Here is a 42,569-nt window from a genome sequence, read left to right as displayed (position 1 = left end):
GTATTGAGCCATTCAAATTCCTCCTCTTAGAATTTTGGTTTTCCCGCTTCTATTCTAACTGAGGAATTTGTTAATGGCTCCTATATTTTTTAGGAGACCAATTTTACACCATTATACGGACTTAACTAAAACCAGAACGTTAGCTACAAGCAGAACTAGCAACCTTTTTGAAGTCTTTGAGACAACTATGCTAGTAAAGTCGGATCTTCTAATACATACACCATCAACAAGAAACGCATATGCTACCAGATGAACAACATCACAGCTTTGCCCTAAGTATTTAAGAAGTTAATACTAATAACCTCTGCTAATTACCAAACACCGTCCTGCTAAGCATTAATGGCTAAGGATTAAGAAGAGTTCTTAAAACAATACATGCCCAAGAATTAGCATAGCGCAAGGAATAACCAATTCAGCACGCAATTAAAACAGATTATTTCCGTCGGAAAAAACTCATGATTCGTGAAAATTTGATAATTTGCCATGACTGGATTTAGTCATTGGGCTAATGTTTCTGCAAGCATTCAGGTAGCTTGGGCTGATAAGTAATAAATATGCAGGCTGTTCCTGCTGAAGCATTGCCAATCATGATTGCCATGGAAGCAATACACCACAATAACTTTGTCCTCAGCCTACCTTTCAGCACCGCATTCCCCCCTTTCTCAAATTAGTCATGGATTCCTTCTACTGAAGAGAATGAAGCAGTCCCGACCCGAATTGTGATTGTTACTTACATTATAGAGGAAATATTTGTTAAGATAAGGGATTTGGCACGAATGGTAGCTAAAACAGCACGAATGGTACCCCGCCAAAAAAATAACCCCATTCCTACTGGAATGGAGGGGTCATAAGGGCCTATTACGACAATGGTTGAGTCGTATTCTCAACCATCAATAAATTATAGGCAGCAACACCCGAACGGTAAATGTATCGCCCCGGTGATCCAACTGCATCAGCCCGTCATACTTTTTTACAATATCTTCCACAATACTGATGCCAAGTCCATGGCCGGGAGTGTTTTTGGTTGATATCCACCGGTTAGCCTGTTCATCAAATTTCACTTTGCCATCAGTCGGATTAATGATACGTATCATGAAATAATTCTTCCTGGGACCAATCGTGACGGATATTGCCTTGACTCTTTCCTCATCGTTTATACGCTCTACCGCTTCAATTGCATTGTCTAAAAGATTGCTGAGAAGCGCCGTCAAATCCATTCCCTCTAACATTAGGCCAGAAGGATAAACTGCTTCTTGAACTTTTATTTCAATACCACGCCGGGAAGCTAGAGATATTTTACTGTTTAGCACTATGTCCACAATATGATTACCGCTTTGAATAATCTGTTCGGAAGCTTCCTGGGCTGCACTAACTTCCTTCAAATAGGCTGCCAGTGCCTCATATTGCTCATTGGTCAGAAGCCCCCACATTACTTGAAGATGATTCTTTACATCATGACGCAGCTTCCGCTGCCGGTCATACATCTCTTGTAATTCCTCATGAAAAACGGACTGCATTTCCACTTGCTTCAGTTTCAGGCGCTGGAACGTCAACTGCTTGTTCTGGTAAGCCATAAAGCTGAAAACCCCAAAAGAGAGAATATTCAGAATCAAAATAACGAGAGATGCTAGGGTAAAGGCCCATTGGGTAGCACTGTCCCCCCGGACCAATGTTTCTCCCAGTAATAGCAAAAACATGAGACCAATGCTTAAGCCAGGGATGATGAAAAGCAGCCACCCGGGTAAAGTACCGAATGAATCATGTGATTGTGTCTTGAAATAGAGTAGAAAAATGAGGGCCAGTTGGATTAGTTTCACCAACACAATGAGCAGTAGCCGGTAAGCATTTGGTTCTAATACTAAAAGTAATGGGACGTTAACTATTTTCATAAAAACGAAAGACACTGCCAGGTCAACGCTAAACAGCAATGTCATGGTGAAAAGAGGCCAAAAAACGCGCTCATTGAAAGACCCTTTCAAGAAAAGCAGTCCATAAGCCACCGCCAGTACCAAGCCGGTCAAGGCATTCAGCAGGGGAGAAGAAGCCACCCAATTAACACTCGACAAAACAATGAAGAAAAACAGGCCATAGAACAGCACCCATACCTTTAGGTGGCTCCTAACTCCTAAACGACTGCTGACAAAAAAGAGAAACAAGGCTATTTCCAGGCCATTAACCAATAACTCCAGTGCTGCCCAAGCCCATGTCACCGCTCATTTGCCACCCAATCCATAAATGCTTTCTTGACAACGGGATACTGTTTCCGGCTCACCGGCACCCGTTGACCATTGTCCAAGAGACAATGGTCTTCCTTCAAACGAAAGATGCGCCGGAGATTAACTAAGTAACAGCGATGGCTCCGTATAAAACCTCGTGTACCCAAGGTTTGTTCCATCGAGGACAATGTTTCTCGCATTTCCATCACGCCATTTTCCCAATGGATTTCCATCAGATGCCCTCGACTTTCTATAAAAAGGATATCCGGCAATGCCATCTTGGCGTAGCCGTCTAAGGCAGGAATTAAAACTATCTCATGTTCTTTGGCCTCAAGCTTGGCAGCTACGGCATCAAGCGCCGAGAACAACCCCTCCTGCTGGATTGGCTTGAGCAGATAACGAAAGGCTTCCACTTCGTAACCCTTGGTCAAATAGTCCTTGTTAGCGGTAATGAAAATTATGAATACTTCTTCATCTAATTCCCGAATTGCCTGAGCCGCTTCCATCCCGCTGATTCCCACTTCCATATTGATATCCAGCAGCGCCACATCATACTGTCCGGCCGTCTGATAAGATCGCAACAAGTCCTTGGCCGTTTTGAAAACGTCCAGGTGAATTGCTTTTTTCCTTTTTTCTCCCCAAGCAGTCACGGCAGCTTGCAACCAATCCAACTGATGCTGCTCATCCTCACAAAGGGCGATCCTGAGCATGTCTGGTGAACCTCCTGCATGGAAACCTGCTGCCAGGGATCCTATGGCAGTTCAGACAGAAATGAACCACAGGACAAGCGGAGGAAGCTATCAAATGCCGGTTCAGAGATGCAAGGGAGATAATCAGTGATACACCGTCTCAAAAAGCCTAACGGTCGAGTAATAGTACTCCCCGTTGCTCAAGGGTGTTCTAACCTGTACCTGGCCGCTGACCGTCACTTGATAATCATTGTTTTGGCGCACACTGATGGCGTAGCCGGTAACTTCCACTGCACCGGCACCCGTTTCCGCCGCCACGTACATTGGCTGCAAAGGAATTTCTATGATACGGTCATGAAAACAGCAGGCAGAAAGGCCGATGACAATATACCCTTCCAGATGTTCCGCGGCGAAGGGTATGACCACTTGCCGATGGAGATCATAATAATCACCCAACGCCCAAGTCGCCTGCGGCCAAAGCAGCACGCCGGACATTACCACAAGACACAAGGCTAATCTGACGTACAGGTTTTGGCTTATCATAATCCAACCCCCGCTCTGGAAATAAAATAATAAAGTATTGATGGAATTGCTGCTTCATTTTCCATACTGAAATGGAAAATAATATCGCATCTACTAAAAGTATACTAAATACAGGGCAAAATTGCCAGCTCCATAATAAAAGGGGGGCGTTGCGCCCCCTCTTCTCGCGACCTGAAAAACCCAAACCAGCCGCCGGCTGCTTGACCACAACAGTTGTCGACACGGGTTTCCCGTACTATAATAGATACAGTCTTCACTCCACAGCAACTTTAACAGCGGAGGTCATAGCATTGCCTGTAGAACGTCGTCATGTACTGGGCCACCTGGCGGCCGTCACCTGTACCCTCTTCTGGGGCATGACTTTTGTCTCAACCAAAATTCTCTTGCGGGATTTCACTCCCCTGGAAATCCTCTTTTCCCGTTTCCTGATGGGCTATATAGCCCTTTTCATCATCTATCCCCACCGGCTGAGGACTGATAACTTCAAAGAAGAATCCCTGTTGATGGCCGCCGGCCTTACCGGGGTCACCATCTATTTCCTCCTGGAAAATATCGCGTTGACCTATACCTTTGCTTCCAATGCCGGGGTGCTGGTGGCTACCGCCCCATTGTTTACGGCGGTACTGGCTCACTTCCTGCTGCCAGGCGAGAAACTGCGCAGCCGGTTCGTGGTAGGCTTCATCATAGCCATCACCGGCATCTCCTTCATCGCCTTTAACGGCAGTTTTGTTTTAAAGCTCAATCCTTTGGGAGATTTCTTGGCCATTTCCGCCGCCGCCGTCTGGGCTTTGTACTCCGTCTTGATGCGTAAAATCAGCCAGTTCGGTTACCACACCGTGGCCGCCACGAGGCGGGTTTTCCTGTACGGCTTGCTGTTCATGCTGCCTGCTTTTTTCTTTTTGGAGCATCACCCGGACTTCAGCCGTTTCGCCAAACCGGTTAACCTGTGCAACATCGTATTCTTGGGCTTGGGGGCCTCCGCCCTCTGCTTTGCCCTGTGGAACTGGGCGGTAGGTGTGCTGGGCGCGGTTAAAACCAGTTTCTACATCTACGGCAATCCGGTGGTCACCGTCATCGCCTCCGCCATCATCTTAAAGGAGAACATCACTTCCATGGCTTGCGCCGGCACCATCCTGACGCTGATGGGACTGTATATTTCCGAGCAAAAGCCAAAAAGTGAACTGGATACAACCGGCCGGCACCACATAGCAAGACCGGGTAGTAATTAACCCGGTCCAATTGCACAGGCAGCGTGCGGGGGTACGGCCCCATTGCAGCCTAGTATCCCCTACTAAAGACCCGTACAACTTGTAACCCGCGTCAGGATCTCTCGCGTGAATGTTTCCTGGCCAAGGTCTGTCATTAATACCAGGATATCTCCGGCCAGGATTTTAGTATCTCCGCGAGGAATGATGTCTCTTTCTCCTCTTCTGATGGCAATCAGCAAGCAATTCTTGGGGAGGTCAATCTCCTTAAGATATTTGCCGGCAACGGCAGCCCCGTGTTGGACCACTACTTCCACCGTCACTTTTTCGTCTCCCCGGACGTCGAAAGCGGCCGGGTCTTTTTCTTTAATCAAGTTCTCCAGGAGAGTGTCATAAATGGGAGCGCTTTTTAGCAAGTCGGCGACAACATAAGCCACCACGGAAACCAGGGTGAGTGACAACAGGCTGGCGAATGAACCGGTCATTTCCACCAGCAGGATAACCCCGGTAATGGGGGCCCGCACCACGGCGGTAAAAAAACCGGCCATGGCGATGATGACCAGGTTGTTAAAAAGTCCCGGGTCGAACCCAAAGTACGTGACGGCTGCATTGCCGAAGAGAGCTCCTATCGTAGCCCCCAGGACCAGCATGGGAAAGAATATCCCTCCGGGGCGATGGCCTTCATTGCTTTCTTTCGTAACCCAAGCGGGCCTTAACTGCTTCAGGGCGAATCAGGGTCAAGTAACACAACACCGCACCCAGGCACAGGCCGGCAATGACTATGCCCAGGGGAACAGCCGTACTCTCCCCTCCTAAACCCACAAGAGGAGCGGCAATCCCGCCGAACAAGAATCCTAACACCCCCTGCACCGCCGCCGCACTGCCGGCTGCGGCCCCCTGGTTTTCCATGGCCAGGGAAAAGCCGGTGGTGTTCACGATACCCACGGAGGAGACTACCATGAACAATGCTATCAAGACGGCGTACAATCCCATACCCGTCAGGACAGCGGTCAAGAGGAACATGGCCCCGCAAAAGGCTAGACTGATACCGGCGATAAAAAGAATTCTCTCCTCAATCCTGCCCGCCAGCCGTCCCGTCACCTGGGTGGCCAGCACGATCCCCACGCTGTTCATGGCGAAAATCAGGCTGTAAGTTTGGGGTGACGCCCCAAAAACGTTTTGAATGACAAAGGACGAACCGGAAATGTACGCAAACAAGGCACCGCTGATTAAACCCTGGACCAGGCCATACCCCATAAATGCCTTGTCCCTAAACAGCACTTTGAAGGTGGACCAGGTCCGTCCAATCCCCGCCGCTGAACGCCGGGCCGGCGGCAAGGTTTCCTGCAGTCCCACCCAGATAGCCAGGCACAATGCCACGCCGAACAAGGCCAGGGTGACAAAGATCCCCTGCCAGGGCAAAAAGAGCATCAGCTGGGCCCCGATGACCGGGGCCACGATGGGGGCCACCCCGTTGACCAGCATCAAATGGGAAATGAACCTGGTCATCTCCGTTCCGGAATAAAGGTCCCTGACTACGGCCCGGGCCACCACCATACCCGCGGACCCCGCCAGGCCTTGGATGAAACGCAGCACAATTAAGGCCCAGATGGAAGGAATGAGAGCGCACAGCAAGGAAGATACGGCGTACACGACAATGCCAGCCAGCAAAGGACGCCGGCGTCCCAAAGCGTCACTCAACGGTCCCACGAACAACTGCCCCAGGGACAAACCAAGCAAGAAAGTGGTCAGGCTCAACTGCACAAAGGAAGCACCTGCGGACAGGTGCTCCGCTATCCCCGGCAGGGCAGGCAGGTACATATCAATCGACAAGGGCCCGATGGCCGTGATAGACCCCAGGATGATCGCCGTCTTAATGGGGCTGAAAGTTGCGTCTCTTTTCAAGCAAATCCACCACCTTAATGTTTCTCTACCCGGATCTTATGCTAAGCCCGTATGTCCCGGCAAAGCCGGCATCTTCCTGATCAAACTTATTAAAATTCTGGGGCTACAATACAACCTCATAACATAAAAAACCTCCTCTTGTCAACTGGACAAGAAGAGGTGCAGGTACAGGAAAAGGCGGGTGCATGCCGCTACTTGATCACCCGGACCCGCGCCACACCCGGGATCTGGCTGATCTTGGCCACCATCTCCCGGCTCACGGGGCAATCCACATCGATCATGGTATAGGCCCACTGTCCTTTGCTCTTGTTGGTCAAATTGGCGATGTTGTAATTCTCCTGGCCCAGGATGGCAGTCAATTGCCCCAGCATGTTGGGGATGTTCCGGTGATTGATGGCAATCCGCCCGGCATGGGTGCAGGGTCCCATATCGCATTCGGGATAATTCACCGAATTCTTAATATTCCCGTTCTCCAAGTAATCCATCAGCTGCTGCACGGCCATGACGGCGCAGTTCTCTTCGGATTCCACCGTGGAAGCACCCAGGTGAGGTATGGAAATGACCCCTTTCACCGGTGAAATCCTGGGGTTGGGGAAATCAGTCACATAGCAGCTCACTTTGCCCTGCTCCAAGGCCGCCATGATATCATCATCTACGACTAATTCAGCCCGGGCGAAATTGAGAATGCGCACACCGTCCTTCATGACGGCGAAGGCGTCTTTATTCAGCATTCCCCTGGTATCGCCCGTCAAGGGTGTATGCAAAGTGATGAAGTCACACTCCCGGAAAATCTCTTCCAGGCTCCTGGCATGGATCACGTGCTTGGAGAGCTTCCAGGCACCCTCCACGGAAATATAAGGGTCGTACCCGTAGACTTCCATCCCTAATTTGATAGCCGCATTGGCCACCAAAAGCCCCACGGCACCAAGGCCGACCACTCCCAATTTCTTGCCCTGGATTTCGATGCCGGAAAACTGACTCTTATGCTTTTCCACCAGCTTGGGCAGGTCCGGGTCCTCCACCAGGGACTGCACCCAGTTGACCCCATCAATAATATTCCGGGACGCCAGGATCAAAGCTCCGATCACCAGCTCTTTTACCCCGTTGGCATTCGCCCCGGGGGTGTTAAACACCACGATTCCTTGTTCCGCGCACCGGTCCAGGGGGATATTGTTTACGCCGGCACCGGCCCGGGCGATGGCCACCAGGTGAGGCGCAAATTCCAGTTCATGCATGCCGGCGCTGCGGACCAGCACCGCGTCAGCGGCGGCAAAATCCTCCACCAGCTGGTATTGGGGCGTCAACAAGTTCAGGCCTGCCGGCGAAATCGCGTTGAGGCAATGGATCTTAAACACGCTGCACCAACTCCTTCTTGAGAATTTTTTGTAGGCCAAAACCGCATGAAATGCTGGCATTAAGCGATGAGGTTTGGAAAGGACACAGGAGCAATGCATCCTGTGTCCTATTTGGCCGCAATCCGCGAAAAATCCGCCACCGCCCGCGCCAGTTTCACCACCCTTTGCAAGAGAGCCAAGCGGTTTCTTTTCACTTGCTCATCTTCTACCATCACCATCACCTGGTCAAAGAACCGGTCAATGGGCTCCCGCAGGGTAGCCAGTACTTCCAAGACGCTGAAGTAATCCTCCAGGGCTAAATGCTTTTCAACCAAGCGGCTGACCGTTTGGATACTTTGGTAAAGCTCCTGCTCAGCCGGCTCGGCCAGCAAAGCAGCATCCACACCGGCTTCACCGGCATTTTTCGCAAGATTGAAGGCCCTGGTAAAGGCGGTGCTGAGGGCGTCAAAAGTATCCCGCTCCATGAACTTCACCAGGCTTTGAGCTCTTTGCAGGGCATCCACGGGTTTGTCGGCACCCACGGCCAGCACCGCGTCCACCACGTCATAGGAGAAACCGTATTCTTCCTGGAAAATGTTCTCCAATCTTTGCCGGAAGAAGTCCAGGATAGCTGCCAGGGCTCTGGCGGCATCCTCGCCGGCAAAACGTTCCCCGTACAGCTCAATCGCGGCCTGGGCCAGTTCCTTGAGGGACACCGGCAGCCGGTGCGCGAGCATGATCCGGCAAATACCCAGTGCCTGCCGCCTTAAAGCGTAAGGATCCTGGGAGCCGGTGGGAATGAGCCCTGCCAGGAAACAACCGGCAATAGTATCCATTTTATCAGCTATGCTCACCGCCATCCCGGTTTGGCCGGCCGGTACCGCATCCTGGGAAAAACGGGGCTGGTAATGCTCCCTAATGCCCTGGGCCACTGCCTGGTCCTCGGTTTTGAGAGCATAATAGCCGCCCATGATACCCTGCAGTTCGGGGAATTCATAAACCATGTTGGTCACCAGGTCTGCTTTGGCCAGGTAAGCGGTGCGCTGCACCTGGGCCAGAACCTCCGGGGTCCAGCCCAGTTTTTGGCCCAGGGTTACCGCCAGCTTCTGGATTCTGACGACTTTTTCCCAGACGGTACCCAGCTTTTCCTGGAAGACGATGCTCTTTAGCCGTTCTACTTTGTTTTCCAAGGGCTCTTTTAGGTCTTCCTGGTAGAAGAAATGGGCATCATTCAAACGAGCTGCCAGTACCTTTTCATTACCTTCCCGCACATTATCCAGGTACCGGTCGTCACCGTTTCGCACCGCCAGGAACTTGGCCAAGAGCTTCCCGTCAGCACCGCGAAGGGGGAAATACCGCTGGTGTTCTTTCATGGGCGTGATGACCACCTCTTCCGGCAGCTCCAGGTACTCCGCGGCAAAGCTCCCCGCGAAACTCGTGGGGTATTCCAAGAGATGGGTAACCTCTTCCAAAAGCTCCTCATCCCAGTCCACGGTGCCTTTTTCCCGAGCCGCCAGTTCAGCCAGCTGCGCCCGCACCAGCTCTTTTCGCTTGGCCTGGTCGACGATGACATAAGCTCTTTCCAAAGCGGCAAAATAATCCTGAGCATGGGCCAAAGAGATCTTTGTCGGAGCCAGGAAACGGTGGCCGTAGGTAACCCGGTCGCTGGTCACACCGGCAATGCTGAAGGGAATCACCTCACTGCCCCTTAAAGCCACCAACCAGTGAATGGGCCGGGCAAATCTAAATTCATAGTCAGCCCAGCGCATGGGCTTGGGGAAATAGAGCTGTTTTACCAGTCCCGGCAGCAGTTCCGGCAGGATCTCCGCCGCCGGCCGGCCCACTTCCTTCACGGTAGCAAAGACATATTCACCGTTACCCACGGCCTTGATCACCAGTTCCCCCACATCCACTCCCTGGCTCTTGGCAAAGCCCAAAGCGGCTTTAGTGGGATTGCCATCGGCGTCAAAAGCCGCTTTCTTGGCGGGACCTTTCACTTCTTTCACCAGGTCCGCCTGAGTCTCTGCCAGGTCCGTCACATAGAGGCAAAGCCGCCTGGGAGTCCCGTAGGTAGCCACCTCCTTATACGACAAACGGGCTTCCGTCAATTCTCTTTCCGCCAGTTCTTTTAATTGTTTCAGAGCCGGCTCCATAAACCTGGCCGGGATTTCTTCCGTACCGATCTCGAATAATAGGTCTTGGCTCATGGTTATGCCTCCTTCCCCGTACAGCATTGAGCTGCCCCGTCCTGGGTCCGGCTTCCCAAAGGCGGCAAGCCTAGTTTTTCCCGGGCCGCCGGGTCTTTGAGCAAGGGATAGCCCAGCTTTTCTCTTTCCGCCAGGTAGCCCTGCGCGCACATCCGGGCCAAGTGGCGCACCCTGGCGATAAAGCCGGTGCGCTCCGTCACGCTGATGGCGCCCCTGGCATCCAGCAAGTTAAAAGTGTGGGAGCATTTAAGGCAGTAGTCGTAAGCCGGCTGCACTACCCCTGCCTCCAGGAGCCGCAAGCATTCCTTCTCGTACATATCAAAGGCTTGGAACAGCATGGCCGTGTCCGCCAGCTCAAAATTGTGGCGGGAATAATCGTATTCCAGATGCTTAAACACATCGCCGTAGGTCAAATCGCCGACCCAGGTGATGTCGAAAACACTGCTGACTTTCTGGATGAACATGGCCAGTCTCTCAATGCCGTATGTAATTTCCGCGGAGACGGGCCAGCAGTCAATACCGCCGCACTGCTGGAAATAGGTGAACTGGGTAATTTCCATGCCGTCGAGCCAGACTTCCCAGCCCAGCCCCCAGGCCCCTAGGGTCGGGGATTCCCAGTTGTCCTCCACAAAGCGGATGTCATGTTCCAGGGGTTCAATCCCTAAAGCCCTCAGGCTGTCCAGGTACATTTCCTGAACATCCGGCGGGGAAGGTTTTAAGATGACCTGGTACTGGAAATAATGCTGCAGCCGGTTGGGGTTTTCCCCGTAGCGGCCGTCGGTGGGACGGCGAGACGGCTCCACGTAAGCGCAGTTCCACGGCTCGGGGCCCAAACACTTGAGAAAGGTATTGGGGTTCATGGTACCGGCCCCGACCTCGATATCATATGGCTGGCCGATGACGCAGCCTCGCTCGGCCCAGAACTGGTTTAACTTCATAATGAGCTCTTGAAAATTCATATACACCCTCCTTCAGGTAAACCTGGTTTGACTGGCAATATAAAAACTCCCGCCCCCGGCATCATGCCAGGGACGGGAGCTGTTCCCGCGGTTCCACCCTGGTTGGCCCCCTACAGGGCCCACCTCAATTGTAATGGGGTTTTACTAGGGCACCGGGCCCGTTCCTCCCCGAGCTTCGGAGCGCCTTCGCCGCAGCGCTTGGTCAGGCTTCCACCCCTCCCCGACTCTCTCCACAAGCTTACCTACAGCTACTCCTCTCCTGCATCGCTCGTTACCATCGTTAATTTAATTACATGGTATTAATTTAGCAAATCAGTAGACATCTGTCAACTGATGATCACGAACTCTTTTTCTTCCTCCGGCTCATTTTCTAAGTCTATATGATATCCTTTCATCATGCCCAGGGCAACCCCAAAACCGGCGGCCAGGGCTAAATCATCGTTGGCCATAATACCCGCCAGGGCCGCCAGGCCCACGGGCAAGGGCACGGATAGCACCGTTTCCCCCTTCTTTTTCACGTGGATCTTGGCGGCGCCCCATTTGGCGATCATGTCTTTCATGCAGCGCCAGCCGTGCCTGTGCCCGGCTTTCTCCTCCAGTTCAATCAAAGCCGCCACCACATCGCCTTCGTGTTTTTCCAAGGCGGCGTGGGCCTCGGCATAACTGACGTCCAGCCTGTTCCGGATCAAATCAATCTTGGTTAATTCATCCACGGCATCCCACTCCTTTGCCTCTATCCGGCTTATTGGCAAGACACAAATTTGGCAACCGGTGGGCTGTGGAAAGGTTTAACACCAATTGCCATTTTGCCTACTGTCTGTAGTCTTCCTTAGAAGACTTTATTTTATCCTGGTCCAGCAAATTTAGATGCCGCAGGAAGGAAACCGATTTTAACTGCCGCTCCAGGTGGTACTGGACATAATATTTAAGGGCTTGCAGCAAATCCTGCTTCAGCTTGGCAGACAGCTTTAACCGGCCCAACAGCCTCGCGTCGCTGGTCAGGAGTCGGCGCCAAACCGCAATTTCTCCTCCTTGGACGTTAAAGCAATAAGGGTCCAAAGATTCGCAAGCACGGCACAGCAGTCCCCCGAAACTCCCGCTTAACGCCGCCAGGTCCGGCTCCGGCAAGGAACTGCCGCAGGCGGCGCAGTTCTGCAGCTGCGGCTGGTAACCCAGCAGCTGCAGCAGGTGCACGGCAAAAAAAAGAGCCCCTAATTCCGGCTCTTCCAGAGTTTCTACCAGGTGCAGCGAAAGGAGCAGGCGCACAAAAACTCCCGTTTGCGGCTGTCCTTCCGGCGCAAACGCATCTACAAGCTCCAGCATAAAGGTGGCATAAGCCCACCGGTAAAGATCGGCGCGGATGCCGGGAAACATTTCTTTGGCTTCGCATTGAGTGATGGTGTCCATACTGCGCCCCCGGTACAGCACCAGCGCCGCATGGGTGAGGGTTTGGGTAGCACCCCTCAGCTTGCTCCGGCTTTTCCGCACACCTTTGGCCACGGCTGAAATCTTGCCGTACTGCCTGGTATATATGGTCAGCACACGGTCTGCTTCGCCAAGATTAAAGCTTTTCAGGATAATACCCTCGGCTTTATACAGCCCCATGGTCGCTCTTCTCTCCCTTACCCGGGATGGTTAGGATAATTCTACCGCTCCCCCGTTCGTAGTTTCTTCGCGGGCTTTTTCATGCCGTAAGAAATCCAGATAAAGCAGGTATGCATCGATGTACCCGGTCTTGGCAAAAATGCCCCAAACTACGTCACTCTGTTTCATGGGTTCCTCCCATCCTTTCGGTTTCGATTGGTTTCTAGGATTAGGTTACACCCAAACAACTACCGGTATACTCCCAAGAATCTGGCAAGGCCTATACCAGGTAAGCAATCAGAGCTGAAGCGAGGGTAGAGTAGATCAGCAACCCAGTGATATCGATGGAAGTGGAAATAAAAGGGGCCGAAGCAACGGCCGGATCAATCCCCACCCGTCTGAAAATTAGCGGGACCAGCGTGCCCATGGTGGCGGCGGTGATCATGTTGGCCACCAAGGCCGCTCCCACCACCACACCTAACACCCAATTCTTGAACAGGATGACGGCCAAGCTGCCCACGATGCCACCGCAAATGGCCCCAATAATCAAGCCGGATAGACTTTCTTTCAACAGCGTAATCCAGACTTCATGACCTTCAATTTCCCCCGTGGCTAAACCCCGCACCGTCAAGGTGGACGACTGGGTGCCCACATTGCCGCCCATGCCCGTCAGCAAGGGAATAAAAAAGGCCAGCGCTACCATTTGGCTCAGCTCATTTTCAATGCCTTTCAGCACCGTCCCGGCGATAATACCCCCGAACAACGTGACCAGCAGCCAGGGAAGCCGGGAAGCCACGGAAGCCCGGAGCCTTCCCACCAGGGATAACCCTTCATCAATTTCGCCGGCACCGGCCAGCAAATAGATGTCCTCCGTCGCCTCTTCATGAATAACATCAATAATATCATCGACCGTCACGATGCCCAGCAAGGAACCGTCGTCGTCCACCACGGGAATCGCTAAAAGCCCGTACTTGGTCACCATCCTGGCCACTTCTTCCTGGTCCGTCATGGCGTGGACGCTGATCACGTTTGTCTGCATAATGGTCCGGATGGGTGCATCAGGATCGGCTACGATGAGTTCCCTTAAAGAGATAACGCCAACCAGCTTATTTTTAACATTGATGACATAGACATAGTAGACGGTCTCCGCTTCCGGGGCAATCTCCCGCAGGATGTCGATGGCCTTGCCGGCGGATATATGTTCCAAAATGGCCACGTACTCCGTCGTCATGATGCCGCCGGCGGTGTCTTCCGGGTAGGCCAACAGCTCTTTCACGTCTTTGGCTTCATCGGCCTCCATCAAATCCAGCAGCTCGTCTTTGACCTCATCGGACACGCCACCCAAAAAGTCAGCGGCATCATCCAGGGGCATCTCATCCAAAATGGCGGCAATCCTTTCCGGACCTAGGACATCCAATAAAGACTTAACCGCATCGGTTTTCAGGCTGCACAGCACTAAAGCCGCCGTTTCCCCGTCCAAACGGGAAAAAACCCTGGCCCGATCCAGTTCGTTGAGCTCCTGCAAGCTCTCGGCGATATCGGCCGGGTGTTTGTCCCGGTGTTTCAGCAGCCACTCTTCCAATTCGGGTGTTAAAACCAGTATATCTTTCAGATTGAACGGCAAAGGCCACGCCCCTTTCTTTCCTAGGAGCGAAGCATGAAAAACCCGCTCCCAGGCATACTAGTAGTGTGTCTATTCCGCTTGCGTCGCCAAGGAACGGATTCCATGAAAAACTAACACCTCCGGGTAGCTTAAATCCCAATTAAAATCTATCAATTTTTTTACCCCGTGTCAATTAAGCCGCTATTCTTTTTCCAAAACATAGCCCAGGGTTTTGAGCTCCTCTTCCCTGCGCCGCCAGCTTGGTTTGACCTTCACCCTCAGGTCCAGGTAAATCTTTCCTCCCAACAGGCTCTCAATTTCCTGCCGGGCCAGCTGTCCGATTTGCTTGAGCATCTGGCCTTGTTTCCCGATAATTATTCCCTTCTGGGATTCCCTTTCCAGGTAAATAACGGCTCCCACATAGACAAGATGCTGGGACCTGGGAATCAGCTCTTCAATCTTCACCGCCACGGAATGGGGCACTTCTTCCCGGGTGAGCTGCAGCACTTTCTCCCGGATGATTTCCGCCATGATGAACTGTTCCGGCTGATCCGTCACCATCCCTTCGGGATAATACTGGGGTCCCTCGGGCAGGTAGTTCTTAATTACCTCCAGCAGCCGGTCGATATTCTCCCCGGTCACGGCGGATACGGGGACGATTTCCCGGAAAGAGAACCGTTCATGCATTTCCTGAATGAACGGCAGCAGGGTTTCCTTTGGAACCAGGTCGATCTTGTTGATCACCAGCAAGACCGGTGTCTCCACTGTTTCCAGCAGCTGCAGGATATACTCTTCGCCGGTCCCGAAGGCCTGGGTGATATCATAGACATAAAGGACACAGTCCACTTCCGCCAAGGCGCTCTTGGCTTGTTCCACCATGTATTCTCCTAATTTGTGCTTGGGTTTATGAATACCGGGGGTGTCGATGAAAACGATTTGATAATCGGGATGGGTAAAAACACCTTGAATCTTATTGCGGGTGGTCTGGGGTTTATCCGACATGATGGCCACTTTTTGACCCACCATGCGATTGAGCAAAGTGGATTTGCCTACATTCGGCCTGCCGATAATGGTCACAAAACCTGAACGGAATTCCGCCATCTTCTCACCTCTCTTTTAATCGGTTTTCAAGGAAAAAGCGCCGGGCAGCAGCTCCCCGGCCTTGGCCACCCGGTATTGACCGGAGGCACTGCCCATGATCACATCCATCTCAGGGGCAAACTCCACCAGCACCTGCCGGCAGGCACCGCACGGGGTGACAGGCTCTCCCGTCGACGCCCAGACGGCAATAGCCTTAAAATCCTTGTATCCCTCAGATACTGCTTTCGTTACCGCCACTTGTTCGGCGCAAATGGTTAAGCCGTAGGAAGCGTTTTCCACGTTGCAGCCGGTAAACACCCGACCGCAGCCGGTCAAAAGAGCCGCTCCTACCTGGAATTTGGAATACGGGGCATAAGCCATCCGGCTGGCCTTTTCGGCTTCCGCCAGGAGTTCTTCGTATTTCATCTTCCGGCCTCCCGTCTGCATTCATTAGGAAACGGTTTCCGTCACCTTGTGCTTGTTCACGGATTGGGGCGTGATCACGCCGCCGGATATGATCAATTTTATCCCTTCTTCTACAGAGATGTCCACCGGGATCAGTTCGCTTTCCGGCACCAGCAGCAGGAAACCGGAGGTCGGGTTTGGCGTCGTCGGCAAGAACACGTTCACCAGCCGCTCCTTCCCCGGAACGTTTTCCGTCAAAACACCTTCCGATGTGCCGGTCACAAAAGCCAAAGCGTAAATCCCTTTCCTGGGGTACTCCAACATCACCACCCGTTGGAAAGCACTCTTGTCGGTGGAAAAAGCCTCAATAATCTGCTTGACGGTCCGGTAAATCACCCCGACAATGGGCACCCGGCTGATCAATGCCTCCCCGTAGTTCAGCAAAGTCCTGCCCAGCACGTTGGCGGTGAACAATCCCGTCAAGAAGACCAGGATGAGGATGCTCAAGACTCCCAGCCCTTTAATCCGGTGCCCGGTAACCAGGGCCACAAAATCCACGGCCAAGTCATCGGTCACATTAAAGAGCCAGTTCAGCACGAAAACCGTCGCTGCCAAAGGCAGGATAGCAATAGCACCTGTAATAAAGTATTTTTTAATACTGCCCATACCTTGCCTCCTCACACCATCCTCAAAATCCTGCTGCCGAAAATGATGCAGCCCACAATCACAGCGTTGAGGGCCGCTAACAGTACCGCCCCGGCGGCCGCATCCTTGGCGATTTTCGCCAGCGGATGATACCGGTCGCCCACCGTCAGATCAACTACTTGTTCCAGCGCGGTGTTGAACAGTTCCGCCGCCAGGACGAAAAAGACGGTTAAAGAAATAACCGCCCATTCAAGGCCGTTCAAACCAAACAGGAAACCTGCCGCCAGCACCGCCAGTGCCGCCGCTGCATGGATGCGCAGGTTCCGTTCGCGGGCTAAGGCCCAGCGGAGGCCTGCCCAGGCATAGCCAAATGCCTTCCACAGGTTATTGCTTGCGTCACCGGCCACTTTACCGCCTCACCAGCCCTAACTCCTGCAGCACTGCCTCTTCTTTGGCGCGCATCACGGCCTCGTCCTCCGGGCTCATGTGATCGTACCCCAGCAAGTGATACATACCGTGGACCACCAGAAAACCCACTTCCCTGGCAAAAGCATGGCCGTACTCTTCCGCCTGGGCCCGGGCTCTTTCCAAAGAAATGACGATATCCCCCAGGACATCTTCTTCCGCCGCCGGGTCCACCACGTCCGGTTCTTCTTCTTGCTCCTCCCGGTAGGCAAAAGACAAGACATCCGTCGCCCTGTCCACCCGGCGGAAATCCCGGTTCAGCTCCCTAATCTGCTCGTCATCCACCAGGACGACGGACACTTCCCAGGCCGGGTCGACCTGTTCCTTATCCAGGACCAGCTGGGCCACCTTAAGGATCATTTCCTCCAGTTCCCCGGTGACCGGCAGCTTATCCTGCCGGTTTATGATTGAGATTGGCATCCCGCTTTCTCCTTTCTATTTCCTTGAGCACCTGGTCCGGATATTCAATGCGGGAATGGAAAAAGCCGCTCAACACCCGGACGAAAGCCTGGGCAATAATATCCAGCTCCTTAAAAGTCAGCTCGCACTCCTCCAGCTGGCCGTCCGCCAGTTTTTCCTTAATCACTTTCCTCACCATCGCTTCTACTCGCCCCGGGTTGGATTTTTGAATGGAGCGGACGGCGGCTTCCACGGAATCCGCCAGCATCACGATGGCCGCCTCTTTCGTTTGCGGCTTCGGCCCTTCGTAGCGGAAATCATCCTCGGAAACAGGATCGTGCCGGCCTTCTTGGGCCTGGTTCACGGCCTTGTTGTAGAAAAAGGAAATCAAACTGGTGCCGTGATGCTGGACAATCATGTCCCTGATCACCTGCGGCAGTTGGTGTTCTTTAGCCAGCTCCAAACCGTCTTTCACGTGGCTCATGATGATCAAGTTGCTCAAGGTGGGCGACAACTTGTCATGGGGGTTCTCCGCCGTGAGCTGGTTTTCAATAAAAAAATAGGGTCGTTTTAATTTGCCGATGTCGTGGTAATACGCACCCACCCGGGCCAACAGGGAATCCGCTTTCACCGCATCGGCAGCCGCCTCAGCCAGATTACCCACCAGGATGCTGTGGTGATAAGTCCCGGGTGCTTCCAACAGCAGCCTCTTCAAAAGGGGTTGGTTCGGATTGGACATTTCCAGCAGCCGCAAGGAAGTAGTAATGCCAAAAGTGGTCTCCAAAAAAGGCAGCGAACCGATGGTCAGCACGGAAGACAGCACGCCGTTGAAAATCCCCAGGGGCAGGGCCACCGAGAACATGGGGAGGTTGTAATTCAACAGCATGCCCAGAGCCAGGATGGTTACCACGTTGGCCATCATGATATACAGGCTGGCCTTGGCCAGGTCCGCCCTCTGGCTGACCCGGGATACGCTGTATACCCCGCTGACGGAACTCACAAAGGCACTGACCGCATACTGGAGCTGGTTGTCGGAAATAATGCCCGTAATAATGGCCAGGATCGCCGACAGGAAAAGAGCCAGCTTCGGGTCAAACAAGATGGCTACCAGCATGGAAACCCCGGCCAGGGGAATCAGATAAGCCACCAGCTGCACGATCTCCGCGCTGCCGCCGATATTGATGGCGCTGATACCCCGGATTAAGCCGAACCCGATAATCACCAGCAGTCCCAGCAGGATGAAGTGATTGTCCGTAGTCAGGATCTGGCGGCGGTACTGGTAGAGGAAAAACAGCAGCAGGACGAAAGCAATTGCCAGCACCAAAGCGAGGCCGAACAGGCTGGTGTAAGAAGCACGGGAACGAAGGAGCCCTAATTTCTGGAGGGCTTCGATATCGGCGGCGGTGACCACGTCACCTATACCGACAATCTTTTCATTCTGCCTGATACGCACCTGCACGGGGGCGACGGATTCCCTGGCCTGCTGCCTTTCCTGGGCGGTGAGCACAGTGTCAATAAAGAAATTCGGCTTGAGCTCCAATCCTTCCAGGATCATAGCCCCCACCGGCCTTAACCTTTCCGGCACATTTTCCAGTTCCATGGCTTGTTCCAGCAGGCGGTCCCGGGTTTCCGCCAGGGCTCCTTGCTGCACTCCCTTGCTGAAGGCATCATTTAACAGGGCGACAAGCTCCCGCTCCAGGGTATCGACAGTTTCCGCCTCCGCCCGGAGGAGGGCCGTTAAATTCCCCTCCGGCAAATCGATACCTGCCTCCCTCAGCATGGCCAGCCGTTCATCATCCGCGATATCCTCTAAGCCGCGAATCCGCCGCACCTCCTGAAACACGCCCCGCACACCGGCGACCAATTCAGGCAGTACATCCGTATCCAGCTTGTAGACGGGCTTCACGGCCCGGGCCGCTTCCTCCCGGGCGGCCTCCGTTAAGACTTCACTTTCATAGACTATACCCTGGGGTGCAAAAACATCCCGGGGGCTGGGCTGGTCTTCCCGGATGTCCAACTCCTTGGGCATAAAGCTGATGCCCAGGATGATCAAAGAACAAGCATAAAAAATCACACCCATGATAATGAGGCGGGCGTTGAGGCTGGAAAATACTTTCCTGAAAATGACGCTAACATGCTGTTCAAACCATTTTGCCATGGGGCTTTCCCCCTCCCAATCCCTTTTCACCGCTAGGACTTTTCCTGGCGATGCGCGGCTTTGCCCTGTGCAAACTGCTCATAGGCTTTAATGATTTCCTGCACCAGGGGATGCCTCACCACATCCGCTTCCGTCAAGTATTGAAATGAGATGCCCTTCAGCCCTTTGAGGACCTCCTGGGCTTCCACCAAACCGGAGTACTGGCCTTTAGGCAAGTCCACCTGAGTCACGTCCCCGGTAATAACGGCTTTGGAATCAAAACCGATGCGGGTAAGAAACATTTTCATCTGTTCCGGGGTAGTGTTTTGCGCCTCGTCAAGAATGATGAAGGCGTCATCCAGGGTGCGCCCCCGCATATAGGCCAGGGGAGCGATCTCAATCACGGTTCGTTCCAAGTACTTTTCCACTTTGTCCATCCCTAAAGCGTCATACAGGCTGTCATAAAGCGGGCGCAAGTAAGGGTTGACTTTTTCCTGCAAATCACCGGGCAAGAATCCCAGTTTCTCTCCTGCCTCCACCGCCGGCCTGGTGAGGATGATCCGGCTCACTTCCTTGTTCTTAAGGGCATTGACGGCCATAATCACCGCCAGGTAGGTCTTCCCGGTGCCGGCCGGTCCGATACCGAAGACAATATCATAATTCTTAATGGCCTGAATATAATTTTTCTGGCCCAGAGTCTTGGGCCGGATTTTCTTGCCCCTGGGTGTAACATAAATGACGTCAGACAAGGCATCGGCTAAAGGCTCTTTTGGCTCCTCATCCTGCGACGACAACATGTTCAGCACGTAATTCACCGTTCCCACATCAATGTGACTGCCGTCTTGCGCAAAGGCTACCAGTTCTTGCAGCAGTTTCTTCGTGAGTTCCACCCCTGCGTCTTCCCCGGTAATGACTACTTCATTGCCCCTGGCGACAATCTTCACCTTCGTTTGGCTTTCAATATACCGCAGGTTTTCATCTCCGATGCCAAAAACATTAAGAGCCTCACCGTTTGTGCCCACAGTGAAGCGTACCTCCCGGTACTGTGACAATAATTATTCCTCCTTAAGCCGGTATTTATGATTGTCCATTCCTATTGTAACCACCCTGGCATAAAGTGAAACCTAGCCGGGCACACCCGCTAGGTGAGAGGTTGAAACTGGGCAATTTCTTCGATGGCTTCCACGACAACTTTCACCCGCACCGAACCGCCAGTCCCCTCCTCAACCTGCTCACTCCGGTCCACCGGCCGGCAATTGGCCGGCAGTTGGCTTTCCACTTCTTCCAGCGCTTGTGCCAAAGCCAGCGCCCGAGCCTCTGCCGCGCCGATTTCCCGGCGGAAAGGCTCCACTTCCAGGTAAGTCGTTGTTATTAATTCGACAGGCCCTTGCCAATTCCTCCAGGGTACTAATTGATGGCTCATTTCTTTCCGGTGATAATGGGTAAAAGGCGGTCCCGCCGGTCCTTTGAGGATGATTTCCCGGTCCAGCACCGCCAGCTTCACGGTGGTTGCTTCCTTGCCCGTATACCTTTCCCCTGTCTCCACTAAAGGCACTTCTGCCCGGCCTTCATACCATACCCTGGCCCGAACCATGCCCCTGGCCCGCACCAGCCGGGGCCGCCCGCCGCCGGTACCTTGGGGATCGGCGGCATAATCCGGGGTGACAATGCCGGAAATCAATACCTGGCCGGCGGTGACGGTATCGCCCACTTGGACCATGGGCCGGCCGTCGATGACCAGCAGCTCGCTGATGACGCCTTCCTTGACGGCCACCAGGTGACCCGGCCGGCGCTCGTCCAGCATTTCGCTGCTGGGCAGCTTTTTTTCCACAATCCGGATAACGGCCCTGGTGCCTTGAATCTCGATACCCGCCCAGGCCAACCGGGGAATCCGGACCTGCAGTGCTTTTTCGATTTCTTTAGTGTCCAGGGAATGCTTAAAGACACCGGGTTTAAGTCCCAGTTCGTAGGCGGCATCAAGGACTGCTTGGGGATCCAGTTCCTGCAGTTCTTCCGGACTGGAATAATCGATAAACCAGATCATGGAGGAAAGCCAGTAGAGCAGGGCGATAAACAGCACCGCCCCGGACAGAAAAGCTTTGTACCGCCGCAGTTTCCGCATGGCAAAAGGAACACCGGCCTTTTGCCGGATGCGAAAGCGAGCTTTGGTGGCGCGGGCCACGGCCCTTAATGGTTTCACCTGGGAAACGGCTACTTTGGCCAAGAAGCGTTCCTTACCCAGGGGCACGATATCCCACAATTGAATACCCTTTACCATGCATAAATTGATGAATTTCTCCGGTGCTTTACCTTCCACCAGGATGACTACATATCCTTTCCAGTATAAAGGCCACTGTCGCAGCTGCACTTGGTTTCACCTCAATCTTCAATGGTGACGGAGGAAATTTTTCCTTCCACCAGCATCTCGCCGGGTTTCAGGTTCTTTAATAAAAGCTCTTCTCCCAAAATGGTGAGCTGGCCGGCGGTGGTTTTTACGCGCACTCTCGTGAGGCCGTACTCGATGATGCCCCGGTGGTTTTCCAGCAGCAGTTTTTGCCGGCCGGTCATGGTGAGTTTGGGCAAGTCCAGCAGCACGTCCTGGGGCATTTCCAGCAGGTCTACCACCTGTTCCTGCAGCTGCCGCGTCTTCTGGGCGACCCGGCTTTTCTTTTTGGCCATGGACACAAGCCTCCTCTCCTTTACATTCTTATGCCGGCGGCCAAGCCTTCAGACCCGTTCCCCGGTAAAATCCTGCCTACGACTCCCGCCTAAACCGCCGGGTGCCGATAAAGGTTCTTTATCACCGGGTGCGATAGTAAAGGAATAATCTATTGGTCAAACTGGTCGAACCGGCGTAGAATTAAGCTGGAAAGTACAACGCAGCACGCAGCGAAGGGGGTCTTTTTTTATGAAACGGTTTGTGACTATTTTCTTAAGTCTTTTGCTGGTGTTGGCCCTAGCCTTGACCGGCTGCTCCAACAACCAGGCGGCCAACACGCCGCCGGCCGGTGACGGCGGCGCAGGGGAAGAACCGGCGGCCGGCTTCAAGGCCCAGATCACCTTCAATGGTTCCTCCACTTTAGCCCCGGTCATTTCCGCCATTGCCACCAACTTCATCGAGGAGAACACCACTTGGGATAAAGTGGATCCCAGTTTCCCGGCCGAAAACATTGCTATCTATGTTTCCGCCGGTGGATCCGGTGCGGGCGTGAAAGCAGTCCTGGACGGCACCGCTGACTTCGGGATGCTGGCTAGGGAGATTAAAGCGGAAGAACGGGAAAAAATGGGTGATGCCAACGAGTTTAAACTGGGCATCGACGCTTTGACTATTTCCGTCAATCCGGAGAACCCCATTTTGACCATTAAAGATAACTTGACCAGCGAAGAACTGAGGAAAATTTTCTCCGGCGAGTACAAGTACTGGGATGAACTGGACGCCAGCCTGCCGCACCATGAAATCGTAGTGGTCACCAGGGATTTAGGCGGCGGCGCCCATGAAGTCTTCCAAAATGCCATCATGGGGGATACCCAGGTGAGAGCCGACGCCATCCAAGCTCCTTCCATGGGGGCCTTAGTCGCGAAGATCATTGAAAACAAGGACGCCATTGGTTACGCCTCTTTCGGGATGGTGAACCAGAACCTGGGCAAATTAATTCCTTTGAAAGTTGACGGGGTGGAACCGACGGAAGAAAATATTATTAACGGCTCCTATAAGATTTCCAGGCCGCTGATTGTGGTCAAGAAGGGGGCTTTAACTCCGGAGCAAGAAGCTTTCATCAAGGTCATCAAGTCTGATGCCGGGGCCGCCGTGATTGAAGAAATGGGTTTCATTCCTGTAAGATAAAAAGTGCAGGGGTTCATCCCCTGCACCGATCACCGGAGTGATGCGTGATGTTCAAGCTGTGGGACAGGCTTTGGGAAAGGGTCATCAAACTTCTGACCCTTTTTTCTTTATTACTGCTGGCCTTTGCCATTATCTTTATCTTTAAAGAAAGCCTGGTGTTCTTCCGGCAGGTATCAATCATCAAATTTATTACCGGCACCACTTGGAATCCCTTGTACTCCCCGGAAAACCTGTCTATCGGGAACATTATCCTGGGCACCCTGTACGTGTCTCTTATTGCCCTGGTGATGGCTTTACCCATCGGGATTGGCACCGGGCTCCTGCTGGCCGGCTATACCGGTGGGCAGTTCAGCAGGCTGATCCGGGGCGTCATCGACATCCTGGCCAGTATTCCTTCGGTAGTCTACGGTTTCATCGGCCTTTTAGTACTGGTCAAATTCCTGGAAAACCGCTTGTCCATGTCCGCCGGGGAATCGGTGCTGGCAGGGGGCATCCTGCTGGCGGTGATGGTACTGCCTTATGTCATTTCCACTTGCCAGGAATCGATGACACGGGTTTACCAACTTCACGCCCCTTATTCCCATGCCCTGGGCGTACCGAAGAGTTATTTCCTGAGAAAAGTAGTTCTGCCGGAAAGCAGGAGAGCTATCCTGGCCGGGGCCATCCTGGCGCTGGGACGAGCCATGGGTGAAACCATGGCAGTAATGATGGTCATCGGCAATGCTCCCATTACCCCTAAACTGCTGGGCAAATGCCAGACTATTCCCTCCCTCATTGCTTTAGAAATGGGCATGGCGGCCGTAGGAAGCCTCCACTATCATGCCCTGTACGCAGCCGGGTTTGTCTTAATGGTCTTGCTCCTCTTGATCAATTTCATGCTGTACCTGGTGAGAAAAAGCATAGCCGGTTGAAAAGTGAGGCTGAGTTCATGACGGAAAAGTTGAAAGAACTTCTATTTAAAGGATGGCTGCTGGCCAGTACTGCCGCGGTTTTGGTAACTTTAGTGTTCATCTTCGGTTACATCTTCAAGCACGGTATTCCTTCCGTCAGCTTGGATTTTATCTTGTCCGGCCCCAAAGGCATCCCCTTGGGAACGGAAGGGGGCATTTTCCCGGCCATTGCCGGCAGCCTGGCTTTGTTTGTGGTGGCCTGTACCTTTGCCGGTATACTGGCCTTAAGTACGGCCGTTTACCTGGTTTTTTACTGCCAGTCCCAGCGCATTGAGGCCCTAGCTCACATGGTGATCCAATGCCTGGCGGGCATCCCTTCCATCGTAATCGGTCTCTTCGGCTACTCCTTGCTGGTGGTTAATCTCAACTTGGGCCGGTCCTTATTAGCAGCAGGTATCACCCTGGGCATTATGATCTTTCCCTTTATTGAAGTGCGGGTGGAAAAGACTTTGAGAGAAGCGGGGCATCACCTGATCGTTTCTTCTTATGCTTTGGGGGTTTCCAAAACCTACACCTTATTTAAACTCATCTTGCCTATCTGCCTGGGCGATATCGTCTCCGCCGTTACCCTGGCCGGGGGTTTTGCCATGGGAGCGGCGGCCCCCATCATCCTGACCGGCGCCGTCATCTTTGCGCCTGTTCCCGATTCCTTACTGGCCCCGGTAATGGCCCTGCCTTTTCACCTGTATATCCTGACCAATGAAGGCGTTTCCTTGGAAAAGGCCTATGCCACCGCACTGGTACTGATCACGCTGGTTTTTGCCATTAACATCGTTTCCGTTATTTTAACTCTGCGGCAAAGGGAAGTGAGGTAGATGAAGGTCCTTGAACTACGTGACTTGAAGGCTTATTACGGCGACCGGCAGGTGCTGCACGGTATCACCATGGGCATTGAGAAGAATACCATTACCGCCGTCATCGGTCCCTCAGGTTGCGGCAAATCCACTTTACTGCTGGCCCTCAATAGGATGCTGGGAGAATACGGCGGCCGGGCGGAAGGGCAAATACTCTTCAAGGGAAAGGACCTGTCCTCTTATCCGGTGGAAGAAGTCAGGCGGCAGATCGGTATTGTCTTTCAAAAACCTGCCCCGTTCCCTATGTCCATTTACAAGAATCTCACCTACGCACCGGTCTATTACGGGATCAAGGATAAACAAAGACTGAAAGAAATCGTGGAAACGAAACTAAAGGTGACGGGACTGTACGAAGAGGTGAAACACAACTTGCACGCTTCCGCCCTCAAGCTGTCAGGAGGGCAGCAGCAGCGGCTCTGTATCGCCAGGGCCTTGACGGTGGACCCGGAAGTACTGCTTATGGATGAGCCGTGTTCAGCCCTGGATGTCCGGAACACGGCCAATATCGAACAAATGCTGCAAACACTGGCCCGGGATTACACCATCGTCATCGTCACCCACAATCTGGCCCAGGCGAAAAGGATCTCTCACTACACCGCCTTTCTACTGGACGGGGAGCTAGTTGAATACGACCGGACGGAAAAGATCTTTTCCGATCCCGGCGACCGGAGAACCAGGGAATACATCGAAGGCATCTACGGTTAACCGGTGCCTCAGGTAACGACAGGGGGAAGAGACATTGTCTCTTCCCCCTGTCCTCGTTTATCGCCGGAAAGGGCGCAGGGCCCGGGGAGGCCCCAGTATTTCCGCCCAGACCACACCTTCTGCCGCCCGGCTGAGCTGCAGCCCCGGCAGCACCGGCTCCGGAGCTGCCCGCCGCGGCCCTGCCGTGGTTGTTGACGCCGGTTTAGCCGGTTCTTCAGGCATTACAGGCTGGGCGAAAGCCGCAGCCGCCGGCGCGTCCTGGAACACCTCTCTAACTGCTTCCTTGACTATTTCCCGGTCCTCCGGCTCATCGTCCTCGTCTTCCTCGAATAGTTCAAACAAGGGAAAAGGAAAGACAGGAGGCAAATCCAATTCCCGTTTTGCCACCGGGCGAGGGGCCTCCACCGGAGGAGGTGCCGGGACCCGTTTGGTGGTGGGACCGGCGGGCGGCTTCTGCCGCTGCCTGGCCTCCCGCTGTTTTTTTTGCTTCTCACTTTCTCCCAGTGCCTTAAACACCATGACCAAAATAAAGATGACGAGGCCTATCCAATCCACGGTACCACCCCCAACCACAGGGTCTTAAAGCTACTTGATTTTATGATCGCCATTTATCGTTTCACCTTTGTCCCCGCCCATTTTGCTGATGGCTTCCCGCATTTGGGTATCGGCCAGGATATTCTGCAGGTTATAGTAATCCATGACGCCGATTTTGCCTGAGCGCAAAGCATCGGCCAGCGCCAGGGGCACTGCCGCCTCCGCTTCCACCACTTTGGCCCGCATTTCTTGTACGAAAGCCTTCATCTCCTGTTCCCTAGCTACCGCCATGGCTCTTCTTTCTTCCGCCTTGGCCTGGGCAATTCTCTTGTCCGCTTCAGCCTGATCCGTCTGCAGCTGGGCACCGATATTCCTGCCCACATCTACGTCTGCGATATCAATGGAAAGAATCTCAAAAGCCGTACCGGAGTCCAATCCTTTCTCCAAGACCGTCTTGGAGATGGCATCCGGGTTTTCCAATACCTGCTTGTGGCTTTCGGAGGAACCCACCGTCGTGACGATCCCCTCGCCGACCCTGGCGATGATGGTCTCTTCGCCGGCGCCGCCTACCAAGCGATCAATGTTCGCCCGGACGGTCACCCGGGCCATGACCTTCACTTCGATGCCGTCTTTCGCCACCGCCGAGACCACCGGGGTTTCGATAACCTTGGGATTCACGCTCATCTGCACCGCTTCCAGCACGTTCCGCCCGGCTAGGTCAATGGCGGCGGCTCTTTCAAACGGCAGGGGGATATTGGCCCGGGCCGCTGCAATCAAGGCATCCACCACCCGGTCCACGTTACCGCCGGCCAGGTAATGGGCCTCCAGCTTATCGGAACTCACGTCCAGTCCCGCTTTATCGGCCTTAATCAGGGGTCCCACGATCTTATGGGGCGGTACGCGCCTCAGCCGCATTCCCACCAGGGTAAAAATGCCGATCCTTACACCGGCCGCCAGCGCGGAAATCCACAGTCCCACCGGAATGAAGCTGAATAAGAATAGGATACCGATGAGAACAAGCACAAGAATAATCAAACTGGCTAACAATACAACTACCTCCTTCAGCTTAAGTCATTTAGATTCTTACTCTTCTTTTTTCTCCCGGACGACCACCCTGGTACCTTCCACTTTCACCACCTTGATGGGGGTTTGGCTGGAAATATAGCTCCCTTCCGCCACTACGTCAACCCTTTCCCCGTTGATTTCCGCCGTTCCCGCCGGCCTCAATACCGTCAGGGTCACCCCTTCCGCACCGAGCAAGCGCTGGAGGGAGACTTCCGGTGCCACATACCCGCTTTCATTTTGCTGCTTCACCGCCAGAACCAGCTTTTGCCAAACGCGGCGGGTAGGCAGGAATTTGATACTCAACACCAGAAAAGCAACAGTACCTAAAAGGGACAGCACCAGGGACATCACGGCCTGCTCCAGGCTCGGTGCCGCCATGATGATGCTGATGACCAGAGCACCGATCCCGGCGATACCGGCCGCTCCGAAGCCCGGCAGCAATAATACTTCCACCGCTAGTAGAATTATACCCAGGAGGAACAAAAGAATTGCCTCCCAGCCGGACATCCCGGTGATGTAGCTGCCGCCGAAGTACAAGATTAAAGCAGCCACCCCGATGGTGCCCGGGACACCGAAGCCCACGGTGAAAACCTCCACAATCAACCCGCCAATCCCGAGCATGAGCAGGACCGGCATCACATAAGGACTGGTAGCCCACCTGGCCAGCCGTTCCGCCAAACTGGCCTGGTAACTGACCATTACCGGCTGCTCAAACCCTTTTTGGGCGAGCAGGTCATTTAAGGACGAGACGATACCGTCACTGAGGCCCCACTCATAAGCCTGCTTATCCGTCAACGTAAGCAGCTTTCCTTTCTCCACTACACCGGGAATTTCCAAATCCGACTCCACCATGGCCCGGGCCAATTCCGCCGCCCGTTCCGGATCCCGGCCGTTCTCCTCCGCCGCCCGTGCTGCCTGGGCGGCCAGCCGCGCGGACCAGGCGGAAACGGTTTTTTCATCGGCTTTTTCGGTCCCAATCCTGGGTTCCGCCGCCCCGATGGTCGTTCCCGGAGCCATATATAACTGGTCGGCACTGAAAGCAATCAAGGCTCCTGCCGACAGGGCACCGCCGGTAACATAAGCAACCACAGGGATTTCCTGGTTTTGGATCAGTTTTTCGATGTTTTGGGCGGCATCCACAAATCCGCCAGGGGTGTCGATTTGTAATACGATTAAACTTGCCCCGGCATCCCCGGCTTCCTGGAGGGCGTTTCTCAGCATCTCCGTCAAGCCTTTTTCGATGGTTCCTTCGATCGGTACCACATAAACTGTTTCTCCCCTGCCCCAGGCGCCTCCTACCGGGAGCACCGTCAAAAGCAATGCGATTAGTACAAGCAATATAACCCCTTTTTGCTTCATGGCTACCCTCCTGTTTTGCTGCTCATGACCCGCGGGTCACTTAACTCAAATTAAATATATCATAATCCCCGGTCCTTCAAAAAGGGAAAAATGCGCCAGAAAAACGAAAAGCCTGGTATCTATCATACCAGACTTTGTCTTCACAAGCAAAACAAACTACACGCAAAAAGGCTGCATCCATCTGGTTGGCTGGAAGGGAACTCCTTCTACTTCCAACGACGCTTTCTGGCAGCTTCAGATTTCTTTTTCCTTCTCACACTGGGTTTTTCGTAGTGTTCACGTTTTCTTGCTTCAGCCAGCACGCCAGCCCTTTGGCAGGAACGCTTAAAACGGCGTAGAGCGGAATCTAAAGTCTCATTTTTGCCGACACGTACTTCACTCACAGCTCCATCTCCCTCCCTCCGACACCAACCATCCAAGCCGAGCAAACGTGGGAGCGTCTGCAGCCGGGACTACTGGAGATCTGCACAAAAAAACACAGAATAAATTATACTATATAGCGAAAAATGCGTCAAGATTAGAGTCTCACGCCTAACTTCCGCCCGCCCAGGAGATGATAATGCAGGTGGTACACCACCTGGCCGCCGTCGTCTTTGCAGTTGTTCACCAGGCGGAAACCGGACTGGTCAATGCCCAGGTCCTTGGCAATTTTAATGGCCGCCATGTGGATGGCGCCGATGATGCCTAAATCAGCTTCGGTCACCGCAGTCATGTCGGGAATATGTCTTTTTGGGATAATGAGGATATGCACAGGTGCTACCGGATTAATGTCTTTAAAAGCGATCACTTGCTCATCTTCGTAGACGATCTCCGACGGCAATTCCTTCTTGGCAATACGGCAGAAAATGCAATCGGACATTCCTACACCCCCTTTAACTACCGGCCAGTGTACAACCAGAACAATAAGAATTAATTCGGCGGTTTCAGCCTGGTTCCTGCAAGGTTAGACTAAACTTCCCATAATAAAGTCCTCCACCGCTTCCTCCAACCGGACCTGCACCATTTGTCCCCGCAAGTCCGCCGCGGCGGGAAAACGCACTTTGAGGTAATTCCCGGTATGCCCTTCCCAGCATCCCCCGTCCACACCTGTTTCCACCAGTACCGCCAGGGTCTCTCCTAAGAAAGATCTAGCATATGCGTCCCTGAGTTTCTTATCCAGGGCCAGGAAATCATGACTTCTTTTTTCTTTCACCTGGTAAGGAACTTGCCCGGGAAAATGATAAGCCTTGGTGCCCTTGCGCTGGGAATACTTGAATACATGCAACCCGGCCAGCTCCATCTTCTCCACAAAGGCCAGGGAACTTTCGTGCTCCGCCTCCGTTTCCCCGGGGAAACCTACCATGATGTCGGTGGTGACGGCTATCCGCGGGCGCCTGGACCGCAAGGCCTGCAGCAAACGGGCAAAATAGGCGGTGGTGTACTGCCGCCGCATGTCCTTCAGAACCTTATCATTGCCGCTTTGCAGCGAAATATGCAGGTGGGGACAAAACACGGGGTCACCGGTTAGGGTATCGATTAAATCCGGGGTAAAATCATTGGGATCCAGGGAACTAATCCGGATCCGCAACAGCCCCGGTATTTCCTTTAGCCGTAAAAGGAGACGGTTGAGATCAATCCCCTCACCCAAATCCCGGCCGTAGGCTCCGGTGCAAATGCCGGTCAGCACAATTTCTTTGTAACCGTTGTTAACCAGGCGCTGAGCCTCTTCTAAGACTTTTTCGGGCCGGCGGCTGCGCACGGGACCCCTGGCAAAGGGAATAATGCAGTAGGTGCAGAAGTTCTGGCAGCCTTCCTGGATCTTCATGAAGGCCCGCACCCGGCCGGTTTCCGCCACGGGCAGCTCCTCAAATTCTTGCACTCTCAAAATATCCTGGACGGCGTTCAGCGGCTGCCGTTCCCGCATGACTTGTTCCGCTAATTCCACAATCCTGGCCCGGTGCTGGGTACCGATCACCAGGTCAACCCCGGGGATCTCCATCACCTCGCCGGGGGCCACCTGGGCATAGCAGCCCGAAACCACGACCACCGCTTCCGGGTTTTGCCGCACCGCCCGGCGAATTACCTGCCGGGACTTGCGGTCTCCCAGGTGCGTCACGGTGCAGGTATGGATCACGTACACATCCGCTTCCCCGTCAAAATCCACCACCTGGTAGCCGGCTTCCCGGAAAAGCCCGGCCATGGCCTCGGCCTCGTTTTGGTTTACTTTACACCCTAGGGTGTGAATAGCCACTCGCTTAACCGTCAATCCCTCTGCCTCCCAGATCTCCTAATTCGTACATGATGAGAGCTAAAGCGGCGATGGCCGCGGTTTCGGTCCTGAGGATCCGCCGGCCCAGGGACACAGACATCGCCCCCCGCTCCGCGGCCAGCTGCACTTCCGCCCCGGTCATGCCCCCCTCCGGCCCGATCACCAGGGCAATGCTACCCGCTCCTTTGCAGGCCGGGGAGTTCAAGACGGCCCGGATACCCCTGGCCTTTTCATCCTCCCAGGGCACCAGCACCCGGGTTTCCGGGGGCAGCACATCAAGGGCACCGGCCAGGGTCATCACTGGATGAATAACCGGTGCCCGATTACGACGGCACTGCTTGGCTGCTTCCAAGGCGATCCGCTGCCACCTGACCACCCTGTTCTCTGCCTTATCCCGGGACAACTTAACCACGGAACGTTCCATGGCAATGGGAAACACTTCCGCCACGCCTAGTTCCGTCGCTTTTTGAATAATGAGTTCCAGTTTATCCCCTTTCGGCAGGCCCTGCAGCAGCGCCAGCCGGATGGGAGGTTCGGAATCACCCGGGCCGGCTTCCTGGATCGTGCCGATGGCCTTATCCTTAGTTATTTCGCGCAAGAGGCAGCGGTATACGGAACCGCACCCGTCGCTTACCGTGAATAACGCGCCGGGCTTTAGCCGCAGCACCCGGACCAGGTGCTCCAAGTCGCTGCCGGTGATGATCACTTCTCCCGCTCCCACCTGTTCAGGAGGGACGATGAAATGATGGGCCATATCAATCCTTCCTCGCCGCCAGGGAAACCCATTCTCCTTCCGTTAAGGTTTCCACTAAGGTGTAGCCTAATGCACGGAGCTTCGCCTCTATATCCCGGTACCGGTGCCGGATAATGCCGGAGGCCAGCAGCACTCCGCCCGGGTCCAGCAGCCGGCGGGCATCCGGCAGCAGGGCCAGGATCGGGTCAGCGGTAATGTTGGCCGTTATCATTTGATACCGGCCTTCCAACCCCATCAACAGGTCGTTGTACCGCACGGAAACGATCCTGCTCACTGCGTTTAAAGCCGCGTTTTGCTCGGCAATTTCCACGGCCAGGGTATCGATATCCAAAGCCAGGACCGATTTGGCGCCTAATTTGGCGGCCACAATAGCCAGCACCCCGGACCCGGTGCCCACGTCCACCACGTCACTGCCGGGGGCCAAGTACCTCTCCATCAGCTGGATCAGCATGGCCGTGGTAGGATGGCTGCCGGTACCAAATGCCATCCCCGGATCCAGCCAAACCACAATATCACCGGGTTGAGCTTCATATTGTTCCCAGGAAGGGCTGATGACCACCCGTTCGCCAACCCGCTGGGGTTTGTAATAGGTTTTCCAAGCAGAAGACCAATCAGCTTCCGCAATTTCCGCATAGGAGACTTTGGCCAGCCAGGATACGAAATAGCGCTCTAAACCGGCCAGCCTGCTTTCAAACAGCTTCAGGCGCTCTTCCAATCGCTCGTCTACTGGCAGGTAAACTTTGATCACGATGTTTTCCGCCTCAAGAAGCTCCGAGGGCAGCTCGTAAGCATCCCAAACATTCTCCTCCAAGTAACGGGCAATCACCCGGGGATCCTCTATCACCACCCCTTGGGCGCCCACCTCATAAAATAAGTTGGCTACCGCTTCAGCCGCTTCTTCCGTGGTTTCTACCGTTATCTCCCGCCAATTGCTCATGGAAAACCGCCTTTCTTAATATTTGTCTCTAACCCATGAAGGCTTCCTTTACTCGTTCAAAAAAACTCTTGTCTTTCAGTTGAAAATTGGTTTTGCCCAGGGTCTTGCCGAATTCTTTGAGCAGCTGCTTTTGCTTCTCGTTCAAGTTGGTGGGTACGACCACGTGTACTTTCACGATCTGATCGCCCCGGCCGGAACCGTGCAGCCTGGGAATACCTTTTCCTTTAAGGGTAAAGGTAGCCCCGTTCTGGGTACCCTCGGGAATGCGAATTCTATCTTTCCCGTCCAGGGTCTCAATTTCCACCTCATCACCCAAAGCGGCCTGCACCACGGAAATGGGAATTTCCACGTAGACGTCATCATCTTGGCGCTGGAATATTTTGTGAGGTCTTACCTTAATTATGACATATAAATCCCCGGGGGGTCCACCTAACAGACCTGCTTCTCCTTCCCCGGCTACCCGCAAGCGGGACCCCGTATCGACGCCGGGGGGCACCGTAATCGTAATGTGGCGGGTGCGGCGGACCCGCCCTTGCCCATGGCACGTGCTGCAAGGAGTCGTAATAATTTCCCCGGTCCCTTGACAACGATGACAGGTGCGGATACTTTGGAAGCGGCCAAAGGGAGTGTTTTGGGTGGTGCGAATTTCCCCGGTTCCGCCGCAGACATTGCACTTGCTGGGACTGGTGCCGGGGGCTGCCCCCGTTCCGCCGCAGGTGCTGCAGGTCTCCGTCCGCGGGATGGAGATATTCTTCTTCACCCCGAAAGCAGCCTCTTCGAAATCAATGGTTAAATCATAGCGGAGATCGGCACCCCGCTGGGGCTGGGGTCCCCGGTTGGCCTTGGCGCCGCCGAAACCGGTTCCGCCGAAAAACATGTCAAAGATATCATCCAGGCCGCCGAAACCGGTACCCTGGAAACCACCAAAGCCGCCAAAACCGGCCCCGGTGTCCCCTACATGCCCGAACTGGTCATACTGGGCCCTCTTCTGCTCGTCGCTTAACACCTCATAAGCCTCGGTGATTTCCTTGAACCGCTCTTCCGCTTGTTTATCACCCGGATTGACATCCGGGTGATACTTGCGGGCCAGTTTACGGTATGCCTTTTTTATCTCTTCTTGGGTGGCCCCCCTGGGGACACCGAGAATCTCATAATAATCCCTCTTGGCCAACCTATTTCCCTTCTTTCCAGCCCTTACTTGCCTTCGTCATTTACCTTGTACTCCGCATCGACCACGTCTTCCTGACCGGCATTTTCGGTGGATGTTCCCTGCCCGGCCCCCTGGGCGTTTTGTTGATAGATCTTCGTGGTAACGGCAAATACTGCTTCCTGCAGTTCCTGGGTGCCTTGCTTGATGGCATCCAGATCGTCCTTGTCGATGGCTTCTCTGAGTTTTTTCTGGGCCGCTTCCACTTTCTCTTTGTCCGCTGCATCCACTTTATCGGCGAATTCTTTCAGGGTTTTCTCCGATTGATAGAGGAGAGAATCCGCCTGGTTCCTGAGTTCTACTTTTTCCTTCCGTTTCCGGTCTTCCTCCGCCGCCTGTTCCGCTTCCCTGACCATGCGCTGGATTTCTTCTTCCGTAAGACCGGTTTGAGATTTAATGGTAATCTGCTGCTGCCTGCCGGTACCCAGGTCCTTGGCGGAAACGTGCACAATGCCGTTGGCGTCGATATCGAATTTCACTTCAATCTGCGGTATACCCCTGGGCGCCGGCGGGATCCCGTCTAAGGAGAAGCGACCCAAGGTCTTGTTGTCCGCGGCCATGGCCCGTTCCCCTTGTAACACGTGGATTTCCACGCTGGTCTGGTTATCGGCGGCAGTGGTAAAGATCTGGCTCTTGGAAGTGGGAATGGTGGTATTCCGCTCAATGAGCTTCGTAAACACCCCGCCTAAAGTCTCAATACCCAAGGACAGCGGGGTCACGTCTACCAGTACCACGTCCTTCACTTCGCCGCCGAGCACGCCTGCCTGGATAGCGGCCCCAATGGCCACACACTCATCGGGGTTGATCCCTTTATGGGGATCCTTGCCGATGTATTTCCGGATGGCTTCCTGCACCGCCGGAATACGGGTTGATCCACCCACCAGGATTACTTTGTCAATATCCCCCGGCTTCAAACCGGCATCGGCCAACGCTTGCCTGGTCGGTCCCAAAGTCTTATCCACCAGGTCCGCCGTCAATTCTTCAAATTTGGCCCTGGTCAAGGTTATGTCCAAGTGCTGCGGTCCCGCCTCGGTGGCGGTAATGAAAGGCAGGTTGATGTTCGTGCTCAAAACGGAGGACAACTCAATCTTGGCCTTTTCGGCGGCTTCTTTCAGCCGCTGCATGGCCATCTTGTCTTTACTCAAATCCACCCCGTGGGATTTCTTAAACTCCGCTACTAAATAATCAATGATCCGCTGGTCGAAATCATCGCCACCCAGCCGGTTGTTGCCGCTGGTGGCCTTCACTTCAAAGACCCCGTCCCCGATCTCCAGGATGGAAACGTCAAAGGTACCGCCGCCCAGGTCAAAGACCAAAATAGTCTGGTCTTCTTCTTTGTCCAGGCCGTAGGCCAGGGCTGCCGCCGTCGGTTCATTGATGATCCGCAAGACTTCCAGCCCGGCAATCCGCCCGGCATCCTTGGTGGCCTGCCGCTGGCTGTCGGTAAAGTACGCAGGCACGGTGATGACGGCTTTGGTGACTTGTTCTCCCAGGTAAGCTTCGGCATCGGCTTTTAGTTTTTGCAAGATCATAGCGGAGATTTCCTGCGGGGTATAATCCTTACCGTCAATTCTTACTTTATGATCAGTCCCCATTTCCCGTTTGATGGAGATAATGGTCCTGTCCGGGTTGGTGATGGCCTGCCGCTTGGCCACTTGACCCACCAAGCGTTCCCCGTCTTTCGTGAACGCCACGACGGAAGGAGTGGTGCGCGCCCCTTCGGCGTTTGGGATGACGACGGGTTCACCACCCTCCATTACTGCTACACATGAGTTAGTCGTGCCAAGGTCAATACCGATGATTTTGCTCATGCATCACGCCTCCTTCACACCATAAGAATAACTGATGATGCCTTTGCATTAATCCTGCGCTACGTTCTTGGCGACACTCACGGCACTGGGCCGGATTACTTTGCCATGGAGCGCATAGCCTTTTTGCAGTTCCTGCACAATCATGTTATCTGCCAATTCCGTGGTCTCCACTTGAGCCACGGCATGATGTTTTTCCGGATCAAAAGGTTGATTGGCCGTGGGAATCACGGTTACTCCTTCCTTGGCCAATATGTCCATCAACTGGCGGTAGATCATTTCCACCCCAGTGGCGAATTGGCTGACTTCCGGCTTGTTCTCCGCCGCTTGCAAAGCTCTTTCAAAGTTATCTAACACGGGAAGCAGGGCGGTAATGACCCGTTCGGACCCAAACCGGATGAGGTCCTCCATTTCCTTCCGGGTTCTGCGCCGGTAGTTGTCAAAATCCGCCTGCAGCCTGGCCAACCGGTTGGTTAGAGATTCAATTTCCTCCTGCTGCTCCCGGATCTGCTGTTCCAGCTCCGGGCAGCCAGGTTCCGCCTGGCCTCCTGTGTCCTCTTCCCGGGCGGTCATTTCCCCTGCCGTTGCGGCACCGGCAGCTTCACCTGCAGCGTCATCTACCGCCGGTTCATCCTGCCCGGTTGCCAAGACTTCTTCCTGTTCTACCTGCTTCAAGTCTTCTTGCACGCCTTTCTCTTCTACCAACCCTTTACACCACCCTCTACCTTCCATATATTATGTAAAACCAAGAAACCAGGACAGCCTGAAAGCCGGCTGTCCTGTCCTACCAAGTTGCGAACATATGCTCATCAAGCTATTCATAGAGTTTTTGAATGGCCTCCCGCAGCTGCCGGGCGAATTCCTCCACCAGCGTCACCACTTTGGCGTAATCCATCCGGGTCGGTCCGAGAATACCGATATGGCCCATTAATTCCCCGTCCACCACATAAGTGGCGGTAACGACACTGCACTCGTTGATGCCTTCCAGGCGGTTCTCGGAACCGATTTTGATGGCTAACCCTCCCTGCGGGGTATCGGATAGGATTTTCTTGATCACGTCCGGACTTTCCAACAGCTCCAAGATGCCCCGTACTTTGTCCAAGTCCTTAAATTCCGGCTGGTTCAGGATTTTCAGCGTACCGCTTAAAGAGACCGGTCCCGCATCTTTCCCGCTCTTGCCTGCCAGTACTTCCACAATGGCTTGCACCACCCGGCGGTAGGCATAGAGCTCCTGGTAAATGTCGTTTAGGACTTCTTGCCCGATGTCCGTGACAGCCACTCCTTTGAACCGGCTGTTCCAAACCTGGGCAACTCGTTCCAGATCAGCCTCGCTCAGGCTGGGAGGAATGTCAATTAAATAGTTGCTGACGATATTCGACTGGGACACGGCCACCAGCAATGCCTTGTCCGTAGCAATGGGCAGCAGCGCCACCTGCTTGATCCGGTCCGTTTTTTGATAAGGCCCCATGATCAGCGAGGTATAGTTGGACATCTCTGACAAAAGCTGGGCGCTGGTATTGATCACTTCCTGCATGTCGCGCATGCGTTTTGAAAAACGCTGCCTGATGTACTCCTTTTCCGCCTCTCCCAGGGTCTCTTTTTCCATCAGGCAATCAACATAATAGCGATAACCGCTGTCGGAGGGGATCCTACCGGCAGAGGTATGAGGCTGCTCGATATATCCCATTTCCTCCAAATCAGCCATTTCATTGCGAATGGTGGCCGGACTGACACCGATTTTATACTTGCGGGCAATTGTTCTGGAACCAACGGGCTCTGCGGTAGAAATGAAATCCTTGACAATGGCCAGTAACACCTTTTTCTTGCGCTCATCCATCGGCATTGCCCTCACCCTTTTTGTTAGCACTCTGCTTTACTGAGTGCTAATTCTTTCATCTTGAAAATATCATTTGCCGGCCCTTTTGTCAAGATAAAAGGACCGGGGAGACCCTAGATAAATTCCTGGAAGACCAGGTTTGCAACGGGCAAACCAAAAGATGTCAGCCTTAGATGTTCATCCTCGATAATGACCAGTTTTTCTTTCAAGAGTTTTTCCACTTCGGCAGGAAATATCTCGGTGAGCGCCGCACCAAATTCTGCTTGAAAAGCGGCCAGGGACACCCCTTTTAAGGTACGCAAGCCCAGGAAAACGGTCTCCGCCATCCGGCTTTGCCGGTCCAGGTAAATCTCCTCCGCCACCGGTGCCTGGCCCCGGCTTACCAAAGTCGTATAATCATTGAGGTCATGGACATTGGTCCACCTCCGGCTGCGGTAGCATGAGGATGCGGCGGCTCCCAGGCCCAAGTAGGGTTCCATCAACCAGTAGCGCAGGTTGTGGCGGCACTCATAGCCCGGCTTGGCAAAATTAGAAATTTCATAATGTTGATAGCCCCGGCCGGCGCACCGGTTTCGCACCTCGTCATACATAGCCCGGGCCGTGTCTTCACCGGCAGGAGCCAACCTCCCGGCGGCTTCCATGTCACCCCAGGGAGTCCCCGGTTCTATATTAAGACCATAGGCAGATAAATGTTCCGGTGCCAGGGCCAGCGCTTCCTCCAGGGTCTGCTGCCAGTCTTTTAGGGTCTGCTCCGGCAAACCGTAGATTAAATCCAAGCTGATATTGTTGATGCCGCTTTCACGGGCCAGCCGTACGGTGTCCCTAATCTCATCCACCCCGTGGATGCGGCCCATCCGCCGGAGCTCCGCCGGGTGGAAGGACTGGGCCCCAACGGACAGGCGGTTCACCCCTTCTTCTTTGAGCATCTCCATCTTTTCCCGGTCAATGGTGCCGGGATTTGCTTCCACGGTCACCTCGATGCCGGGCAGCCAGTGAAAAAAAAGACGGCTGGCCTGTAAGACGCGCCTGAGCTCTTGGGTAGAAAGGCACGTGGGAGTGCCGCCGCCTAGGTATAGGGTTTCCAGCTGCAAATCCTGCACCGGCAATAACTGCCGGTACAAGGCCATCTCCTGCTCGAGAGCGGCCAGGTAAGCCTGCCTGGTTTCCGGCGGGCTGCCGGGGTAGGAAACAAAATCACAGTAATAACATTTCCTTATACAAAATGGTATGTGGATGTACAGGCCGGTAGTCAAGATTTATTCCCCTTTAATCGTCAATACTCAACACCGCCATAAATGCTTCTTGCGGGATTTCCACGCTGCCCAGCTGTTTCATCCGCTTCTTGCCTTCTTTCTGTTTTTCCAACAGTTTCTTCTTCCGGGTCACGTCCCCGCCGTAACACTTATCCAGCACATTTTTGCGCAAAGCTTTCACCGTTTCCCTGGCAATGACCTTGTTGCCGATGGCGGCTTGAATCGGCACTTCGAACAACTGGCGGGGAATGATGCGCCGCAGTTTCTCCACCAAGGCCCTGCCCCGGTAATAGGCTGTGTCCCGGTGGACGATGCAAGACAGGGCATCAACCACTTCACCGTTAATCAAGATGTCCAACTTGACCAGTTGGGACACCTGGTAGCCGGTTACTTCATAATCCAAAGACGCATACCCCTTGGTGCGGGATTTCAACTGGTCGAAGAAATCATAAATGGTTTCACTTAACGGCATGGCATAGGTCAGCAGCACCCGGTTGGTGGTGATGTATTCCATATTCTTGAAAGTACCTCTTTTTTCCTGGCAAAGCTCCATCACCGCTCCCACAAACTCGCTGGGTACCATGATGGAAGCTTTGACGTAAGGCTCCTCGATGGTTTCGATGAACTGGGGATCCGGCAAGAGGGACGGGTTATCCACCAGCAGCACTTCCCCATTGGTTTTGGTCACCCGGTAAACGACGCTGGGGGCGGTGGTGATGAGATTCAGCCCGTATTCCCGCTCCAACCTTTCCTGGATAATTTCCATGTGCAAGAGCCCCAAAAAGCCGCACCGGAAGCCGAAGCCCAGGGCGGTGGAAGTTTCCGGCTCAAAATACAGGGATGCATCATTGAGCTTCAGCTTTTCCAGGGCTTCCTTCAGGTCCTCGTAATCATTGGTTTCCACCGGGTACAAGCCGCAGTATACCATGGGCACGGCCTTTTTGTATCCCGGCAAAGGTTCCTTGGCCGGTTCCGCGGCACTGGTAATGGTATCCCCCACCCGGGTATCGGAAACATTCTTAATACTGGCCGCGAGAAAACCTACCTCACCCGGATACAGGCTGTCAATCAGCCGCATCTCCGGGGTAAACACACCGACTTCATTCACTTCAAAAGTCATCCCCGTGGACATCATCTTAATCTCCATGCCCTTGGCGATCTTGCCCTCGACCACCCGCACATAAGGGATGGCCCCTTTGTAGCTGTCAAAATGAGAATCAAAAATCAACGCCCTTAAGGGAGCAGCCGCGGATCCTTTCGGCGGGGGAATGCGGTGGACGATGGCCTCCAGGATCTCCTCCGTCCCCTGCCCTGTCTTGGCCGAGGCCAGGATGGCCCCTGACGCATCCAATCCGATCACTTCTTCGATTTCTTGCTTAACCCTTTCCGGGTCGGCGCTGGGCAAGTCTATCTTATTGATCACGGGAATGATCTCCAAGTCATGTTCCAGGGCCAGGTACACATTGGCCAGGGTCTGGGCTTCAATACCCTGAGCGGCATCCACGATCAGGAGGGCCCCCTCACAAGCCGCCAGGCTGCGGGATACCTCATAAGTGAAATCCACATGACCCGGGGTGTCAATCAAATTGAGAACATATTCTTGTCCATCCTTGGCCCGGTAGGTGAGGCGCACCGCTTTCAATTTAATCGTAATGCCCCGCTCCCGCTCCAATTCCATCTGGTCCAGCAGCTGTTCTTCCATTTCCCTTTGACTAACGGCACCTGTATACTCCAGTAAACGATCGGCCATGGTGGACTTGCCGTGATCGATATGGGCGATGATGCAAAAATTGCGAATGTTTTCTTGCCGGTAATTCCGGGTCATCTAAACCTCTCCCTTGTCCCACGCAAAGATGTGCATTTTTTATCCTAAAAAGATATTATAACAAAGTTTCTGTCAAAAGTCAGGAAAATTTTTGGCGCCAGAGCCGCCGGATTAGCATCATCTCCTCCATCTCCAGCACCCGGGCCAGCCACCCGTAAACTAAGCCGCCGCTCAGGGCTGCCAGGCTCACCTGCAGCAGCTGGCCGGTTTTCCCGGTCACATCAAACCAGGTTTCCCCGCCCAGGGCCGTGACATGGACCACGACGCCCATGACCAGGGAAGCCAGCAGGCTCTTACAAAATGAAAGAATAATACCCAAAGAATTGTCCTGTAACTTCCCCTGCAAGATCCAGTACAGGGTTACCCCATGAAATATACCTGCCAGGGAATAGGCCAGGGCCAATCCGCCGTGCCCCAGCGGCCCTTTGAGGTACCAACTGCCGGCCAGGTTCAGCCCCACCGCCAGCATCCCCACCACCACCGGAGTGGCTGTATCCCGCAGGGCGTAAAAAGCCCGGCTCAGGAGCTGGACGGCCCCATAAGCGCAGATCCCAAGGCAGTAATAAAGCAGGGCCTGGGCGGTCGCCTCCGTATGCCGGGCGGTAAACTCCCCCACCTGCAGTAGCAGGCGCACCAGGGGTACCCGCAGCACCACCAAGCCTACGGTGGCCGGCAAAGCCAGGAAAATAATAAAACGAAGCCCCAAGGACGTGTCCCGCCCCAGCGCTGTTACATCATCCTTGGCGGCATGTTCCGCCAGGGTAGGAAACACAGCCACCGAGATGGCCACGGCAAACACCCCGACGGGCAGCTGCATCAGCCGGTGCCCCGTCTGCAGGGCCGTGAGCAAGCCCCCGTCCAAACCGGAGGCCATATGCTGGGTGATGAACACGTTAAACTGCATTACCGCCAAGCCGAGAAGGACCGGGAGGAACAGCTTCAGCAACTGCCCCACCTCCGGGTGGTGCAGGTCCCAGGACAACCGGTACCGGGGTTTGACCCCGGCCAGGGCCGGCAGTTGGATCAATAAATGGAGCAAAGCTCCCACCACCACTCCCACGGCAAAGCCGGCAATCCCCATGGAGCGGGACAGCCAGTAACCAAAAGCGATAATCCCCAGGTTGTACAAGACGGAACCCAGGGCCGGGGGATGGAACCGCTTGTGGGCGTGCAAGACTCCGGTGATAAGGCCGCTGACGGACAGCAGTATCACTTGCAAAAGCATAATACGGGCCATGTACACGGTCAAACCCAGGCTTTCTTCCGCAAAACCCGGCACCAGCAGCCGGATCAATTGGGGCGTAAAAAACCACCCGGTGACGGTACCGAGGAGAAGGCCAATCAGGATCCAGTTCAACACGATACTGGCCACTTCCCAGGCTTGCTCTTCCTTCTCCCGGGCCAGCAACCCGGAGAAAACAGGAATAAAGGCAGAGCTCAACGCCCCGCCCACCAGCAGCATGTAGAGGAAATCGGGTATGGAAAAAGCGGCATGATAAGCATCAGTCAAGCGGCTTTGACCGAAATTGGCATAAATGACTAAATCCCGCAGGTAGCCCAGCAGCCGGGAAAGGATCATGGTGCCCATGATAAACCCTGCGGCTTTGGCCATTTGTCTGTTCCCGGCCATCTTACTTCACCTTATAAAAGAAATTCCCCGGCGCTGTCCCTGAGGTCCTGCATCATTTCCCTGGCCTGCCGCCCGTATTTCTCCACGATCTCTTCCACCCGCTCCAAGAAACTCTCCAAGTACACGCGCCAGGTCTCTACCCGCTCCACGGCTTGTATCGCTTCCGGGGAGAGGCGGAAATCCCGTCCCAGTACCGTTAATTCACCTTCCAACCCGTTATGATGATAACGGATGAGCCTTGGATAATCGGGACCTCCCGGACCATCCACATCCCCGGTGATGGCATTAATGCCGGCAATCAACACCAGCAGCCCCAGTAAAAGAAAGAACCGCTTCAGCTTGCTCATCCTGCACCTTCCTCTCTCCTGGCGGCCGGCGGGCAG

Annotated in this window: 43 protein-coding genes; 5 read left to right on the top strand and 38 right to left on the bottom strand. The window is 54.1% G+C overall.

Annotated elements, in window-relative coordinates; all coding sequences use genetic code 11:
- Positions 1-505: 505 nt before the first annotated feature.
- From GXX34_10435 to GXX34_10420, 4 genes are all read right to left on the bottom strand, one after another.
- Positions 506-646 carry a cyclic lactone autoinducer peptide gene (locus tag GXX34_10435; GenBank protein ID HHW07920.1) on the bottom strand — a complete coding sequence of 47 codons (141 nt, stop codon included), beginning with the start codon at positions 644-646 and terminating at the stop codon, positions 506-508.
- A gap of 244 nt (positions 647-890) precedes the next feature.
- Positions 891-2,210: a GHKL domain-containing protein gene (locus tag GXX34_10430; GenBank protein HHW07919.1), complete on the bottom strand. Its 1,320-nt coding sequence runs from the start codon at positions 2,208-2,210 to the stop codon at positions 891-893.
- Positions 2,207-2,926, bottom strand: coding sequence for a response regulator transcription factor (locus GXX34_10425; protein ID HHW07918.1), 720 nt, complete (start codon positions 2,924-2,926; stop codon positions 2,207-2,209). Before GXX34_10425 ends, GXX34_10430 begins: the two co-directional genes overlap by 4 nt.
- Positions 2,927-3,049: 123 nt before the next feature.
- Positions 3,050-3,448: a hypothetical protein gene (locus GXX34_10420; GenBank protein HHW07917.1), complete on the bottom strand. Its 399-nt coding sequence runs from the start codon at positions 3,446-3,448 to the stop codon at positions 3,050-3,052.
- A 71-nt stretch (positions 3,449-3,519) separates the two neighbouring features.
- Here GXX34_10420 and GXX34_10415 point away from each other — a divergent pair, with 71 nt between their 5' ends.
- Positions 3,520-4,677, top strand: coding sequence for a DMT family transporter (locus GXX34_10415; GenBank protein HHW07916.1), 1,158 nt, complete (start codon positions 3,520-3,522; stop codon positions 4,675-4,677).
- Between the two features lie 62 nt (positions 4,678-4,739).
- On the opposite strand, the gene GXX34_10410 is transcribed toward GXX34_10415, so the two are convergent.
- From GXX34_10410 to yqfC, 18 genes are all read right to left on the bottom strand, one after another.
- Complete coding sequence (locus GXX34_10410) at positions 4,740-5,303, bottom strand: hypothetical protein (protein HHW07915.1); 564 nt, start codon at positions 5,301-5,303, stop codon at positions 4,740-4,742.
- Between the two features lie 31 nt (positions 5,304-5,334).
- On the bottom strand, positions 5,335-6,513 hold the full coding sequence (locus tag GXX34_10405; GenBank protein HHW07914.1) for a multidrug effflux MFS transporter: 1,179 nt from the start codon (positions 6,511-6,513) through the stop codon (positions 5,335-5,337).
- A gap of 236 nt (positions 6,514-6,749) precedes the next feature.
- Positions 6,750-7,913, bottom strand: coding sequence for a phosphoglycerate dehydrogenase (locus tag GXX34_10400; protein HHW07913.1), 1,164 nt, complete (start codon positions 7,911-7,913; stop codon positions 6,750-6,752).
- Between the two features lie 107 nt (positions 7,914-8,020).
- The gene (locus GXX34_10395) at positions 8,021-10,099 is read right to left on the bottom strand and encodes a glycine--tRNA ligase subunit beta (protein HHW07912.1); all 2,079 of its coding nucleotides are present in this window, start codon (positions 10,097-10,099) and stop codon (positions 8,021-8,023) included.
- Between the two features lie 2 nt (positions 10,100-10,101).
- A complete protein-coding gene (gene glyQ, locus GXX34_10390; protein HHW07911.1) occupies positions 10,102-11,058 on the bottom strand; it encodes a glycine--tRNA ligase subunit alpha in 957 nt (318 codons plus the stop codon).
- 326 nt (positions 11,059-11,384) lie between these two features.
- Entirely contained in the window at positions 11,385-11,771 is a 387-nt protein-coding gene (locus tag GXX34_10385) for a DUF4342 domain-containing protein (protein ID HHW07910.1), read from the bottom strand.
- A gap of 97 nt (positions 11,772-11,868) precedes the next feature.
- Entirely contained in the window at positions 11,869-12,663 is a 795-nt protein-coding gene (gene recO / locus GXX34_10380) for a DNA repair protein RecO (protein HHW07909.1), read from the bottom strand.
- 30 nt (positions 12,664-12,693) lie between these two features.
- Positions 12,694-12,831 carry a YqzL family protein gene (locus GXX34_10375; protein HHW07908.1) on the bottom strand — a complete coding sequence of 46 codons (138 nt, stop codon included), beginning with the start codon at positions 12,829-12,831 and terminating at the stop codon, positions 12,694-12,696.
- 91 nt (positions 12,832-12,922) lie between these two features.
- Entirely contained in the window at positions 12,923-14,266 is a 1,344-nt protein-coding gene (mgtE, locus tag GXX34_10370; GenBank protein ID HHW07907.1) for a magnesium transporter, read from the bottom strand.
- 180 nt (positions 14,267-14,446) lie between these two features.
- Complete coding sequence (locus GXX34_10365; protein HHW07906.1) at positions 14,447-15,346, bottom strand: GTPase Era; 900 nt, start codon at positions 15,344-15,346, stop codon at positions 14,447-14,449.
- A gap of 15 nt (positions 15,347-15,361) precedes the next feature.
- Entirely contained in the window at positions 15,362-15,751 is a 390-nt protein-coding gene (cdd, locus tag GXX34_10360; GenBank protein HHW07905.1) for a cytidine deaminase, read from the bottom strand.
- A gap of 24 nt (positions 15,752-15,775) precedes the next feature.
- Entirely contained in the window at positions 15,776-16,396 is a 621-nt protein-coding gene (locus tag GXX34_10355; GenBank protein HHW07904.1) for a DUF502 domain-containing protein, read from the bottom strand.
- An 11-nt stretch (positions 16,397-16,407) separates the two neighbouring features.
- Positions 16,408-16,782: a diacylglycerol kinase family protein gene (locus GXX34_10350; protein HHW07903.1), complete on the bottom strand. Its 375-nt coding sequence runs from the start codon at positions 16,780-16,782 to the stop codon at positions 16,408-16,410.
- A 1-nt stretch (position 16,783) separates the two neighbouring features.
- Entirely contained in the window at positions 16,784-17,260 is a 477-nt protein-coding gene (gene ybeY / locus GXX34_10345) for an rRNA maturation RNase YbeY (protein ID HHW07902.1), read from the bottom strand.
- Positions 17,229-19,397: an HDIG domain-containing protein gene (locus tag GXX34_10340; GenBank protein HHW07901.1), complete on the bottom strand. Its 2,169-nt coding sequence runs from the start codon at positions 19,395-19,397 to the stop codon at positions 17,229-17,231. Before GXX34_10340 ends, ybeY begins: the two co-directional genes overlap by 32 nt.
- A 32-nt stretch (positions 19,398-19,429) precedes the next feature.
- Positions 19,430-20,428: a PhoH family protein gene (locus GXX34_10335; GenBank protein HHW07900.1), complete on the bottom strand. Its 999-nt coding sequence runs from the start codon at positions 20,426-20,428 to the stop codon at positions 19,430-19,432.
- Positions 20,429-20,517: 89 nt separating this feature from the next.
- A complete protein-coding gene (gene yqfD / locus GXX34_10330; GenBank protein HHW07899.1) occupies positions 20,518-21,744 on the bottom strand; it encodes a sporulation protein YqfD in 1,227 nt (408 codons plus the stop codon).
- 11 nt (positions 21,745-21,755) lie between these two features.
- Positions 21,756-22,055, bottom strand: a complete 300-nt coding sequence (gene yqfC / locus GXX34_10325; GenBank protein ID HHW07898.1) for a sporulation protein YqfC — start codon at positions 22,053-22,055, stop codon at positions 21,756-21,758.
- Positions 22,056-22,284: 229 nt separating this feature from the next.
- Here yqfC and GXX34_10320 point away from each other — a divergent pair, with 229 nt between their 5' ends.
- From GXX34_10320 to GXX34_10305, 4 genes are read left to right on the top strand one after another with little or no spacing between them, the layout of a single operon-like run.
- Positions 22,285-23,220 (top strand): phosphate ABC transporter substrate-binding protein, encoded by a 936-nt coding sequence (locus tag GXX34_10320; GenBank protein ID HHW07897.1) that lies wholly within the window; start codon positions 22,285-22,287, stop codon positions 23,218-23,220.
- Between the two features lie 47 nt (positions 23,221-23,267).
- Complete coding sequence (gene pstC, locus GXX34_10315; protein HHW07896.1) at positions 23,268-24,131, top strand: phosphate ABC transporter permease subunit PstC; 864 nt, start codon at positions 23,268-23,270, stop codon at positions 24,129-24,131.
- A gap of 17 nt (positions 24,132-24,148) precedes the next feature.
- A complete protein-coding gene (locus GXX34_10310; GenBank protein ID HHW07895.1) occupies positions 24,149-24,985 on the top strand; it encodes an ABC transporter permease subunit in 837 nt (278 codons plus the stop codon).
- Positions 24,986-25,729, top strand: coding sequence for a phosphate ABC transporter ATP-binding protein (locus tag GXX34_10305; protein ID HHW07894.1), 744 nt, complete (start codon positions 24,986-24,988; stop codon positions 25,727-25,729).
- A 57-nt stretch (positions 25,730-25,786) separates the two neighbouring features.
- Here the strand turns inward: GXX34_10305 and GXX34_10300 are convergent, their stop codons facing one another.
- The 16 genes from GXX34_10300 to GXX34_10225 all read right to left on the bottom strand — a co-directional run bounded on the left by GXX34_10300 (position 25,787) and on the right by GXX34_10225 (position 42,533).
- Positions 25,787-26,284, bottom strand: a complete 498-nt coding sequence (locus GXX34_10300) for a hypothetical protein (protein ID HHW07893.1) — start codon at positions 26,282-26,284, stop codon at positions 25,787-25,789.
- A 30-nt stretch (positions 26,285-26,314) separates the two neighbouring features.
- Entirely contained in the window at positions 26,315-27,328 is a 1,014-nt protein-coding gene (gene floA, locus GXX34_10295) for a flotillin-like protein FloA (protein HHW07892.1), read from the bottom strand.
- Positions 27,329-27,346: 18 nt separating this feature from the next.
- Entirely contained in the window at positions 27,347-28,687 is a 1,341-nt protein-coding gene (locus tag GXX34_10290) for a nodulation protein NfeD (GenBank protein HHW07891.1), read from the bottom strand.
- Positions 28,688-28,893: 206 nt separating this feature from the next.
- Positions 28,894-29,070 (bottom strand): 30S ribosomal protein S21, encoded by a 177-nt coding sequence (locus GXX34_10285; protein ID HHW07890.1) that lies wholly within the window; start codon positions 29,068-29,070, stop codon positions 28,894-28,896.
- Positions 29,071-29,204: 134 nt separating this feature from the next.
- Positions 29,205-29,546 (bottom strand): histidine triad nucleotide-binding protein, encoded by a 342-nt coding sequence (locus tag GXX34_10280; GenBank protein HHW07889.1) that lies wholly within the window; start codon positions 29,544-29,546, stop codon positions 29,205-29,207.
- Between the two features lie 84 nt (positions 29,547-29,630).
- Positions 29,631-30,932 carry a tRNA (N(6)-L-threonylcarbamoyladenosine(37)-C(2))-methylthiotransferase MtaB gene (gene mtaB / locus GXX34_10275; GenBank protein ID HHW07888.1) on the bottom strand — a complete coding sequence of 434 codons (1,302 nt, stop codon included), beginning with the start codon at positions 30,930-30,932 and terminating at the stop codon, positions 29,631-29,633.
- Positions 30,922-31,689: a 16S rRNA (uracil(1498)-N(3))-methyltransferase gene (locus tag GXX34_10270; protein HHW07887.1), complete on the bottom strand. Its 768-nt coding sequence runs from the start codon at positions 31,687-31,689 to the stop codon at positions 30,922-30,924. Before GXX34_10270 ends, mtaB begins: the two co-directional genes overlap by 11 nt.
- Position 31,690: 1 nt before the next feature.
- A complete protein-coding gene (prmA, locus tag GXX34_10265; GenBank protein ID HHW07886.1) occupies positions 31,691-32,626 on the bottom strand; it encodes a 50S ribosomal protein L11 methyltransferase in 936 nt (311 codons plus the stop codon).
- A gap of 28 nt (positions 32,627-32,654) precedes the next feature.
- Positions 32,655-33,797, bottom strand: a complete 1,143-nt coding sequence (dnaJ, locus tag GXX34_10260; protein ID HHW07885.1) for a molecular chaperone DnaJ — start codon at positions 33,795-33,797, stop codon at positions 32,655-32,657.
- A 23-nt stretch (positions 33,798-33,820) separates the two neighbouring features.
- Positions 33,821-35,644: a molecular chaperone DnaK gene (dnaK, locus tag GXX34_10255; protein ID HHW07884.1), complete on the bottom strand. Its 1,824-nt coding sequence runs from the start codon at positions 35,642-35,644 to the stop codon at positions 33,821-33,823.
- A gap of 48 nt (positions 35,645-35,692) precedes the next feature.
- Positions 35,693-36,346 carry a nucleotide exchange factor GrpE gene (gene grpE, locus GXX34_10250; protein ID HHW07883.1) on the bottom strand — a complete coding sequence of 218 codons (654 nt, stop codon included), beginning with the start codon at positions 36,344-36,346 and terminating at the stop codon, positions 35,693-35,695.
- A gap of 109 nt (positions 36,347-36,455) precedes the next feature.
- Positions 36,456-37,484 carry a heat-inducible transcription repressor HrcA gene (gene hrcA, locus GXX34_10245; protein HHW07882.1) on the bottom strand — a complete coding sequence of 343 codons (1,029 nt, stop codon included), beginning with the start codon at positions 37,482-37,484 and terminating at the stop codon, positions 36,456-36,458.
- 107 nt (positions 37,485-37,591) lie between these two features.
- A complete protein-coding gene (hemW, locus tag GXX34_10240; protein HHW07881.1) occupies positions 37,592-38,731 on the bottom strand; it encodes a radical SAM family heme chaperone HemW in 1,140 nt (379 codons plus the stop codon).
- Positions 38,732-38,744: 13 nt separating this feature from the next.
- A complete protein-coding gene (gene lepA, locus GXX34_10235; GenBank protein HHW07880.1) occupies positions 38,745-40,556 on the bottom strand; it encodes an elongation factor 4 in 1,812 nt (603 codons plus the stop codon).
- Between the two features lie 79 nt (positions 40,557-40,635).
- Entirely contained in the window at positions 40,636-42,186 is a 1,551-nt protein-coding gene (gene murJ / locus GXX34_10230; protein HHW07879.1) for a murein biosynthesis integral membrane protein MurJ, read from the bottom strand.
- 11 nt (positions 42,187-42,197) lie between these two features.
- The gene (locus GXX34_10225; GenBank protein ID HHW07878.1) at positions 42,198-42,533 is read right to left on the bottom strand and encodes a hypothetical protein; all 336 of its coding nucleotides are present in this window, start codon (positions 42,531-42,533) and stop codon (positions 42,198-42,200) included.
- Positions 42,534-42,569: the final 36 nt, after the last annotated feature.

Source organism: Clostridia bacterium (assembly GCA_012840125.1).
Classification (GTDB): domain Bacteria; phylum Bacillota; class DULZ01; order DULZ01; family DULZ01; genus DULZ01.
The sequence above is the reverse complement of the archived record's forward strand: the minus strand, read 5'-3'. Positions and strand labels throughout refer to the sequence as shown.

What these genes read in the sequence shown, in the direction of transcription:
- dnaK (HHW07884.1), bottom strand. Translation starts at nt 35,644, where the DNA reads ATGAGCAAAATCATCGGTATTGACCTTGGCACGACTAACTCATGTGTA.
- pstC (HHW07896.1), top strand. Translation starts at nt 23,268, where the DNA reads ATGTTCAAGCTGTGGGACAGGCTTTGGGAAAGGGTCATCAAACTTCTG.
- GXX34_10290 (HHW07891.1), bottom strand. Translation starts at nt 28,687, where the DNA reads ATGAAGCAAAAAGGGGTTATATTGCTTGTACTAATCGCATTGCTTTTG.
- prmA (HHW07886.1), bottom strand. Translation starts at nt 32,626, where the DNA reads ATGAGCAATTGGCGGGAGATAACGGTAGAAACCACGGAAGAAGCGGCT.
- ybeY (HHW07902.1), bottom strand. Translation starts at nt 17,260, where the DNA reads ATGCCAATCTCAATCATAAACCGGCAGGATAAGCTGCCGGTCACCGGG.
- GXX34_10365 (HHW07906.1), bottom strand. Translation starts at nt 15,346, where the DNA reads ATGGCGGAATTCCGTTCAGGTTTTGTGACCATTATCGGCAGGCCGAAT.
- GXX34_10425 (HHW07918.1), bottom strand. Translation starts at nt 2,926, where the DNA reads ATGCTCAGGATCGCCCTTTGTGAGGATGAGCAGCATCAGTTGGATTGG.
- GXX34_10310 (HHW07895.1), top strand. Translation starts at nt 24,149, where the DNA reads ATGACGGAAAAGTTGAAAGAACTTCTATTTAAAGGATGGCTGCTGGCC.
- GXX34_10415 (HHW07916.1), top strand. Translation starts at nt 3,520, where the DNA reads ATGGAAAATAATATCGCATCTACTAAAAGTATACTAAATACAGGGCAA.
- GXX34_10305 (HHW07894.1), top strand. Translation starts at nt 24,986, where the DNA reads ATGAAGGTCCTTGAACTACGTGACTTGAAGGCTTATTACGGCGACCGG.
- glyQ (HHW07911.1), bottom strand. Translation starts at nt 11,058, where the DNA reads ATGAATTTTCAAGAGCTCATTATGAAGTTAAACCAGTTCTGGGCCGAG.
- GXX34_10395 (HHW07912.1), bottom strand. Translation starts at nt 10,099, where the DNA reads ATGAGCCAAGACCTATTATTCGAGATCGGTACGGAAGAAATCCCGGCC.
- murJ (HHW07879.1), bottom strand. Translation starts at nt 42,186, where the DNA reads ATGGCCGGGAACAGACAAATGGCCAAAGCCGCAGGGTTTATCATGGGC.
- yqfC (HHW07898.1), bottom strand. Translation starts at nt 22,055, where the DNA reads ATGGCCAAAAAGAAAAGCCGGGTCGCCCAGAAGACGCGGCAGCTGCAG.
- GXX34_10355 (HHW07904.1), bottom strand. Translation starts at nt 16,396, where the DNA reads ATGGGCAGTATTAAAAAATACTTTATTACAGGTGCTATTGCTATCCTG.
- GXX34_10320 (HHW07897.1), top strand. Translation starts at nt 22,285, where the DNA reads ATGAAACGGTTTGTGACTATTTTCTTAAGTCTTTTGCTGGTGTTGGCC.
- GXX34_10420 (HHW07917.1), bottom strand. Translation starts at nt 3,448, where the DNA reads ATGATAAGCCAAAACCTGTACGTCAGATTAGCCTTGTGTCTTGTGGTA.
- GXX34_10280 (HHW07889.1), bottom strand. Translation starts at nt 29,546, where the DNA reads ATGTCCGATTGCATTTTCTGCCGTATTGCCAAGAAGGAATTGCCGTCG.
- GXX34_10340 (HHW07901.1), bottom strand. Translation starts at nt 19,397, where the DNA reads ATGGCAAAATGGTTTGAACAGCATGTTAGCGTCATTTTCAGGAAAGTA.
- GXX34_10375 (HHW07908.1), bottom strand. Translation starts at nt 12,831, where the DNA reads ATGAAACAGAGTGACGTAGTTTGGGGCATTTTTGCCAAGACCGGGTAC.
- lepA (HHW07880.1), bottom strand. Translation starts at nt 40,556, where the DNA reads ATGACCCGGAATTACCGGCAAGAAAACATTCGCAATTTTTGCATCATC.
- GXX34_10270 (HHW07887.1), bottom strand. Translation starts at nt 31,689, where the DNA reads ATGGCCCATCATTTCATCGTCCCTCCTGAACAGGTGGGAGCGGGAGAA.
- GXX34_10410 (HHW07915.1), bottom strand. Translation starts at nt 5,303, where the DNA reads ATGCTGGTCCTGGGGGCTACGATAGGAGCTCTCTTCGGCAATGCAGCC.
- hrcA (HHW07882.1), bottom strand. Translation starts at nt 37,484, where the DNA reads ATGCCGATGGATGAGCGCAAGAAAAAGGTGTTACTGGCCATTGTCAAG.
- recO (HHW07909.1), bottom strand. Translation starts at nt 12,663, where the DNA reads ATGGGGCTGTATAAAGCCGAGGGTATTATCCTGAAAAGCTTTAATCTT.
- GXX34_10225 (HHW07878.1), bottom strand. Translation starts at nt 42,533, where the DNA reads ATGAGCAAGCTGAAGCGGTTCTTTCTTTTACTGGGGCTGCTGGTGTTG.
- cdd (HHW07905.1), bottom strand. Translation starts at nt 15,751, where the DNA reads ATGAAATACGAAGAACTCCTGGCGGAAGCCGAAAAGGCCAGCCGGATG.